This is a genomic window from Cupriavidus sp. FW305-26, from assembly GCF_058787975.1.
Window position 1 is genome coordinate 1 of record NZ_JBYTAH010000019.1, and the last position, 55564, is coordinate 55564.

The window sequence follows — 55564 nt, forward strand, 5'->3', positions numbered from 1 at the left end:
GGGATGGGGGAGTTGAAACCGGTTCAGACCGACAGCAGTTGCCGGATGTGGTCCACATCCGTGCTGTTGCGCTGCGTCTCGTGTACGAAGCGGCCGCCTTCGATGACCAGCAGCCGGTCTGCCACGTCCAGCGCAAAGCTCAGCACCTGCTCGGAAAACACGATCGTGATGTCGCGCGTGCGGCGGATCTCGTCCAGCGCGCGGGCGATGTCCTTGATGATCGACGGCTGGATGCCTTCGGTGGGCTCGTCGAGCAGCAGCACCTTGGGATCGGCCACCAGCGCCCGCGCGATCGCCAGCTGCTGCTGCTGGCCGCCGGACAGGTTGCCGCCCTTGCGCCGGCGCATGTCGAACAGCACCGGGAACATCGCGAAGATCTCCTCGGGGATGCGCCGGCGCTTTCCCTGCGCCATGCCGGTGAGGATGTTTTCCTCGACGCTCAGGTGCGAGAAGATCATGCGCCCCTGCGGCACATAGCCCAGGCCCGCGCGCACGCGGCGATAGCTCTCGTCGCGGGCGACATCCCTGCCATCGATGTAGACCTGGCCCGAGCGCACCGGCAGCATGCCGATCATCGCCTTGAACAGCGTGGTCTTGCCCATGCCGTTGCGGCCCATGATGGCCACCGTTTCGCCCTGCGCGGCGGCAAACGAAACGCCGTGCAGTGCCTCGCTCTGGCCATAGTTCACGACCACGTTGTCGACTGTGAGCATGTGAGATTCTCCGTCGGTAGCAGGTGGCCGCGTCAATGGCCCAGGTAGACGTCGATCACGCGCGGGTCGTTCTGCACCTGGGTCATCGAACCCTCGGCCAGGATCTTTCCCTGGTGCATCACGGTGACCTTGTCGGCGATCTGCTTGACGAAGTCCATGTCGTGCTCGATGACGATCACGGCGCGGCCCTTGCTGACGCGTGTGAGCAGTTCGGCGGTCTGTTCGCGCTCGCGCACGCTCATGCCGGCAATCGGCTCGTCAAGCATCAGCAACCTGGGCTCTTGCATCAGCAGCATGCCGATCTCCAGCCACTGCTTCTGGCCATGCGACAGTTGCGCGGCCTCGTGCTCCAGCGCATCGGCCAGGCCAATCTCCGCGGCCACCTCGGCCACGCGCTGGCGGACCTCGACGGTGGCGCGAAAAGCCAGGGCGCCCAGCACGCCGCGTCCGCGCGGGAACGATACCGCCAGGTTCTGGAACACACTCAGGTTCTCGTAGATCGATGGCGTCTGGAACTTGCGGCCTACACCGGCGCGTACGATCTGGTACTCGGGCAGGCCCGTCAGCTCGCGGTTGGCAAACTTGATGCTGCCGCCGCTGGCGCGGGTCTTGCCGCACACCAGGTCCAGCAGCGTGGTCTTGCCGGCACCGTTCGGGCCGATGATCACGCGCAGCTCGTTGCGGTCGACATAGAGCGTGAGGTTGTCGATGGCCTTGAAGCCATCGAACGAGACCGTCAGATCTTCCACTGCCAGCATGAAGTCGGTATTGCTCATGGTGTCTGCCTCGCGGGTCAGGCCGTCGTGGCCGGGATGCGCTCGGCCGGCGCGGGCGGATCGTCGGCACGCCGGCGCGCCAGGTACTTGCGGTAGAGGCCGGCCAGCCCGTCAGGGAAGGCCACCACCACGCCGATGAACAGCGCCGCCATCAGGAACAGCCAGAGATCCGGGAAACTCTCGGAGAAATAGGTCTTGCCGGCATTGACCAGCAAGGTGCCCCAGACCGCGCCCACCAGGCTCATGCGCCCGCCCACGGCCGCGAAGATCACCATTTCGATCGACGGCACGATGCCGACGAACGATGGCGACATGAAGCCGACCTGCAGCGTGAACATGGCGCCGCCGATGGCGGAAAGCGCGGCGGCCAGGCAGAACACGAACACCTTGAACATCGCCACGTCGTAGCCGGAGAAGCGCACGCGATCCTCTTTGTCGCGCATGGCCAGCAGCAGCACGCCAAGCTTGCTGCGCTGGATCCAGCGGCACAGGGCGACGGCGCCGAACAGCAGAGCCACGTTGACGAAGTAGAGATTGAGCCTGGCGCTGTCCGTGCGGATGTCCCAGCCGAGCATCGTCTTGAGGTCGGTAATGCCATTGACGCCGCCGGTATAGCCTTGCTGGCCGATGATCAGCACCGACAGGATCAGCGCCACCGCCTGGGTGATGATCGCGAAGTAGACCCCGCTGACGCGACGCCGGAACATGGCGAAGCTGACTACGAAGGCCAGCAGCACCGGGATCGCGACCACGCCGGCCATCGCGAACGGCAGGTGCCGGAACGGCTCCCACCACCACGGCAGCGCGCTCAGCTGGTTCCAGTCCATGAAGTCGGGAATGCCCGGCGTGGACTGGATCGCCGTGCTCCTGGGGTCGGATGCTTCGAGCTTCAGGAACATGGCCATGGCGTAGCCGCCGAGGCCGAAGAACACGCCTTGCCCGAGGCTCAGCACGCCGCCGTAGCCCCACAGCATGACCAGGCCCACGGCCACGAAGGCGTAGCTGAGATACTTGCCGACCAGGTTCAGGCGGAACACGTCCAGCGCCAGCGGCATGGCCACCAGCAGCACCAGCGCAAGCAGTGCGTAGCCGGCCCATTCGCCGCCGGCGCGCAGCCGCTGCAGCAGGGGCAGGATGGATTTCGAAGGGCACATGGTCGGGCTCCTTGGCAATGGTTCAGCGACGCACCGCCGGGGCGAACAGGCCTTGCGGGCGGATCATCAGGATCGTTACGATCAGCAGCAGCGTCAGCACGCGTGCCATTGACCCCGTCATGAAGAATTCCGTGATCGACTGCGTCTGCGCGATGCCGAAGGCCGACGCCACCGTGCCGGCGAGGCTGGCTGCGCCGCCGAACGTGACCACGAGGAAGGCGTCGACGAGGTAGAGCGAGCCGCTGGTCGGTCCCGTGGAGCCGATCGTCGTGAAGGCCGCGCCAGCCACGCCGGCGATGCCGCAGCCGATGGCAAACGTCAGCCGGTCGGTGCGGCGCGTGTTGATGCCGGCGGCGTTGGCCATGGCCCGGTTGGCGGTGGTGGCGCGCACGCGCAGCCCCCAGCGCGAGCGGTACAGCGCCAGCCAGACCAGCCCGGCCACGCACAGCGTCAGCGCCATCACGAACAGGCCGTTGATCGGGATATCGAGGCCGGGGGCAGGCGCCCACGAACCCATCAGCCAGTCGGGCAGCGTCGGGCTGACTTCCTTGGGGCCGAAGGTCGAACGGAATGCCTGCTGCATGCCGAGCGACAGCCCCCAGGTGGCCAGCAGCGTATCCAGCGGCCGCTTGTAGAGGTGCCGGATCAGCGCCCATTCGGCCAGCCAGCCGGCACTGAAGGCAATGGCAAACGCGGCGCAAATGGCCACGGGGAAGTAATGGGGCATCCACGCCGGCGCCAGGCGCTCGACCGTGGTGGATGCCAGGAAGATCGTGTAGGCGCCGATGGCCATGAACTCGCCATGGGCCATGTTGATGACACCCATCTGGCCGAAGATGATGGCCAGGCCCAGCGCCATCAGCAGCAGCACCGAGAACAGGCTCAGCCCGGCAAAGCCCTGCATCAGGGCAATGTTCAGCATGTCGGACAGATTCATGGAAGACGGCTCCGGCGGTCATCGGATCAGGAAGGCGCCTGCCGGCGCCGGTACGGCAAAGCGCTTACTGGTAGCCCTTCGGGAACGGGTTGGGCGGAATCAGCTGCGGAGATTCGGCCACCACCTTGAACTGGCCGTCAAGCTGCGCCAGGCCCACCCGCGTCCTGCTCCACAGGTGATGGTTGGTGTCGACCTTGACGTAGCCTTCCGGCGCGGTTTTCAGCTCGATGCCGGGCGACGCCGCCACGACCTTGTCGATATCGAAGCTGCCGGCCTTCTCGACGGCGGCCTTCCACAGCCACGGGCCCAGGTACGCGGCCTGGGTGACGTCGCCGATCACGGCCTTGCCGCCGTATCTGGCCTTGAAGGCATCGACGAACTGCTTGTTGTTGGCGTTGTTCAGCGACTGGAAGTACTTCATGGCGGCATAGAAGCCGGCGATGTTCTCGCCGCCGATGCCGAGCACTTCGTCCTCCGTGACCGAGATGGTCAGCAGGAACTGCTTGTCGGCGGTGATGCCGGCAGCCTTCAACTGCTTGTAGAAGGCCACGTTGGAGCCGCCCACCACGATCGCGTAGATGCAGTCCGGCCTGGCCACCTTGATCTTGTTGATCAGCGAGTTGAAGTTGGTATGCCCCAGCGGGTAGTATTCCTCGCCCACCACCTTCAGCTTCAGGAAGTTCTCGATATGCTTGCGCGCGATCTTGTTCGACGTGCGCGGCCAGATGTAATCGGAGCCGATCAGGAAGAAGCTTTTGGCGTTCTTCTGCTTCGCGGCCCAGTCCAGCCCCCAGATGATCTGCTGCGTGGCCTCCTGGCCCGTGTAGATCACGTTCTTGGATTGCTCAAGCCCCTCGTAGAACGTGGGGTAGTAGAGCAGGCCGTTCTCTTTCTCGAAGACCGGCAGCACCGCCTTGCGCGAGGCTGAAGTCCAGCAGCCGAACACGGCCGCGACGCGGTCATTGACGAGGAGCTTGCGCGATTTCTCGGCAAAGGTCGGCCAGTCGGAGGCGCCGTCCTCCTTGATCACCCGGACCTTGCGGCCCAGGATGCCGCCCGCCGCGTTGATCTGGTCGATGGCAAGTTGTTCGGCCTGGATCGAGCCGGTTTCCGAAATTGCCATGGTGCCCGTGGCCGAGTGCAGCTGGCCGACGGTGACTTCGGTATCGGTCACGGCCAGCCTGGTGGTATTGACCGTGGCGGTGGGCAGGCTGGCGCCATGGGCCTGCGCCGCCATGCCGGCCAGCGGCAGCGCGGGCAGGGCGGCCAGTCCCTGCATCAGGCGACGGCGCGGCAGCGAGACCGCGCCGCCGTCGGGTGTGGAAGGGGAACCGCTACTGTCTTTGTCACGCATGATCGACGCTCCTTGGAGGCGAGGTGAGATTGGCTGATCCGTCTTGGTCAAAGCACTCCTGCGGGCCGATCATGCTGCGTCGCCACACTGGCGGCCATACGTCATTCAACGTACGCGGGGGAGAGTGTGGCGGCGGCCTTCGCAACCGGCAATGGCATGTCGCCTCACGGCATGGCTCTTGCATCAGCGCGGCATCACTCCCTGCCAGGTGCCCCCGGCCCTTCCAACCATGTCGAGCGCCAGCCAGCCAGTCCAGCGCATCAGCAAGATCCGGCGCGACTACAACCGCTGGGTGGCCGACGAGACCCTTGAGGACTACGCCCTGCGCTTTGCACCAAAGTCGTTCCGAAAATGGAGCGCCTTCCGCGTGGCCAATACCGCTTTTGGTGCAGTTGCTTTCCTCGCGCTAGAGGCCATCGGCGCCGCCATCACGCTGAGCTACGGCTTTACCAACGCGATGTGGGCCATCGGCGCGGCAAGCCTGGTGATTTTCCTGACCGGCCTGCCGATTTCCTACTACGCGGCCCGCCACGGACTCGACATAGACTTGCTGGCGCGCGGTGCCGGCTTCGGCTACCTGGGTTCGACGATCACTTCGCTGATCTATGCGAGCTTTACCTTCATCTTCTTCGCGCTCGAGGCCGCCATCATGGCGCAGGCCTTCGAGCTGCTGTTCGGCCTGCCACGGCCTGTCGGCTACCTGTTGTCGGCCATTGTCGTCATCCCGCTGGTCACCCATGGCGTGACGCTGCTGTCGCGCATCCAGCTGTGGACGCAGCCGGTGTGGCTGGCACTGCTGGTGCTGCCCTACGCACTGATCCTCTGGCGCGAGCCGCACCGCTATGCGGAATTCCTGTCCCTGAACGGCCGGCTGGCCGATGGCGATGGCTTCTCGTGGCAGGCATTCGGGGCCGCGGCCACCGTGGCGGCTGCGCTGATCGCCCAGATCGGCGAGCAGGTGGACTTCCTGCGCTTCATGCCGCCGCTGACGCAGCGCAACCGCGTGCGCTGGTGGAGCGCGCTGATCGCGGCCGGCCCGGGCTGGATCGTGCCGGGAGCAGCGAAGATGGCAGGGGGTGCGTTCCTCGCCTTTGTGGTGCTGCAGTCGGAACTGCCGATTGCCCATGCGCTGGAGCCCACTCAGATGTACCTGGCTGGCTTTGCACACGGACTCGGCGGGAGCTGGCCGGGATGGGTCGCGGTGGTGCTGACGGGACTGTTTGTCCTCATCTCGCAGACCAAGATCAATATCACCAATGCCTATGCGGGCTCGCTGGCGTGGTCGAACGTGTTCGCGCGGCTCACGCACAGTCACCCGGGCCGTGTGGTGTGGCTGGCGTTCAATGTGCTGATCGCCGTAATGCTGATGGTGATGGGCGTGTTCGAGGCCATGGAGCAGGTACTGGCGCTTTATGCCCACCTGGCCGTTGCGTGGGTCGGCGCGATCTGTGGCGACCTCGTCATCAGCAAGCCGCTCGGGCTTTCTCCCAAGGACATCGAGTTCCGGCGCGCCTACCTGTTCGATATCAATCCGGCCGGCTTCGGCGCGATGATGCTGGCCTCGGCCTTGTCGATGCTGGTCCACCTGGGGGTGTTTGGCGACAGGCTGCGACCGGCGTCGGTTGGTGTGGGACTTCTGCTGGCGATCGTGTTGCCACCGTTGATCGCCATCGCCACGCACAGCCGCTATTTCGTTGCGCGCACGCCGGTCGATTTTGGCCGGCGCCACGCCGTGATCCGTTGCGCGATCTGCCGCAATCCGTTCGAGAAGGAGGACGTGGCAGCCTGCCCGGCCTATCGCGGCCCGATCTGCTCGCTCTGCTGCACGCTCGACGCGCGCTGCGGCGACCGGTGTAAACCGGGCGCCAGCGCACAGGAACAGATCGCCACTGCGCTCACGCGCGTGCTGCCGGCCGGCACGCCACCAGTCATGGCCCGCCGGATCGGCAAGTTCGGCCTGATGCTGGCGGGGATGGTGTTTGCCTTCGGCACCTTGCTGTGGCTGCTCTATACGCAGGAGCAACTGTCCGGCCCGGTGGTGCTGGCTGCCGCGCCCCGTGCCAGCCTGTTCCTGAAGATCGGAGCCGGCCTGGTGCTGTTAGCTGCCGTGGCCGCGTGGTGGCTGGTGCTGGCCAATGAGAGCCGGGCGGTGGCGCAGGAAGAGTCGGAGCGCCAGAACCAGTTGCTGCAGAAGGAAATCGACGCCCACCGCCGTACCGATGCGCTGCTGCAAAGCGCCAAGGAAGTCGCCGAGCAGGCCAACCTGGCCAAGAGCCGCTTCATCACCGGCATGAGCCATGAGATGCGCGCGGGCCTCAATTCGATCCTTGGCTACTCGCAGTTGCTGCTGCGCACGCCGGCGCTGCCCGCCGCATGCCGCGAGGACGTGCGGACCATCGGCCGCGCCGGCGAGCACCTGTCGAGCCTTGTCGACGGCCTGCTGGAGCTGTCGCGCATCGAGGCGGGCAAGCTGCGGCTGGAACAGGATGCGGTGGCGCTGGAAGACCTGCTGGACGAACTCGTCCGCATGTTCCGGCCACTGGCAGCGGCGCGCGGGCTGGCGTTCCACTATCGCGTGACCGGCAAGCTGCCGGCGCACGTGCATGGCGACGCCAAGCGCTTGCGCCAGATCATCATCAACCTTGTCACCAATGCCATCAAATTTACGGACCACGGCGACGTGTCGCTGACCGTGCGCCACCAGCGCGAACTGGCAATGATCACGGTCAGCGATACGGGTCCTGGCATTGCCGCGGAAGACCAGGCGCGCATCTTCGATCCGTTTGAACGCGCCACGCCGCATGACGATCGCGAAGGCATCGGCCTGGGCCTGGCCATTGTGCGCCTGCTGGCAGACCTGATGGGTGGAGACATCCGCGTGCGCAGCGCACCGGGCCAAGGCAGCGAGTTCTCCGTGCGGCTCTATCTCCCGACCGTGGCCGCGGCGGTGACGTGCCCGCAGCGGGCGCCCGCGCCGCCAATGCCGGCGGGAGCGCGCGTGCTGATCGTCGACGACCGCAGGGCCCATCGGGCGGTGCTGCGCGGCTTCCTGGCGCCGCACGGGCTGGCCGTGCATGAGGCGGGGGATGGCGCCGGCGTGCTCCCGGCGCTGTGCCAGTGGCGTCCGCACCTGGTGCTGCTCGACCTGAACCTGCCCGATGCATCGGGTTGGGACCTGTGCCGCCAGATCCGCGCCGAAGCCAATGCGCCGCAAGTGGTGATCGTCTCCGCCAACGCGCACGAAAACACGGAAGAAGCGCGCGCGCTGCACGGCTATCTGGGATTCGTCAGCAAGCCGGTGCGTGAGCGCGAACTGGTCGAGATGGTCCGACGCGCGCTGACGCAGCCGCAGCCTGCGCTCACCCCGGCGCCGGACCTGTTGCGTGAGCTGCTGCAACTGGGCGCCACCGGCCGGCTGCGCGCGCTGGAGGCCCAGCTTTCAGAACTGGCGGAAGGCGGCGGCGCCGTGGCCACGTGGGCACTGCAGATGCTGGCGCTCGCGCGGACCGATGGCACTGCCCTGACCGCATCACTTGGCGAGGCGCTCCATGCATCCCGAACCTGACACCTTTCGCCCGTTGCCGACGATCGAGACCCGCGTACTGGTGGTCGACGACGATGCCGACGCGTGCGGCTTCCTGACGCGCGCGCTGGGTGGCGAAGCCATGCTGGTCCACACCGCCGCGAACGGCAACGCGGCACTGGATGCGCTGACGTCCTTCGCGCCGGATGCGGTGCTGCTGGACGTGGACATGCCGGGCATGGACGGCTTTGCCGCCTGCACGGCGCTGCTGGACCGCCACGCGGACCTGCCGGTGATCTTCATGACCGGACTTGGCGATACCGGTCATATCGTGCGCGGTTTCGAAGTCGGCGCATGCGACTACGTGACCAAACCGGTGGCGATTGCCGAGGTGGTGGCGCGCGTGCGGTCTCATGCGGGCAAGGCACGGCTGGCGCGCAGCGCACGGGAGGCCGTATTCGGCAGCACGGTGCCGATGCTCGCGGCCGGCATCGACGGCCGGCTCCTGTGGATAAACGGCAGCGCGTCAGCCTTGCTGCAGGCCCAGGGATGGCCGGTAGCGATTGCCGGCGCGGTACTGCCTCCCGCGCTGCGCGACGCGGTGTTCCGCCTCTGCAGCGAAGCGGAAACTGGCGCTGATAGTCTTCACCTGCGCCGGTTGACAGGCGAGGCGGGCGACGTGGTCGTGGTGGAACTGTCGTGCAGCGGTCTGGCCCCGGCCGGCCCGGCCCTGACACTGCGCGAGGCCGAGGTGATGGCCTGGGTGGCGCGCGGCAAGACCAATCGCGATATCGCCGACATCCTCGGCATGAGCCCGCGCACGGTGAACAAGCACCTGGAACACATCTACGAGAAGCTCGGCGTGGAAACGCGAACGGCGGCAGTCGCCGCCACCCGGCGCAACTTGAGGACGGCGTGACGTGCCGTGCGCCAATGCAAGAAGGGCCGGCGTTGCCGGCCCTTCTTGCCAGTCGGATCCCGATCAGAAGCGGTAACCCACCCCCATGCTGAACAGCCACGGATCCAGGTTCACCTTGGATACCTTGACATCCCCCGCCTTCACATCGCTCGACAGCCAGATCTTCTTGATGTCGGCGTTGAGAAACCAGTTTTTGGTCAGCTTGTAGTCCATGCCGATCTGCAGCGCGGGACCGACGCTCCAGCTATCGAGCTGCAGCGAGTTGTTGGCGATGTCCGCGCCCCAGATGCGGGTGAAGTTCAGGCCCGCGCCGATATACGGGCGGAAGGTGCCGTTGGGGATGAAGTGGTACTGCACCAGCAGCGTCGGCGGCAGATGCTTGAAGGTGCCGACCTTGTTGCCGTCCAGGTAGACGTCCTGCTTCTGCGGCACTGTCAGCACCAGTTCGGCGGCGATGTTCGGCGTGAAGAAGTAGGTGACGTCGAACTCGGGAATCCACTTGTTGTTGACCGTGATGCGGTCCGACGGGCCGACGCCGCCGACGGGGTCGGAGCTGTTGGCCATGTCGAGATAGGTGCCGCGCAGGCGCACCATCCAGTTGCCCTGGGCATCGTCCGCGGCGGCGGCAGGGGTGGCGAAGGCGCCGAGCATGGCGCAGGCGGCGATGGCGGAACAGGTGACCCGGGTGCGGAGAGAGAGTGTTTTCATGAGGTTCTGCTTGGTCTGGTATCAAATCCGGACCCAGTTTGGCCGAGCAGGCCGGGTTGGGCTTTGACCCAAGACAAGTAGAAGGGAACGTGGGCTGGCTGCGTCGCGCAGGCGCTACAGCGAGGAAGGCGCCGTGGTGTGCCAGCTGCGCCGACGCTTCTAAACACATGCGGAATTATTCGTGGCGCGGTGCGATGCTGCCCCTTACGCTGTGCGAAAGATCCGAGCACGCATGCAGCGTGTGCGGATCGGCACCGAGCATGTCGTGGGCGTCCGCAAGGGCGTCTTTCCGGGTGTGCCCCGTGGGGGCGGGGCACACCGGTTTTCTTGCGGCGGCTTGCGGTGTCAGGCGTCGGCGGCCTCGGCGGACTGCGGGGCCTGCGCCGCGCCAAAGCCGGCCTGCAGGTGCCGGTTCACGCCCGAGATCACCGCGCGCAGCGATGCCGTGACCAGGTTGGCGTCGATGCCGGCGCCGAACCCCGTCGGCGAATCGCCCACGCGCACTTCCACGTAGCAGGCCGCGCGTGCATCCGCGCCGGCGCTCATCGCATGCTCGTGGTAATCCATCACGCGTACCGGCAAGTCCAGCGCATTGACGAAGGCATCGATGGGCCCGTTGCCGGTGCCGCGCACGCTGCACGGCTTGCCGTCGCGCACCATCTGCACTTCGATCTCCGTGGCGCCGCCGCTGTCAGACACCAGCTGGTGCGATACATAGTGCAGCGGTGTCTGCTGCGCGAGGTACTCGCGCTGGAACAAACCATGAAGATCATCGGCACTCGCCTCGAGCCCGGTGTCGTCGGTCATGGCCTGCACCGCGCGGCTGAATTCGATCTGCAGGCGGCGCGGCATGTAGATGCCATGCACCTGCTCCAGCAGGTAGGCCATGCCGCCCTTGCCGGACTGGCTGTTGACGCGGATCACCGCGTCATAGCTGCGGCCCAGGTCGGCCGGGTCGATCGGCAGGTAGGGCACTTCCCAGATGCCGTCCGGCTGCTGCTGTGCAAAGCCCTTGCGGATCGCATCCTGGTGCGAGCCCGAGAACGCGGTGAATACCAGGTCGCCCACATACGGGTGGCGCGGATGCACCGGCAGCTGGTTGCAGTGCTCAACGCACTGGCGCACCGCGTCGATATCGGAGAAGTCCAGCCCGGGTGCCACGCCCTGCGTATAGAGGTTGAGCGCCAGCGTCACCAGGTCGACATTGCCGGTGCGCTCGCCGTTGCCGAACAGGCAGCCTTCGACGCGGTCCGCGCCCGCCATCAGCGCCAGCTCCGCGGCGGCCACCGCGGTGCCGCGGTCGTTGTGCGGGTGCACTGACAGCGCGATGTGTTCGCGCCGTGCCAGGCGGCGGTGCATCCATTCGACCTGGTCGGCGAACACGTTGGGCGTGCTGCATTCGACCGTGGTCGGCAGGTTCAGGATCATGGGCCGGTCCGGGCCGGCCTGCCAGGCGGCAGAGACGGCGTCGCTGACTTCCAGCGAGAAGTCGAGCTCGGCCAGGCTGAAAGTCTCGGGCGAATATTCATAGGCCCATGCCGTGCCAGGCATGGCATCGGTCAGCGACCTGATCAGGCGCGTGCCCGAGACCGCGACCTCCTTGATCTCTTCCCGCGAGGCATTGAAGACGATGCGCCGCCAGGCTGGCGCGATCGGGTTGTACAGGTGCACCGTGGCCCGCGCTGCGCCGCGCACGGACTCGACGGTGCGGCGGATCAGGTCTTCGCGCGATTGCGTCAGCACCACGATGTTGACGTCTTCGGGGATGCGCTGCTCCTCGATCAGCATGCGCACGAAGTCGAAATCGGTCTGCGAGGCGGCGGGGAACGCCACTTCGATTTCCTTCAGGCCGATTTTCACCAGCTGCTCGAAGAAGCGCAGCTTGCGCGCCGGGTTCATCGGCTCGATCAGGGCCTGGTTGCCGTCGCGCAGGTCGGTGCTCATCCAGCGCGGTGCGCGCGTGATGGTGCGGGCGGGCCAGGTGCGGTCAGGGATGTCGACGGTGGCGGCGGGGTGGTACTTGGTGGCGGGATTGCTGAGCATACGGGGTCTCCTTCCTCGCTAAGGGAAGTAAAGGAAAAACGGAAGAAACGGTGGCGAAAGGCTGCCGAACTGCCACGGGGCACTAGGCCCGGCAACCGGTCGATAGGCTTAGCAGTAGCGAGGAAGCGCGCAGGGCGCGGCCCGATGCCAGGGCAGCCAGCACGCGCGCGCGGGCAGCGATGCGGGACGCATCGGCAGCCTGGCTGAGTGTGCTGGTGTAACGGTTCATCGTGCCTGGAGGAGGAGGGCCGGGGCCGCTCGTGGTTGGTGCGCATCCGGCAGGAGCCGGATGACTGGCAAAGGTTAGTCGACAAGGCCGGCCCCGGTCAAGCGTGGGGGAGCGCCGGGTGCGAACGTGGCCCGATCGGGGGACTGCCATGCGCGGGTTGCGCCAAACGGCTGGGGCCAGGTTGCGGCCGGGACCCTGCCGGTCATGTTTGCCTCGCCCGAATGGCGGTGCCGCTGCGCTGAAAGGATGAATCACGCGCATGCTCTGTGCGCTGCGCCTCAGTCCTCTGGCCGGTATTGCGCTGGCACCTTTGTGCCTAGGCTGGTAGCGCGGGAAAAAACACATGACTGGGGGGAACATCATGAGACTGAGAACGTGGGCATCCTGGCTGGCGGGCGCTGCCATGACCATGCTGCTGGCAGCGTGCGGTGGCGGCGGTGGTTCGAGCACGCCCGCCACGCCAAACGCAGGCGGTTCCACGCCGCTGACCTATACGGTGAAGATGAGCGTGACCTCGGGCGAGGTCGGCGTCGGCCGCACGATCACCATCAGCGCGCTGGCAGTGGACAGCAACGGCATCGACGTCTCCGGCAACACCACCTTCAACTGGACCAGTACCGACAGCGGCATTGCCACCGTGGAGCCGAGTGCCACCACGCCGGGCAGCGCCGTGGTCAAGGGCATTGCAACCGGGACGACCACCGTCCAGGTGGTGGCGAGCGTCAAGGGCGCCGACAACACCACGGTGCAGCTGCCCGCGCAATCCGCCACCATCACCGTGGTGCCGGCCTCGGCGCTGAGCTACAGCCTGTCGATCCCGAACAGCAGCCTGTCGATGAGCGACGGGCAGACGCTGCCGGTCAAGGTATCGCTGGTCGACAGCAACGGCGCCGATGTATCCGCCAGCGTCAACAGCTGGGCATGGTCCAGCAGCGGCTCCGCGGTCCAGGTCACTGCCAGCCAGAACAGCGCCACGCTGAAGGCGAGCAACAGCTCACCCACTGCCGTGGCCACGGCCAGTGTCTCGGTATCGGTGACCTCACCGGACGGGCATGCCATTGCCGGGCTGATCGCGGTGACAGTGCAGAAGAACGGCGCCGCCGCCTATCGCGTGGTGACAACCAAGGGCGGCCGCGAGGTGAATGCGCTGCAGGTCTTCAGCAACCGTCCGGAAACCTTCACCTCGCGTGTGCTGCGCCACGATGGCCAGGACGTGACCGCGGAGTTCGACGGCGCCTGGACCTACACGGCGACCTCGGCCACGCTGTCCGCATCGGACGCGGCGGGTACGCATGACGCCACGGTCAGCACCAGCCTGGCCAACGACAAGGGTCCGGTCCAGAGCAGCCTGACGGTGACGGCTGTCAGCACCAGGCTCGGCGAACGCCGCAGCGCCACGCTGACGGTGACCGAGAACCCGGTCTGGGCGCTGGTTGGCGACAACCAGGATCCGATGACGCTGCTGCTGATGCCGCCGATGAGTATCCCGGTGACCGCGCGCATGAAGCACCTTGGCGACGATGCGCAGTACACCGCGTGCATCAACTGGGCGTGGACCAGCACCGGCCCGGTGGAGTTGTCGCCTGGCGTTGCGGATCATCAGAAGAACGTCACTGGCACAGCGCAGGGCGACTTCACTCTTACCGTGACCTGTAATGCCGTCGCCGACAATACGCCGCTGAAGCTGGTCTTCTACGGTACGGTCAAGTAAGCAGCAGGTTCCCGCGCCTGGCGAAACGCCCTCCATCCGGAGGGCGTTTCGCTTTGTGGGCAAACAAGCGGCCGTAGGGAGGGATGCCGGCAAAGCGTACCCGTTTCTGCGTGACCGGCGCCAAGCGTTTCAGGTGCTGCCGGGGCAGGCCAGCATAGGCGTCGGGACAAGGCTGAGCCTGCCTTTGCGGGACGTCCCCTATATGCGCACCAGGCAAGCCAGTGCGCAAAGCGTACCCGTTTCTGCGTGCGAAAGTGCCAGCCCTTCCAGGCACGTTTTATCGCCGCTGGACAGCTTGCAGGCGAGCGCAAAGCGCTGCCTCCGCGCCGGGCGGAAGCAGCGGGCGTACCCGTTTCTGCGTAGATCTGTGGAGGAGGAAATCGCGCCGTTCAGCGCTTGGGCACGAAGCGAATCACCTGTTCGGCAGGCTTGTCCTGCGTGCCGGAGGTGGTGCCGGCGGTGTTGGATCCGCAGGTATTGCAGCCGCCGTCGTCGCAGCCGCTGGCGCAGCCCGCTGCGGCTTTCGGGGCCAGCCAGCGCACCAGCCGGGCACGCCAGCCGGTGGCGGCGCCGCCGCCCAGGCGCGCGGCCAGCGCCGCCTTGACGCGCTCGCGCGTGCGCGGCGCGTAGCGCGCGATCACCGACACCGCGCATGCCAGCACGATCAGCGGGACCAGCAGCGTTTCGATGGCGTGGTAGAGGGTCATGGCGGCGCGGTGCCTCAGCTGAACATCAGCGCGACGCGGTAGGTCACGAAGGCCGCCAGGTAGGCCAGCCCGGTCAGGTAGGCCGCCGACAGCGCCATCACCTTCCACGAGTCGGTCTCGCGCCGGATCACTGCCAGCGTGGAGATGCACTGCGGTGCGAACACGTACCAGGCCAGCAGCGACAGCGCGGTGGCCAGCGACCATTGCGCGGCGATCATCGGCGCCAGCTGCGTGGCCACGGTCTCTTCGCTGCCCGACAGCGCATAGACGGTAGCCAGCGCGCCCACGGCCACTTCGCGCGCGGCCAGGCCCGGCACCAGCGCAATGCAGATCTGCCAGTTGAAGCCCACCGGTGCGAACACCTTCTGCAGCGCATGGCCGATCATGCCGGCAAAGCTGTAGTCGATGGCCGGCGCGGTCGCGCCCACGGGCGCGGACGGGAAGGTCGACAGGAACCACAGCAGCACCGTCAGCGCCAGGATCACCTTGCCCACCCGCGACAGGAAGATGCGGGCACGCTCCCACAGGCCGATGGCCACATCGCGCGGATTGGGGATGCGGTACGACGGCAGCTCCATCAGCAGCGGATGGTCGGTGCGGTCGCGGCGGAAGAACTTGAGCGCGTAGGCCACCACCAGCGCGCTGACGATGCCGGCCACGTACAGCGCGAACAGCACCAGCCCCTGCAGGTTGAACAGGCCCATCACGGTGCGCTCGGGGATGAAGGCGCCGATCAGCAGCGCATACACCGGCAGCCGTGCCGAGCAGGTCATCAGCGGCGCCACCAGGATGGTGGTGAGCCGGTCGCGCGGGTCCTGGATGGTGCGCGTGGCCATGATGCCGGGGATGGCGCAGGCAAAGCTGGACAGCAACGGGATAAACGAGCGCCCCGACAGCCCCGCGCCCATCATCAGGCGGTCCAGCAGGAAGGCCGCGCGCGGCAGGTAGCCGGATTCCTCCAGCGTCAGGATGAACAGAAACAGGATCAGGATCTGCGGCAGGAACACCACCACGCTGCCCAGGCCTGCGACCAGGCCGTCGACCAGCAGGCTCTTGAGCATGCCGTCGGGCAGGTAGGCGCCCAGCATCTCGCCGGCCCAGTGCACACCGCCCTCGATGCCGTCCATCAACGGCTCGGCCCACGAGAACACCGCCTGGAACATCAGGAACAGCAGCAGCGCCAGCAGCAGCAGGCCGATCACCGGATGCAGCACGATGCGGTCGAGGCGGTCATCCAGCGCGGCGGTGCGCGCCGGCATGCTGACCGCGGCCGCCAGCAGGCGGTTGACCTCGGCATGCACGTCAATGTCGTTGGCGGGTTCCGGCGTGACCGGCGGGGCCGGCGGCAGGGTGTCGTCAAGCAGGCTGACCAGTGTCGCGGCGCCGTCGCGCTTCACCGCCACGGTGCTGACCACCGGCACGCCCAGCGCGGCCGACAGCTTGTCGCGATCGATCTGGATGCCGCGCCGCGCGGCGGCGTCGCTCATATTGAGCACGACCACCATGGGCAGGCCCAGGCGGCGCAGTTCCAGCACGAAGCGCAGGTGCAGGCGCAGGTTGGTCGCATCGACCACCGACACCAGCAGGTCCGGGCGCTGCTCGCCGGCACGCCTGCCCAGGCAGACATCGCGCGTGATGGCTTCATCGAGGCTGGCCGCGTGCAGGCTGTAGGCGCCCGGCAGGTCCAGGATGCGCACCTGGCGCCCGGCCGGCGACACGAAGTAGCCTTCCTTGCGCTCGACGGTCACGCCCGCATAGTTGGCCACCTTCTGGCGGCTGCCGGTCAGGCGGTTGAACAGTGCGGTCTTGCCGCAATTGGGATTGCCGACCAGCGCAATGCGCAGGGCGGAAGTGGAAGGAGCTGCAGACATAATCCGGGGGAAGGCTCAGGCAGTCCGTTTTGCGGACGGTTTGGCGGTCTGGTCGCCGCCCTGCGTGGCGGGGGCGATGCTGGTGACCGAGGCGCTGGCGACCGCTACGCCGATGCGTGCCGCTTCCGAGCGGCGCAGCGCAAAGCGGGTGAAGCCTACCTGTGCCACCAGCGGGTCCATGCCGAAGGGGCCGTAGGCGATGATCTGTACGGCTTCACCGGGGACGAAGCCCAGTTCGCGCAGGCGGCGCGCGACCGGGTCTCCCGGGGTGGCGTCGTCCACCGATTGCACAACGGCGGGCGTGCGCCGTGGAAGTTCAGACAACCGCATCATGCTTCCAGTCCGTGGCGCGGTCTGCCGCCAAGCGGTCAGCGCGACCACGCCGGGGTGTGTAAATGAAAATCGTTTTCATTGTATCGTAATTGAGGCATGGCGTTGCCCCTCAAAGGGCGGGCACGCCGGCCTGCTGCCGCCGTCATTGCGCCGCAGGAGGCAAATGATAACCGTTCGAGTTGTGGGTGGCTGGGGGGAGCGGGCGGCCTTGGCAACGTTTCCCGGGCCTGGCGTCACGCGCAACCGGTGCCGCAGGGCGCTGGTAGAAGTGTAGAAGGCTGCGCATGAATTCAGCCTGATGCAGCACAGTTCGGCTTTGCGAAGCCGAATGCAACCAGCCTCATGCAGCGCCAATCAATTACTGCATTTGCGTTATTGGATGCCGTAAGCGGGCAGGGTTAAGCTTCAAGCACGCTGAACACCCCGTTCCACGCGTACTTCACAAGCCATCGGTCTATGGACCGGTGGCTTTTTCTTTGGGGCTGCCGTGGGCGGCGGCTGTCATCTCCCGCACCATGCCGACGAAATGGTCGCGCGCCGGATGGTCCGGCGCCGTCTTCCACGCGCAGTAGACCTCCGAGCGTACCGACGAGTCGGCCAGTGGCCGGAACGCGGCCCCGGCCATGCCGGAGCGCGCCAGCGCCGCCGGCACCACCGCCACGCCCATTCCCTGCGACACCAGCGACACCACCGACAGCCAGTGCCGGACTTCATGCCGGATCTGCGGGTAGAAGCCCTGCGCCGCGCACATGTCGAAGATGCGGCTGTAGTAGTCCGGCGAGGCCTTGCGCGAGAACAGCACGAACGGCTTGCCGCGCAATGCCGCCAGCGGCAACTCCGGCAGCGCGGCCAGCGCATGGTCGGCCGGCAGGCAGCAGACAAAGGGCTCGCTGTGCACCAGCGTAGCCTGCAGCGTGTCTGGCACGCGGCCGGTGTGGATAAAGGCGACGTCGAGCTCGTCGTGCAGCAGCGCGTCGATCTGCTCCTGCGAGTTGAGCTCGGTCAGCGCCACCTGGATGCCGGGATAGGCCGCCTGGAACGCGCGCAGCGTTTGTGGCAAGCCGCGATACAGCATCGAGCCGACAAAGCCCACCCGCAGCCGCCCGATCGCGCCCGCCTCGATCTCGCGTGCCAGCACCCGCGCCGCCTCGGCCTGCGCCAGCAGCGCCGTGGCCGATTCGCGGAAGGCCCGCCCGGCCGCGGTCAGCCGCACGCCGCGGCTGTCGCGGTCGAACAGCCGCGCCCCGACCGAGGCCTCCAGCTGCTGGATATTGAGCGACAGCGGCGGCTGGGAAATGGCAAGCCGGCGCGCGGCACGCCCGAAGTGCAGTTCCTCGGCCAGCACGAGGAAGTAACGCAGGTGGCGGAATTCCATGGCGATACAGAATTCATATTGATCAAGCCAATTTTAGAATTAGACGCGAATCCTTGGGGTTTCAATAATGGAGGTCAAAGGGGCCGCAAGCCGGCACCGTCCAATCCCAGGAGACCCGCCATGCCATCCAGCGCCGTGCGCGACACCACACTTCAAGCCCCTTGCGCCGCACCGGCCGCTGCCCACCCGGTACCGGACCGCCAGGGCGGCAGCCTGTTTGCCGCCGACCCCGACCTGCGCGCGCTGCTGCCGCTCTACCTGCCGCCCGACCTGTTCAACCACCTGCTGCCGCACCTGGAGCGCATGGGTGCGCTGGCCGGCGGCGTGCTCGACGAACTGGCCGGCGTGGCCGACCGCCATCCCCCCGAACTCACCTACCGTACCCGCGCGGGCGTGGATGCGCAGCGCATCGACAAGCATCCGGCCTATGTGGAGATGGAGCGCGTGGCCTTTGCCGAATTCGGCCTGGCGGCGGCGTCGCACCGCGGCGGGGTGCTGGGCTGGGACAAGCCCATGCCGCCAGCGGCTAAGTATGCACTCACATATCTGTTTGTGCAGGCCGAGTTCGGCCTGTGCTGCCCGCTCTCGATGACCGATTCGCTGACGCGCACGCTGCGCAAGTTCGGCGACCCGGCGCTGGTCGGGCGCTACCTGCCCAACCTGACCACCCAGGTGTTCGATGATCTGCACCAGGGCGCGATGTTCATGACCGAGCAGGGCGCCGGCTCCGACGTCGCCGCCACTGCCACCCGCGCGGTGCGCGACGCTTCGGCCGAGGGCGGCTGGCGCCTGCTGGGCGACAAGTGGTTCTGCTCCAACCCCGATGCCGCGCTGGCGATGGTGCTGGCGCGCGTGGAGGATGAGGCCGGCAACGCCGTGCCGGGCCACAAGGGCGTGTCGCTGTTCCTGCTGCCGCGCAAGCTGGCCGATGGCAGCGACAACCACTACCGTATCATCCGCCTGAAGGACAAGCTGGGCACGCGCTCGATGGCCAGCGGCGAGATCCGGCTGGAAGGCGCGCATGCCTGGCTGGTCGGCGAACCCGGCCGCGGCTTCGTGCAGATGGCCGACATGATCAACAACTCGCGCCTGTCCAACGGCGTGCGCGCCGCCGGCCTGATGCGCCGCGCGCTGACCGAGGGCCTGTTCATCGCACGCGAGCGCCAGGCGTTCGGCAAGCGCCTGCAGGACATGCCGCTGATGCGCCGCCAGTTGCTCAAGCTGACCCTGCCCACCGAGCAGGCGCGCACCATGGTGTTCCAGACCGCCGAAGCGCTGCGCCGCGCAGATGCCGGCGAGGCCGACGCCTACCCGCTGATGCGCATCCTGACGCCGCTGATCAAGTTCCGCGCCTGCCGCGATGCGCGCAAGGTCACCGGCGACGCCATGGAGATCCGCGGCGGCTGCGGCTATATCGAGGAATGGAGTGATCCGCGCCTGGTGCGCGACGCCCACCTTGGCTCGATCTGGGAGGGCACCAGCAATATCGTTGCGCTCGACGTGCTGCGGGCGGTCCGCCGCGAAGGCGCGCTGCCGGTGCTGCAGGCACACCTGGCTGGCCTGCTGGCCGATACGCCGATGCATGCGGCGGCGCGTGCCGTGTTCGAACGCGCCATCGCCGCCGCTGCGAATCTGGCCGCGCAAGCCGCCGATGCCGGCGCCGACGGCGAACTGCTGGCGCGCCAGGCGGCCTCGGCGCTGTACCACGTCACCAGCGCGGTGGCGATGGCCTGGGAGGCCGGGCGCATCGGCTCGGTGCGCCGCATGCGGCTGGCGCAGCTGGTGCTGCGCCATCGCGTGCTGCCGCAGGACCCGCTGGCCGCGCAGGCCGAGCCCGAATGGCTGGCCGAGACCGTCGCGCCGGTTGACGGCACCGTGCGTGCCGCCGGCGCGGTCGACCAGGTCAACGTGTTCTGACCGGATCCACGTCCGGCACCAATCCCCCGCAAAACCATCCTGCCCCGAGGCGGGAGACGTCCTATACCCAGGAGACAACGCCATGAAACTCTGGCACCGCGTAGCGGCCATCGCCGCCTGCTCGCTCTTTATCGCCCCCGCCTTCGCGCAGAAGGACTTTCCGTCCAAGCCGATCATGATGGTCGTCACCTACCCGCCGGGCGGCCCCACCGATGCCATGGCGCGCACGCTTGCCGCTGCGCTCAAGACCAGCCTTGGCCAGCCGGTGGTGGTGGAAAACCGCGCCGGCGCCGGCGGCAACATCGGTGCCGAGGTGGTGGCGCGCGCCGAGCCCGACGGCTACACGCTGATGTTCGGCACCTCGGCGCCGCTGGCGATCAACGTCAGCCTGTACCGCAAGATCAACTACGACCCGGTCAAGAGCTTCGCGCCGGTGATCCAGATCGGCCAGCTGCCCAATGTACTGGTGGTCAATCCGTCCGTGCCGGCGAAGAACGTCGCGGAGTTGATCGCCTATGGCAAGGCGCACCCGGGCAAGCTGACCTATGCCTCGTCCGGCAACGGCGCCTCGTCGCACCTGGCGGGGGTGCTGTTCAACAACGTCACCGGCACCGATTTCCAGCACATCCCGTACAAGGGCACCGGTCCCGCGCTGAACGACCTGCTGGGCGGGCAGGTCAGCATGACCTTCACCGATGTGCTGACCGCGATGCCCTTCATCAAGAGCGGCAAGGTGCGCGCACTGGGCGTCACCACCAAGGCGCGCTCGCAGGCGCTGCCGGATGTGCCGACCGTGGCCGAGCAGGGCGTGCCAGGTTTCGATGTATCGGTGTTCTTCGGCGTGGTCGCGCCCGCCGGCACGCCGCCCGAAGTGATCGGCAAGCTCAACCGTGCCTTTGCCGATGCGCTCAAGCAGCCCGAGGTGCGCAAGACCCTGCAGGCGCAGGGCCTGGAGTTCGCGCCGTCGACCACGCCCGAGCAGCTTGGCGGCTTCGTCAAGGCCGAGGTCGGCAAGTGGCGCGCCGTGGTGCAGAAGTCCGGCGCCCAGCTTGACTGAACCGCACAGGAAAACCAGCCATGACCCAAACCAGCCCCGGCGCGCTCGCCGGCATCCGCGTGGTCGACCTGTCGCGCATCCTGGGCGGCCCGTACTGCGGCCAGATCCTGGGCGACCACGGCGCCGACGTGCTCAAGATCGAACCGCCGCAGGGCGACGACACCCGCACCTGGGGGCCGCCGTTCAAGGACGGCGTGGCCTCTTACTACTTCGGCCTGAACCGCAACAAGCGCGTGATGCGGCTGGACCTGACCGCCGAGGCGGATCGTGAAGTCCTGCTTGCGCTGCTGGCCGAGGCCGACGTGCTGGTCGAGAACTTCAAGACCGGCACCATGGAGAAGTGGGGGCTGGGCTACGACACGCTGTCCGCGCGCTTCCCGCGGCTGGTCCATTGCCGCGTGTCCGGCTTCGGCGCGGATGGCCCGCTGGGCGGCCTGCCCGGCTACGACGCCGCCATCCAGGCCATGTCCGGCATCATGAGCATCAACGGCGAGGCCGATGGCGATCCGCTGCGCGTGGGTTTGCCGGTGGTGGACATGGTGACCGGCCTGAACGCCGTGATCGGCGTGCTGCTGGCACTGCAGGAGCGCGCGCGCAGCGGGCGCGGCCAGTTCGTCGAGGCCGCGCTCTATGACTCCGGCCTGTCGCTGCTGCATCCGCATGCGGCCAACTGGTTCATGAGCGGCAAGACGCCGCAGCGCACCGGCAATGCGCATCCCAACATCTACCCGTACGACACGGTGGCGACCGCCACCGACCCGATCTTCCTGGCGGTGGGCAACGACCGGCAGTTCCGCATCCTGTGCGAGCACCTGCGGCTGCCTGCACTGGCCGATGACGAGCGCTATGCCACGGCGGGCGCGCGCTCGGTGAACCGCGTGGCGCTGAAGGCGGAACTGGAAGCCAGGCTGTGCGAGTTCAATGGCAAGGTGCTGGCCGACGAGCTGGTGGCCGCGGGCGTGCCCTGCGCGCCGGTGCTGTCCGTGGCCGACGCCTTGCAGCATCCGCATACGCAGCACCGCGAGATGGTGGTGGAGATGGAGGGTGGCTACAAAGGGCTGGGTGCGCCGGTCAAGCTGAGCCGGACGCCGGCGACGTACCGGTATGCGCCGCTCACCGAAGGGGACGAGTTCCTGGATTAGACGCGACGTTGCCGCGCGGCAAACGAAAAGGCGGCCATATGGCCGCCTTTCTTCATTGATTCCGGCTAGCTCATCACCCCGGGATCATCCCCGGCAACAGGTAAGCCTGCACCACCGTCATGATGCCGATGATCACGGCAAACAGCAGGCTGTGCTTGACCGTGAAGCGGAACAGCTCCGACTCCTTGCCCACCAGCCCGGTCGCCGCGCAGGCCACGGCGATCGATTGCGGCGAGATCATCTTGGCCGTGACGCCGCCGGTGGTGTTGGCGGCGACCAGCAGCGTGTCCGACACGCCGATCTGATGCGCCGTGGTGTTCTGCAGCGCGCAGAACAGCGCATTGGACGAAGTGTCCGAACCGGTCAGGAACACCCCCAGCCAGCCCAGGAACGGCGAGAAGAACGGGAAGGCCGCGCCGGTGCCGGCCAGCAGCAGCGCCAGTGTCGACGACATGCCGGAGTAGTTGGCGACAAAGGCGAATGCCAGCACCAGGCCGATCGACAGCACCGGGCGCGCCAGTTCCACCAGGGTCTCGGCAAAGGTGGCCAGCAGCGTGCGCGGCTTCATGCGCAGCAGCACCGCCGAGATCAGAGCGGTCAGCAGGATGGCGGTGCCGACGGCGGAGAGCAGGTCGAGCTTCAGCACCGCGTCATAGGCCTTGGGCGTGGCCACGATCGGCGCGGCCTTGATCACCATCTGGTCCAGCCCGGGGATCTTGAACTTCAGCACCGTTCCCGCCAGCGCGCCATTGGCCGCGAACAGCGCCTTGAACGGCTGCAGGCTCCACACCGTGACGATGGCGGTCAGGATGCCGAACGGCGCCCACGCGCGCAGCGTCTGCGCCAGGGTGTAGGGCGAAGCCTTGCGGCTGGACATCGCACCGCCGAAGCCGCCGCCGAAGCCAGCCAGCGCGACGGTGCCGCCGCTGACATTGCCGCCGGCACGCTGCGACGCGCTGCGCGGCTGCCATACCTTCAGGAACGCGGCCAGCGACACCAGGCTGACCAGTGCCGAAGTGATGTCCGGCAGTTCGGGCCCGATATGGTTGGAGGTGAAGTACTGCGTCACGGCAAAGCTGCCGCCGCACACCAGCGCCGCCGGCCACGTCTCGCGCACGCCCTTGGCGCCGTCCATCATGAACACCAGCCAGAACGGCACCAGCAGTGACAGCAGCGGCAGCTGGCGGCCGGCCATGGCGCCGATATGGAAGGGATCGATGCCCGTGACCTGACCGGCCACGATGATGGGGATGCCCATCGCGCCGAACGCCACCGGCGCGGTATTGGCGATCAGGCACAGGCCCGCCGCATACAGCGGGTTGAAGCCCAGGCCCACCAGCAGCGCCGCGGTGATCGCCACCGGCGCGCCGAAGCCCGCCGCGCCTTCCAGAAAGGCGCCGAAGGCAAAGCCGATCAGCAGCATCTGCAGGCGCTGGTCGTCGGTAATCGACAGCACCGAGGCGCGGATCACGTCGAACTGGCCGGTCTTGACCACGATCTTGTAGAGGAACACCGCGGTCACGATGATCCATGCAATCGGCCACAGCCCATAGGCAAAGCCGAAGCCGGCCGAGGCCAGCGCCTGCTGCGCAGGCATGCCGTAGGCGAAGATCGCCACGGCCAGCGCCAATAGCAGCGTCACGGCCGCGGCGACATGGCCCTTCATGCGCCAGACGGCCAGCGCAATGAAGAAGAACAGTATGGGAATGGCTGCCGCCAGCGACGACAGCCACAGGCTGCCCAGCGGTGTATAGAGTTGGGTCCAGGGTTGCACGGTTTAGTCTCCTGCTTCGGTGGTGTTTCGGGAAATCTTTGTTTTGTTGGTGAACACAGCCGCGAGCGGTTCCGCTCGCGCCCGTGATGACGGATTACTCCGGCTGCCCCTTCTCCTTCAGCAAGTCCGCCAGGCTCTTCGCCGCCGGCTTCAGCGGCGTGCGGTGCTGCGTCCATCCCATCTGCTTCGACGGCGTCAGCGCGCGCAGCCGCGTGGCGGCCCAGCGGAACAGCCGGTACGTCGCCGGGTGCGAATACGCGCCGCTCCAGAAACGCCACACCAGGTGCTCGCCGCGGCTGTACTTGGCGCCTTGGCCGCGCAGCGGGTTGACGACCTGCTCTGCGGGATCACGGTTGGCCTCGGTGCGCAGGCGCACCAGCAATTGCGGAATCGGAATGCGCACCGGGCAAACTTCGCCGCAGGCGCCGCACAGGCTCGAGGCGGTGGCCAGGTCGGCGGTGGCGTCCAGCCCCAGCAGGTGCGGCGAGATGATCTTGCCGATGGGGCCGGGATAGGTCGTGCCGTAGGCGTGGCCGCCGATGCGCGTGTAGACCGGGCAGTGGTTCATGCATGCGCCGCAGCGGATGCATTGCAGCGTGGCGCGCAGCTGCGTGTCGGCATAGGCCTGGGTGCGGCCGTTGTCGAGCAGCACCAGGTGGACCTCGCGCGGGCCGTCGCGCTCGCCGGCGCGGCGCGGCCCGGAGATCAGGTTGAAGTAGGTGGTGATGGCCTGCCCGGTGGCCGAGCGCGTCAGCAGCGTGGACAGCGGCACGATATGCTCCAGCCGGGCCACGACCTTCTCCATGCCCATGATGGCGATATGCACGTCGGGCACGGTGGTGGAAAGCCGGCCGTTGCCTTCGTTCTCCACCAGCCACAGCGTGCCGGTGTCCGCGGCTGCGAAGTTCACGCCGGACAAGCCGATATCCGCTTCGACAAAGGCCTGGCGCAGCGCACGGCGGCCGGTCTGGATCAGCGCGTCGACATCCTCGGTATAGGGCGTGTCGGGGATATGCGCCTGGAACAGCTGCGCGATATCGCCCTTGGTCTTGTGGATCGCCGGCATCACGATATGCGAGGGCTTTTCGCCGGCCAGCTGGACGATGTACTCGCCCATGTCCGACTCGATGCAGTCCACGCCGCGCTCGGCCAGGTAATGGTTCAGCTCGATCTCCTCGCTGGCCATCGACTTGCCCTTGATCACGCGCTGCGCCTGCTTCGATGCCGCGATGCGGTGGATGATCGCGTTGGCTTCGTCGGCGTTCTCGGCCCAGTGCACCTGCACGCCGGCGGCGGTGAGCTTTGCCTCCAGCTGCACCAGCAGGTCCGGCAGGTTGGCCAGCGCGTGCTGGCGCACCGCCTCGCCCAGGTCGCGCAAGCGTTCCAGCTCATCCGCGTCGGGGAACTGCGCCAGGCGCTTGCCCTGCAGGAAGTCCATCGCGCCGCGGAAACTCTGGCGCAGCTTGGGATCGTCCAGCGCTTCGCGGGCGCGTGCCTTGAAGTCCTGCGGCGGAACAAAATTCAGTGCGTGCTGGCTCATTGCCCGGCCTCCGCAGTGTCGGTCTCGATCACGACCCACAGCCGGCGCGGACCATGCGCGCCGTAGGCCAGCGTCTGCTGGATGTCGGAGGTCTTGGAGGGGCCGGAGATCAGCACCAGGTTGGCCGGCATGCCGTCGGACCAGCGCTCGGTGCGCACGGCCATATGCAGGTCGGCGTGCAGCGTCGAGGCGCGCACCAGCGCGACATGCAGCGGCGGCACCAGCGACACCGTGCGTGGCGAGCCCGCATCGGGCGCGACCACCAGCGTGCCGGTGGCGGCAATGCCGGAGCGCGCCACGGTGAAGCCGGCATCGATGGTGTCGAACAGCTCCGCCTTCCACGCTTCGATCGGGCGGTCGTAGCCGATGGCTTCGATGTGGGCCGGCAAGGCGGCCGCCAGTGCGGCACCGGCCTGGCTGGCGGGATCAAGCAGCAGGCGCTTCACGCCGGCATTGGCCAGCTCAGTGGCCAGCAATGCCGGCCAGGCCGCTTCGCTGGCGCACCAGACCTCGGCATGCAGCCCTTGCAGTGCCGCCTGCATCGCGCCGGCCAGTTCGCCAACGGCTGGCGTGCCATGGCGGCGTGCCTCGAAATGGCCGTCGATGCGGCGGTCGAGTTCCGCGGTGCCTGGGGACGGTGCAGGCGCGGCGGCGCGCAGCCGGCCGAGCATGCGTTCGCGGGCGCCGGGCGTGCTCATGCGGCACCTCCGCTACGGCGCCACAGGAAGGTGGCCAGGTGCTCCACCTGCAGCGGGGCGCGGTCATGCGCCGCGGTATGGCCGATATTGAGCAGGCAGCCGCAGTCGGCCGAGACCAGCCGGTCGCAGCCGGTGGCGCAGGCCGAGGCCACCTTGTCGCGCACCATGGCGCCGGAGATATCGGGATGCTTGAGCGAGAAGGTGCCGCCGAAGCCGCAGCATTCTGATTCGCGTTCATGCTCCACGCGGGTCACGCCCGGCAGCGCGTCGACCAGGGCCACGCCGTGCTGGCGCGTACCCATTTCTCGACGGGCGCCGCACGAGGTATGCAGCACGATGCGCTCCTGCGCCTGGCCCGCCGCTGCGGCATCGCCAAAGTCCACCTTCAGCACATGCAGCAGGAATTCGACCAGTTCATAGATGCGTCCGGCCAGTTCCAGTGCCTTGGGGCCGGCCACCGGATCGTCGGCAAAGAGCTGCGGCCAGTGGTGGCGCATCATGCCCGCGCATGAGCCCGATGGCACGATCACCGGCCAGGGCTGGCTGAACAGGTCGAGTTGGGCGCGCGCCACCGCACGGGCCGCGTCGGGGTTGCCGCTGCTGTAGGCGGGCTGGCCGCAGCAACTCTGGCCGCGCGGGAAGTGCACGGTGAGCCCTTCGCGTTCAAGCAACCGCACGGCGTCGAGGCCGGCCTGCGGCACGAACATGTCGACCAGGCAGGTGGCAAACAGGTAGGCCTGCGTGGGGGCAGGGCCGGTGGGGTACTGACGATCCTTCATGTCTCGCTCCGGACGTGCTGGGGTCGCACGTTTCGGCGCATAATTCCCGCTTCCGCGCGGCGGTACAAATTGGTTGGACCAATCTGCCCGACGACGCGCGCAAGCTCAGGAGCGAGGACACACGGCATGACGGCAGCGGCAGCAAGGCACGGGCGCACCCGCGGACGCGTGGAGTCGGTCATGCGCCGGATCGAGACCGCGCTGCTCGACGGCACCTGGCCGCCCGGCACGCGGCTGCCGGCCGAGCGGGTGCTGGCCGGGCAATACGAGGTGGCGCGCAACACCGTGCGCGAGGCGATCCAGCGCCTGGCCGCGCGCGGCCTGCTGCAGAGCCGGCGCGGTGCCGGGGTCTACGCCACCGACCAGCTGCGCGCCGGCATTGCCTCGCCCTGGGGCCAGCTGGTGGCCGACCACCCCGCGCTGCGCGACGACATCCTGGAGTTCCGCCGCGTGCTGGAGGGCGCGACCGCGTATTTTGCGGCGCTGCGCGCGGATGCCGCTGACGTGAAGCGGATCCGCGCCCTGATGGCCGAGCTGGAACGCGCGCGCGCCGCCGACGACAAGCAGGCAGAGGCCGATGCCGATGCGCAGCTGCACGACGCCATTGCCCAGGCCTCGCACAACACCATGTTCCTGCACCTGCATACCAGCGTGATCGGCATGCTGCGCGAGCACATCACCATCAATGGCACCGGCCTGCGCGAACAGGACGACGGCGCGTCAGACCTGTTGCTGCTGCAGCATCGCACGCTGTGCGATGCGATTTGCGCGCGCCGCCCGGAAGAGGCGCGCACCGCCATGCAGACCCATATCGACTTCGTGCGCAGCCGGGTGGAGCAGGACGGCGCCTGAGCAGGCATTGGTCCTACCACCGCCGCGGCGAGCCGGCTGCGGCACTCAGATCAGTCCGGCGCCGGCCAGCTCCCGCTTCAGGTAGGCATAGAAGATAGGTCCGGCGATCACGCCCGGGATGCCGAACAGCGTTTCCATCAACAGCATCACCATCAGCAGTTCCCACGCCGCGGCCTGGATGCGCGCACCGATGATGCGCGCGTTCAGGAAGTACTCCAGCTTGTGGATCACCACCAGGAACACCAGCGACGCCACCGCGATCGGCAGCGACACCGACAGCGAGGCCACCACGATGGCCGTATTGGAAATCAGGTTGCCCAGCACCGGCAGCAGCCCGGCAACGAAGGTGATCACCACCAGCGTCTTGGTCAGCGGCAGGTGCACACCAAAGAGCGGCAGCATCAGCAGCAGGTAGATCGCCGTCAGCACGGTGTTGATGGTGGAGATCTGGATCTGCGCGAAGATGAACTGCGAGAACGCCTGCTGCAGCGTGCGTGCGCGCGCCACCAGCGCCGCGGCCAGCGGCCGGCGATTGGGCCGAACCACCGCGCGGTACAGCGCCACCATCGCGCCGATCACCAGCCCGATCAGGATATGCACCAGCGTGCGCAGCACCTCGGCGCCCAGCTTCTGCGCCATCGCGGCATGCTCGCGCAGCGTCTCGATCAGCGTGTTGGCCAGCTCGTCCACGCCCTTGGGCAGCGCATCGCTAAGCCACGGCGGCATCTGCCCGCGCGAGCGGTCGATGATGTCGGCCACATGGTTGAGCAGCCCGTCCAGGGTATTGCCTTCGCCACTGACAAAGCGCACCAGCAGCCAGCCCGCCAGCGTCAGCCCCAGCAGGATCAGCGCCGACAGGATGGCCACGGCCAGGGCGTCGTGGCGCTGGTGCAGGCGCTGCAGGCGCGGCGCCAGCACGTCCACCAGCGAGTACAGCAGCAGGCCGGACAGCAATGCCGCCACCAGGTTGGCGTGGAGCACGGTCCACAGCGCCAGGGCGGTCAGCAGGTAGGCGACGGTGCCGACGCTGTACCACGCGGCCGGCAGCAGGCGCGGGGTGGCGGTCGGGTCTGGGTCTTTCATCGGGGTCTCCGGCATGCAATTTGCTCAAAATTTATTCTGGATTCTCGCCGATCCAGATGTTGTTCCTGAGTCAGGCCGTGTGCGCTGAGGCGATGTTGGCATCACGGCACACGCAAAGGCTGTCTATATTAGGGGGAATCGCGCCCGGCAAGGCGCCCGGCGCACCGCTGTCATCGTTTTCTCCAGAGTCCAGGAACGGAACGCATGGCCTACACCCACACCATCGGTACCCACCGCCACGTCTTTGCCGACCTGCGCACGCTACTGGCCCGGGCCAGCCCGGCGCGTTCCGGCGACGCGCTGGCGGGCGTTGCCGCGGCCAGCGAGCAGGAGCGGATGGCCGCGCGGCTGGCGCTGGCCGAGGTGCCGCTCAAGCAGTTCCTGACCGAGGCGCTGGTGCCGTACGAGGACGACGAGGTCACGCGCCTGATCCTGGACCGGCACGATGGCGCGGCCTTTGCCGCCATCGGCGCCACTACCGTGGGCGACCTGCGCAACTGGCTGCTGCTGCATGAAACCGACAGCGCCATGCTGGCGCGGGTGGCGCCGGGCATCACCCCGGAGATGGCCGCCGCGGTCAGCAAGCTGATGCGCAACCAGGACCTGGTGGCGGTGGCGCGCAAGTGCCAGGTGGTGACGCGCTTTCGCAGCACGGTGGGGCTGCCGGGCCGGCTCTCGGTGCGGCTGCAGCCCAACCACCCGACCGACGATCCCAAGGGCATTGCCGCGTCGATCATCGACGGGCTGCTCTATGGCTGCGGCGATGCCACCATCGGCGTCAACCCGGCTTCGGACAACCTGGGCGCCATTGTCTCGCTGCTGCGCATGATCGACGAGCTGCGCAGCCGCTTCGACATCCCCACGCAATCCTGCGTGCTGACCCACGTCACCAATACCCTGCGCGCGATCGGGCAGGGCGCGCCGGTGGATCTGGTGTTCCAGTCGGTGGCCGGCAGCGAGCGCGCCAATGCGGCCTTCGGCATCAGCCTGGCGCTGCTGGCCGAGGCGCACGACGCCGCGCAGGCGCTGGCGCGCGGCACCGTTGGCGACAACCTGATGTACTTCGAGACCGGGCAGGGCAGCGCGCTGTCGGCCAATGCGCACCACGGCGTCGACCAGCAGACCATGGAGGCGCGCGCCTACGCGGTGGCGCGCGCGTTCGCGCCGCTGCTGGTCAATACGGTGGTGGGCTTTATCGGTCCCGAATACCTGTACGACGGCAAGCAGATCATCCGCGCCGGTCTGGAAGACCACTTCTGCGGCAAGCTGATGGGGGTGCCGATGGGCTGCGACGTCTGCTACACCAACCATGCCGAGGCCGACCAGGACGACATGGACACGCTGCTGACGCTGTTCGGCGTGGCCGGAATCAATTTCATCATGGGCGTGCCCGGCGCCGACGACATCATGCTCAACTACCAGAGCACTTCGTTCCACGATGCGCTGTACCTGCGCGAGGTGCTGGGGCTGCGCCCCGCGCCGGAGTTCGAGGCCTGGCTGCAGCGCATGGGCATTGCCGATGCCAGCGGCAGGCTGCTCGAGCCCGCCGCGCGCCAGCCGCTGCTGCAGATGGCCCACAGCCTGTAAGGTACAGCCGATGACGGCCAGACGCCCGCCTCCCGCCGATCCTGCCAACACCGATGCCGATCCCTGGCAACGCCTGCGCCAGTTCACGCGCGCGCGTGTAGCGCTGGGCCGTACCGGCCACAGCCAGACCACCGATGCGGTGCTGGCCTTCGGGCTGGCCCATGCGCAGGCGCGCGATGCGGTGCACCTGCCGCTGGACGTGGGCGCGGTCACCGCGGCGCTGGATGCGGCGGGGGTGCCGAACCTTGCCGTGCACAGCGCCGCGCCGGACCGCGCGCACTACCTGCGGCGCCCAGACCTGGGCCGGCGCCTGGACGATGCCAGCCGCGCGCGGCTGGCCGCGGCACGCCCTGGCGAGGCGCCCGATGTGGTGTTCGTGGTTGCCGACGGTCTGTCCGCGCTGGCCACGCAGACGCACGCGCTGCCGTTGCTCGATGCCACCCGCCCGCGCCTGCCGCTGACATGGCGCATCGGCCCGGTGGTGGTGGCCGAGCAGTCGCGCGTGGCGTTGGGCGACGAGATCGGCGAGCTGCTGGGCGCGCGCCAGGTGGTGATGCTGATCGGCGAACGGCCGGGCCTGAGTTCGCCCGACAGCCTTGGCATCTACCTGACCCATGCGCCGCGCACGGGCCGCACCGATGCCGAGCGCAACTGCATCTCCAACGTGCGCCCCGAAGGCCTGCCGTATGCGCAGGCCGCCGACCGGCTGGCCTTCCTGCTGCGCGGCGCGGCGGCTTTGGGCCGCTCGGGCGTGGACCTGAAGGACGACAGCGTGCCGGCGTTGCCTGAAGGCTGAAGCGTCTCCCTCGCTCACCCGCCCGCCAGCAGCAAAACGGCCACCACGCGGGTTAGCAACCCGCGTGGCGGCCGTCCAGTGGCCAATAAAAGGCGCCGCTTACATCATGCGGCGCGAAAACTGCCCGTGCCCAGCGTCCGACATCAACTTCGAGAACTGCTCGCCGCTCATGTGCACCAGTTCCTGGTGGTCGCCGCCTTCGAAATACACGTCGGGCTGCGCCATCAGGCTGTCGTCCACATAGGTCTGCATGCCGTAGGCCATCGCCACCGGCGGGATCGCGCCGAGGTCGCAATCCTTGAAGATCTCGCGGATCTCGTCCTCATGCGCCAGCACCAGGTTGCGCCCGGTCTGTTCGCAGATGGCGGCCATGTGCAGATGGTGGCTTGAAGGAATCACGGCAGCCACATAGCCGCGGTCATCCTCCAGCAACAGCGTCTTGGCCAGCCGGTCCCCGGGAACATGCGCTGCCTCGGCAGTGGCCATGCTGCTGAGGGTATAAGGGTGGCGGATGATGTCGTACTGGGTGTTCTTGCTGCTCAGGCAGCTTGCAAGCGTGCTAGCCAGGGCCATGGTAGCTCCTCAGGTGCGGATGCGCCGACGGTTATCCTTGTGCTCCTACTATAGTCCGTGGCGACCGCTGCCGGAGGCACCGCTAGCGGTGCAGCCGCGGCCACACTGCCTGCAGTTCGGTCTTCAGGAAGTTCAGCAGGTAGCGCGTCGCCAGCGTCTGGTAGCGGTTGGGCATGGTCAGCATGTAGAGCTTGCTGCCGAACACGCTGATGCGGTAGTCGCACAGCAGCGGCACCAGGGCGCCGCTGTCCAGTTCCGCGCCGATCGCATAGATCGGGAAGATGCCGATGCCCAGGCCCGCCAGCACCGCCTCTTTCAGGAAGGCAAAGTTCTCGGAGGTGAGCGTTGGCTCCAGCACCACCTGCTCACGGATCTCACCGCCGTCGCCGCCGCCACTGTGCCGGATGCCCGTTGCCTTGAGCTTCTGCCCCTCGGGCGACGCGCACACGAACGCATGCCCCTGCAGCTCGGACAGCGCTTGCGGCGCCAGGTGGCCGGCCAGGTAGGCTGGCGACGCGCACACGATCCAGTCGACTTCGCCGATCTCGGTGGCGACCACTGAATCCGGCGGGGTGGAGATGATGCGCAGGGCCACTTCGACGTCCTCGGACACCAGGTTGTGCACACGGTTGTCGAAGACCACGTCGAGCGTGATGTCGGGATAGCGCTGCTTGAACAGCACCAGCAGCGGCGACAGCAGTGAATGGCCCAGGCCAGTAGGCACCGAGAGCCGCACATGGCCCTTCAGGCTCTTGCCCATATTGCTGATCAGCGCATTGGCGGCGGCTACCTCGCCCAGGATGTTGCGGCCGTGCTCGTACAAGCCGGCACCGACCGGAGTCGGCTCGACATGGCGCGTGGTCCGGCGCAGCAGCTGCACGCCCAGCTCTTCTTCGAGCGCCTTGAGCCGGTAGCTGACATTGGCGCGCGTCATCTTGAGCTTGCGCGCGGCCGCGCTCAGGTTGCCCGCATCGACGATGTCGACGAACAGGCGCAGGGCGTTCAGGTCCATGGGGTGATCAACGAAAGAGGGGGGCGATTACGGCCCCCGTATATTGCCATGCTCTTGGCGGCGTCCCGCGGCATAGCACCGCGGGGTGCGCATCAATGCTCGTGATGCAGGTATCTGGTCTGGCGCGGCATTGCTGCAGGATCACCACCACCAGCACCGCCAGCAACTGGCCGCCGATCAGCGTGGGGGAAGGCCGGGCGGAAGCCCGCCGGTCTGGGGCGTGAACTGGCGCGCACGGCGGCGCATTTGCCATCGAAGCGTAGCCGATCCGCCGGACCTGCCCACCCCTTGATCGTGCTGCGATGCAGCATGGACCGGCCGGGTCGACGCAGCCATCGGGGTTTGCGCGCGATTGTCCATGTGGCTGGACACTGAATCTGGCTGCGGCCCGTCTGGCGCCCAAACGCAACAGGGTATTGCGTGCGCTGCGGCTTGCACTGTGCGCGGGGATGGGCAATGATGCGAGCCGGACCTTCAACTGGCCTACTGCGCCCCCCGTTTGCCATGCACCGCTCGTTGCGTCGATGGCTGTGCCTGCCTTTGCTCTTTGCCGGCGCCAGCGCCCCTGCCCAGGACCTGGTCGAATGCAAGCGGATCGAGCACGACCAGCTGATCACCGCCTCGCAGGAAACGCTGCTGTTCCTGCGCTGCCGTGCGCGCCAGGTCGCGTATGAAGCGCCGCGCCTGAAGGGTGTTTCGCAGCGCGTAAAGGACGACCTGGTGTTCGCCTGCCTGGACCAGGCCGACGCCGTAGAGCACCAGCTGCGCGTGCGCCACGGCTACTCGCGCGACACGCTGGCGCGCCAGCGCTGCGAACTATCCTTGCCGGCGCCCGGGGGCTGACTTCTGCCCCGGCGGGCAACGGCTCAGGCAAAGCCCCCGTTCACCCGCACCACCTGCGCATTGATCCACGCCCCATCCGGCCCGGCCAGGAACGACACTGCCGCGGCAATGTCCTCGGGCGTGCCCAGCCGCTCCAGCGGCGCCACTTTGGACAGCTGCGCCACCTGCTCTTCCGATTTGCCATCGAGGAACAGCTCGGTCGCGACCGGCCCCGGCGCCACCGCGTTGGCGGTGATGCCGCGCCCGCGCAGCTCGTTGGCCAGGACCCGCACCAGCCCTTCCACGCCTGCCTTGGCCGCGATATAGGGACCGTAACCGGGGAAGGAACGCGCGATCACGCTGGTCGACAGCGCGATGATGCGTCCGCCCTGGCCCAGCCGTGCGGCGGCCTCGCCCAGCACCAGGAAAGCGCCGCGCAGGTTGGTGGCGATGGTCTGGTCGAAGGCGTCCAGGCTGGCGGGCGCGACCGACGCCATCTGCATGATGCCGGCGCTGTTGACGACCACGTCGAGCCGGCCGAAGGCCTGCTGCGCGGTGTCGAACAGGCGTGCCACGTCTGGCGCCTGCGCCACCTCGCCCTGGATGGCGATGGCATTGCTGCCGGCCTCGCGCGCCGCCGCCACCGTCTCTTCGGCCCGGGCGGCGCTGCCGGCGTAGCCAATGGCCACGTCGAAGCCGTCGGCGGCCAGCCGCAGCGCGATGGCGCGGCCGATGCCGCGGGAGGCGCCGGTGACGAGCGCGGCGCGGCGGGAGATAGCTGGGGTGGAGGTCATGGCAGTTTCCTTGGGAGCAAAGGGAAGATGACCTCATGTTGGATGTTGGCTGTCTTTGGATAAATGTGTGGAAATCAAATTGATTAGACGGAATTTATCAACAATATCGGGCGTGCCGCATAGGCCGCACCGCATGCACATCCCGGAAATCCCGCGCTGGCGTTGCAGGCTCCGCCTGCGCCGCCCCCAAGCATGCGTTAAGATTCTTCCTTTCCAGCCGTCTTTGGCGCTGCATCCTGCCGCTGTATCCCGCGTTTCGCCATGAGCAACCTGAACCAGCAATCCATCCTCTCCGTCCATCACTGGACCGACACCCTTTTCAGCTTTACCTGCACGCGCGACCCTGGTTTTCGCTTTGAAAATGGCCAGTTCGCCATGGTCGGGCTGGAGGTGAACGGTCGCCCGCTGCTGCGCGCCTATAGCATTGCCAGTGCCAACTATGAGGAAACGCTGGAATTCTTCAGCATCAAGGTGCCCGACGGCCCGCTGACCTCGCGCCTGCAGCACCTGCGCGAGGGCGACCAGATCTTCGTCGGCAAGAAGCCGACCGGCACGCTGCTGGTGGACAACCTGCTGCCCGGCAAGACGCTGTGGCTGCTGGCCACCGGCACCGGCCTGGCGCCGTTCCTGTCGATCATCCGCGATCCGGAGGTCTACGAGCGCTACGACAAGGTCGTGCTGACCCACACCTGCCGCTTCGTTGAAGAACTGGCCTACCGCGAGCTGATCCAGGAACACCTGCCGCAGCACGAGCACCTGGGTGATCTGGTGCGCGAAAAGCTGGTGTACTTCCCGACCGTGACGCGCGAAGAGTTCGACAACCGCGGCCGCATCACCGACCTGATTGCCTCGGGCGAGCTGTTCGAGCGCCTGGGCGTGGAGCCGTTCTCGCTGGAGAACGACCGCATCATGCTGTGCGGCAGCCCTGACATGCTCAAGGACGTCCGCGCCATCCTGGAAGAGCGCGGCTTTGCCGAAGGCAATATGAGCCATCCCGGCCATTTCGTGCTGGAAAAGGCCTTCGTCGGCTAAGGCCGGCCTGCCCCGGCGCGGATCGGTTCCGTGCCGGGGCGCACCCCTGCTGTACCCCCGCTATACCTCCCGCTACACCTCCCGCGTCATCCCCTTCAGGTCGATCCACTCGGCAAACTGCGCCTCAGTGACATGCCCGGACGCGATCGCCGCCTCGCGCAGCGACAGGTTGCGCTTGACCGCCAGCTTGGCGATCTCCGCGGCCTTGTCGTAGCCGATATGCGGATTGAGCGCGGTCACCGGCATCAGCGAACGCTCCAGCAGTTCGGCGATGCGTTCGCGGTCGGCCTCGACGCCTTCGACCATATGCTCGGCAAAGCTCGACGCGGCCCCTGCCAGCAGGCTCACCGACTGCAGCAGGCTGTAGATGATCACTGGCTTGTAGGCGTTCAGCTCAAGCGTGCCCAGCCCGTTGGCCAGCGTCACCGTGGTGTGGTTGCCGATCACGCGGCAGCACACCATCGCCAGTGCCTCGGCCTGGGTCGGGTTGACCTTGCCCGGCATGATCGATGAGCCTGGCTCGTTGGCCGGCAGCACCAGCTCGGCAAAGCCGGCGCGCGGGCCTGAGCCCAGCAGCATGAAGTCGCGCGCGATCTTCAGGAACGACGAGGCCGTGGTGCTGAGCGCGCCGGACAGGTCGGCCAGCGCATCGTGCGAGGCCTGCAGCGCATAGCGGTTGGGCGCGGGCTCGAACGGCAGGCCCGTGTAGTCGGCCAGCGCGCGCGCGAAGGCCGCGGCGAAGCCGTGCGGGGCGTTCAGGCCGGTGCCCACCGCGGTGCCGCCCTGTGCCACCGGCATCGCGCGCAGCATGGCCTGCTGCAGGCGCGACTGCGCATCGGCCACCTGCGTCATGTAGCCCGAGAACTCCTGCCCCAGCGTCAGCGGCACCGCATCCTGCAGGTGGGTGCGGCCGACCTTGACGATATCGGCAAAGGCTTCCACCTTGCGCGCGAAGGTCTGCTGCAGCTGCTCCAGCGCCGGCAGCAGTTGCTGCTGAATCGCGCGCGTGGCGGCGATATGCATCGCGGTGGGGAAGCTGTCGTTGGAGGACTGGCTGGCGTTGACGTGGTCGTTGGGATGCACCGGCGTCTTGCTGCCGACCTTGCCGCCCAGCAACTGAATCGCGCGGTTCGCGATGACCTCGTTCAGGTTCATGTTGGTCTGCGTGCCGGATCCGGTCTGCCAGACCGACAGCGGGAACTCGTCGGGCCAGCGGCCTTCGATGACTTCGGTCGCGGCCTGTTCGATCGCGTGTGCCAGTTCGGGCTTGAGCACGCCAAGCTCGCCATTGGCGCGCGCCGCGCACAGCTTCAGGACGGCAAAGGCCTCGATCAGCGCCGGCGGCATTTTCTCGTTGCCGATGCGGAAGTTCTGGCGCGAGCGCTCGGTCTGCGCGCCCCACAGGTGGTCGGCGGGCACGGGCACGTCGCCCAGGCTGTCTTTCTCGATGCGGGTGGCGGCGGTGGACGGGTCAGACATGGGCAGACTCCTATGCAAGGCAGCGGACGGTTGGACCGGGTGGCTTGGTGCAGTCCATTAGAATACCGCTTCACCGCGGCCGGCGCCCAGGCGCCCGCCGCCTTGCCTTGCCCTTAGCGACATCCCTCGGCCGCATGCTCATCGCCCAGCTCAAGTCCTTCTTCATGGTGGCCCGCATCGGCAGCGTCACGCAGGCCGCCAAGCGCCTGGGCCTGTCGCAGCCCACCATCACCGCGCAGATCCGCGCGCTGGAAGAAGCCTACGGGGTCGAGCTGTTCCACCGCGGCGGGCGCCGCCTGGCGCTGTCAGACGCGGGGCTGGCATTGCTGCCGCGCGTCGAGGCGCTGGTGCAGCAGGAAACCGAGATCGACTTCTTCCTGCGCCATTCGGGCGACCTGCGCACCGGCAGCCTGCGCGTGGGCGCGACCGCGCCCTACTATGTGCTGGAGCTGATCCGCGGCTTCAGCGAGCGCTTTCCCGCCATCGATGTCAGCGTGGTGACGGGCAATTCGCAGGAGGTGCTGGAAGCGCTGCAGGAATACCGCGTCGATATCGCCACCTCGTCGCAGCGGGTGGACGATGCGCGCCTGTCGCGCGTGCTGCTGGGCGTGGACCCGCTGATGCTGGTGGTGCATCGCACCCATGCGCTGGCCGGGCACACCGAAGTGGCCGTCAGTGCGCTGGCGGGCTGCCGCCTGCTGATGCGCGAGCTCGGGTCGACCACGCGCATCGCAACCGAAGACATGCTGGCGCAGGCGCGCGTGAGCCCCGCCGCGCAGATGGAGATCGGCAGCCGGGAGTCGATCCGCGAGGCGGTGATCCGCAACCTGGGCGTATCGGTGATCGCCCGGCACGAGGTGCCGAGCCATCCGGACCTGCGCGTGCTGGGCTTCACCGATGCCTCGCCCTGCCTGCACGAGTATCTCTACTGCCTGCGCGAGCGGCGCGGCGCCAGGCTGATCGATGCCTTCGTCGCACTGGCCGAGCCGCCGCAGGGGCGGCAGGAATCGGGCGCGGACCGCTAAGCCGTCATCTTCAGGCACTGCTCCATGCAGGCTGCGCAGGCGCGGGCGCATTCCTGGCAGTGCTCGTTGTCATGGTGCTCGCATTCCTCCTTGCACCACTTGCAGACTTCGGCGCAGTCTTCGCACACCAGCGTCGCGAACTCGCTGTTGCGCAGCATGTAGGACGCGGCCAGCTGGGCGATGCCGGCGCAATCCATGTCCAGCGCGATGCAGCGCGCCATCTTGCGCACGTCCTGTTCTTCCAGGCAGGCCGCGGCGCACTTGAGTGCGGCAGCGGATGCGGCATTGCAGGCGGCAATGCAGTCGGCGTAGCGGGCGGCGTTTTCCTGCACGGTGGGTCGGATCATGGAACGTCCTCCTTCGGGGGTAGGTGGATGGGGACCAGCATGCCCACGGTGGCGGAAGCGGCGCATCCGCACGCGCACGGGGCATCGTTATCCACAATAGCAGGCGCTGCCGGTTCCTGTCGGCCCGGTATTTGCTGCGCGCCGCTGGTTACAATGCCAACTGAGCGCAGCAGATCGGCGACGGCGCGCACGCAGCGCCGCCGTCACCTGCGACCATGGCCGGGCACCACCGGCCCGCATTGCGCATCTAACAGGCACGGGTCCGGCCGCACTGGCGGGGCCGATGCAAACACACACCGGCAGCACGGGGAAGGAAGGCACATCATGGGCGAGGCAAAACGGCGGGGAACCCCCGAGGAGCGTGCGGCACAGGCACGCGCAAAGATCGAGGCCTTGCGCCCCGCCCAGTTGGTCTGCGGGCACTGCAAGACCGCGTTCGCGCAATTCGACGCGCTCGACGTGCCGGGCCTGCCCGGCATCGATGCCGTGTTCGGCGGCGAATGCCCCGGCTGCGGCAACGACGTGGTGGTGTTCAAGGGCGCGCCCGATGCGGTGGCCCAGGCCATGATCGCGTGGGAGAAGATGCTGGGCGCCGATGCGCAGCTGGGCTACCAGTCCAGCGATGGCCGCCACGTGCCGTTCGAGCCCGAGGGGGCCGGCGGCGCGGCGTCGGACAAGCCCGGCGGCACTATCCACTGAGCCCCCGGCCGGGGCCGCCTACTGCGGGCTGAGCTCGCCCGCCAGTTCCGGCGGGCCGATCTCATAGCGCCCGCGGCCCGCGCCCTTGGCGCGGTATAGCAGCACGTCCGCCAGCCGCATCAGTTCGCGGTCCTGCGCCGGGCCGCCGTGGTAGAGCGCCACGCCGATGCTGACGTCAACGTCGGCGGATACGCCCTCGAAGTAGAAGGGCTCGTCCATCGCCTGCAGGATGGCCTGCGCCACGCGGCGTGCCGCGGCGGGCTGGGTCATGTCTTCGAGCACCACCGCGAACTCGTCGCCACCCAGCCTGGCGACGGTGTCGCGCTCGCGCACGCAGCGGCGCACGCGCTGGGCAAAGGTCTGCAGCAGCTGGTCGCCGGCGGCGTGGCCGTGGATATCGTTGACGGCCTTGAAGCGGTCCATGTCCAGGTACAGCAGGGCCATCAGCGTGCCATGCTCGCGGCTGCGCACCATCGCCGCATGCAGCTGGCCCTCGAAGGCGCTGCGGTTCATCAGCTGTGTCAGGTGGTCGGTGCGCGACATGCGCGCCAGGCGCTGCGTCTCCAGCTTGCGCTGCGTGATGTCTTGCACGTGGATATGCACGCCCACCACCTCGCTGCCGTCGGCGCTCCATTCCGGGCGCAGGCTGCTCTCCATGCAGTGGTATTCGGGGTCGCTGTCTTCGGTTTCGAAGGTCACCGCAGTGCCCGCCAGCGCGCGCTGCATGAAGGGCTGCACGCGCGCGTAGCGGGCCTCGCCCAGGATTTCGCGCACGTGCCTGCCGCGCAGTTCCTCCGGCTTCAGGCCGAAGACACGTTCGTAGGCCTGGTTGTTGAACACATAGCGCTCATCGGTGTCGATAAAGGCCAGCAGCGACGGCAGCGTGTCGGTCACCGCGCGCAGGCGCCGTTCGCTGCGGTCCAGCGCCTGGCGGCGCTCGCGCACGTCGCGCATCAGCTTGATGAAGGCGCGCGTCAGGTCGCCGATCTCGTCGCGCTGCTGCCGTGTCGGCAGCCGCTCGAACGCGGACAGATCGTTGGCGCTGGCCTGTACCACCTTGTGCAGGCGCGCCAGCGGCGCCAGCTGGCGCCGCACCGCCAGCCAGATCAGCAGGGCTACCGCCGCCATGGCCACCCCGGCCATGCCCAGGAAGCGCTGCTGCATCTGGTGCAGCGGTGCGTAGGCCTCGCGCGCGGGCAGCAGCGCCACCAGTTCCCAGCCGGTGCTCGACATCAGGTAGCGCGCGATCACCGGCCGCGCCGGCGTGAGGAATTCCAGCGGCGCGGGGCTGTCATCCTCGCCGCAGGTATCGGCCACGGCCAGCGCCGGCTGGCGCGCCTGCGCGGGATCGGGATGGCGGATATAGACCGGCTTGGGGCCGGCCGATACCAGGCAGTAGTAGCCGGTGGTGCCAAGGCGGTTGTGCAGGATCTCGACCAGGAAGTTGGCGCTGGACAGGTCCAGCCAGCCGCCCACCAGGCCGACGAAGGTCCGGTTCGGCGTCAGCACCGGCACCGCCACCATCACCCCCATCTGGCCGTTGGTGCGCGAGCGGATGGGCGGCGACACTACGGGCGCGAGCGAGCGGGCGGCCTCGCGGAAATAGCTGCGGTCGCCAATGTCCGCCCCGGCGCCGCGGTGGGTGACGATGTTGCCCTGCATGTCGGCGACCAGCAGCGCGTTGAACGCGGCCGGCACCGGGATCGCTGCGGACAGCGTATCCAGTGCCCGCTCGCGCGCCGCGGCGGCTTGCGCGCCCTGTGCCTGCACCAGCAGGCCGCTGAGTTGCGCAGCCTGGTGCGACAGCAGCACAATGCGGTCGTTCATGGCGGTGTCGAGCTGGTTGGCGGTCAGCTTGACGACGGAATCCTGCTGGACCTGCAGCGCATCGTGCAGGTCGCGGTGGGCATCGTACAGGGCGGTCAGTACGATGCCGGTGCCGAACACCGCGGCCAGCACGGTGGTGATGATCGCAATGCGCGCTTTCAGCGTGGGTGTGTAGACGGGCATGTAGGGCGCAGTTGGAGCACCAGTGGCGCAGACCGCGTACTTGGGGGCATCTCCGGTGCAACCCTACCATACCCCGCCATGGGGGGCATGCGGTCTTTCCCCCGAACGGGTCCATCCCCGGCGGGGGTGTGCGCGCTGCCCGTGCCACGGTATAGTCCCCCGTTAATGCGAAGGCACGTCCACGCAGACGGCATGCCCCTGCTGCATGCCGGAACTGATCGACCATGAGACTGACTTCGCTTTCCCCTGCCTTGTTGTCATTGCTGGTCGCGGCCGGCGGCGCGCTGTTGACGGCAGGGGCATGGCTGCAGGCGGAGCGGCTCGAGCGCCGCGAGGCGCAGCAGCATTTCGACGCGCTGCTGGGACAGGCCGGCAGCGCGCTGCGCGAGCGCATGCTGGAGAACGAACGCCTGCTGCGCGGCGTGGCCGCCGTGCTGACCGCCAACCCCGACACCTCGCGCACGCAGTGGCGCGACTATCTCTATACTGCCCAGCTCGACGACCTGCCCGCCGGCACCCAGTCGATCGGCTACGCGCCGCTCACGCCGTTGCAGCGGGTGCCGCGGCTGGTGCAGGCCGCCCGTGCCGACGGCCTTGCCGACTACGACATTCATCCCGGCGGCAAGCGCGACCTGTACGCACCGATCCTCTATATCGAACCGCTGGACGGGCGCAACACGCGCGCCGCCGGCTTTGACATGCTGTCCGAGCCGGCGCGCCGGGCGGCGCTGGAAGCCGCCCGCGACAGCGGCGAACCGCGGCTCACGCCCGGCCTGGCACTGGTCCGCGAAACCGAGGCGGCGCAGCACCAGCACGGCGCGCTGGTATTCCTGCCGGTCTACGCCGGCGAGGCGCCTGTCAGCACGGTGGCGCTGCGGCGCCAGGCGGTGCTTGGCTATGTCTACGTGTCGCTGCGCCTGGGCGACCTGATGCGCGCGGTCGGTGCCCCGGCGGCGGCGGAACTGGAGCTCTCGCTGCACGAGGGCTCCCCGGCCGCGCCCGGGCCGATGCTGTCCGGCGGGCCGACCGAGGGCGAGCGCCGCGAGGACGGCAGTGCGGCGCTGCTGCACGGCGAGCGCCAGTTCCAGTATGGCGGTGTCACCTGGACGCTGCGCGCCGCCACGCGCCCCGCCTTCGAAGCCGCGCATGGCCCGCGGCAGGCGTACCTGGCGCTGGCCGCGGGCACGCTGGCCACGCTGCTGCTGGCGTGGCTCACCCATGCGCTGGCACGCCAGGGCCGTGCCGCATGCCAGCGCGAAGCGCAGGCCGTGCATGCCTGGGAAGATGACAGCGCGATGCTGCAGGCGTGCCTGGCGCAGTCGGCCGACGGCTTTATCCTGATCGATGCGCAGGGCGTGGTGGTGCGCGCGAGCGAGCGGGCGGGACAACTGTTCGGCGCTGATCCGCAGCGGCTGGCCGGACGCAGCCTGGACACCCTGGTCCCCGGCGCCACCGGCGTTGTCCCCGGCGATGCCGCGCCGGGGTCCGAAGTCCACCGTGAACTGGCGGGCGTGCGCGCAGACGGCAGCCGCTTCACGCTGCGCGCCAGCGCCGCGCGCCTGCCTGCGGCCGACGGCGGCGCGGCGCACTGGCTGTGGGCGGTCACGGACCTGGAACCGGAACGGCGCGCCCAGCAGGCCGCCGCGGTGCAGGCCGCGCGCTATGCCGGGCTGCTCGACCATGCCGCCTTCTGCGTGATCACGTTCGATGAGGACGGGCTGATCACCGGCATCAACGCGGCTGGCCAGCGCATGCTCTGGTACAACGCCGCGGAACTGGTCGGCCACATGCACATGACCGGCCTGCATGTTGCCGACGAACTGGCCGACCATGCCCGCATGCTCAGTGGCGAACTGGGCGAGCCGGTGCCGCCGGGGCTGCCCGCCCTGGTGGCCAAGGCACGGCTTGCCCTGACCGACGAGCGCGAATGGACCTGGGTGCGCAAGGGCGGCTCGCGCATGCCGGTGCAGCTGGCGGTGTTCGCCCTGCCGGCGCCCATCGAGGCTCCAGCCGCTGACGCAGCGCCAGCTGGTCCCGCCGATGGTGCCGATCGTGCCGATGTGCCCCGGTCCGCGCCGTCGCCTGGCTACCAGGCCATCGGCTACGACCTGACCGAGCGCCTCCGCGTCGACGAGTACATCCGACACCTCGCGCTGCATGACCCGCTGACCGGCCTGCCCAACCGCGCCGAGCTGAGCGAGCGCGCGCAGGCGCTGCTGCTGTACGCGCGCAGCCACGGCGAGCGCGTGGCGCTGCTGCTGCTTGACCTGGACCATTTCAAGCACATCAACGACTCGCTCGGCCACCCCGTCGGCGACGACGTGCTGCGCACCATGGCCGACCGCCTCAAGGGCGCGGTACGACAGGGCGACCTGGTGGCGCGCATGGGCGGCGATGAATTCGGCGTGGTGCTGGGCGGCCTGCGCCACGACAGCGAAGCCGAGCTGATTGCCGCCAAGATCCAGGCGCGCGTCAATGAAGAACTGCAGGCCGGCGGCCAGCGCCTGCGCGTGACGCCATCGATCGGCATGGCGATCTACCCGGACGATGGCGATAGCCTGACCGAGCTGCTCAAGGCTGCCGATTCGGCCGTCTACGCGGCCAAGCACGACGGGCGCGCACAGTTGTGCCGCTTTGCCAGCGCCATGGCCGAGGCCTCGCTGGCGCGCTTCACCATCGAAGGGCTGCTGCGGCGCGCGCTCGCCGGCGATGAGTTCCGGCTGCGCTACCAGCCGATCGTCGATGCCGCGACCCTGGCTATAACCGGCGTCGAGGCGCTGATTACCTGGAACACCCCGGAACGCGGCGCCATGCAGCCGGCCGAGTTCATCCCCATCGCCGAGCAGAGCGGCCTGGTGGCGCCGCTGGGCGAATGGACCCTGGCCACCGCCTGCCGCGAAATCCAGGCCCTGCGCCAGGCGCTGGGCAGCGAGATCGAGGTCGCGGTCAATATCTCGCCGCTGCAGCTGCGCCAGGCCAACTTCCCCGATACCGTGGCGCACTGCCTGCAGCAGGCCGGCCTGCCGCCGCAGGGGCTGGTGATCGAAGTCACCGAAGGCATCCTGGTCGACGGCGGCGAGACCACCATCGAGACCTTCCGCCGGCTGCGCGAGCTGGGCGTGGGGCTGTCGATCGACGATTTCGGCACCGGCTACTCCGGGCTCAATTACCTGACCCGGCTGCCGATCAGCCGGCTCAAGATCGACAAGTCCTTTGTCGACGACGTGGCCACGCCCGGCCACGACCAGGCGGTGGCAGCGGCGATCATCGCGCTGGGCCACCAGCTGCACCTCAAGGTGATTGCCGAAGGGGTGGAGACGGCGGCGCAGTTCGAGTTCCTGCGGGCGCAGGGGTGCGACGGGCTGCAGGGGTTCCTGTTCAGCCAGGCGGTGCCGCAGCAGGTGCTGCGGGAGATCCTGGAACAGGGGATTCGGGTGCCGACCCCCACGTCTGCGGGCGCCACTGCGCTGCGCGAGTCATAATCGTCCAGGGGCACCATTCATAACTTGCCGGCGTGCCCGCGCCGCTGCCCCATCCCAAATCCCCCGATACCTCCATCGAAATACTTTGCCGATCTGCCACACGGCTGGCATCTGCGCTGCCTATGCTGGCGACCGATTCAATTGAGATTGCGGAGATTCGGTGATGCAGGCAGGCAAGTCCGGGGAGGGCCGGGCGTTCCTGGCGGTGGAGCAGGTCAGCAAGCGCTTTGGCAGCTTCGTGGCGCTGGACGGCGTGTCGATGTCGGTCGGGCAGGGCGAGCTGCTGTGCCTGCTGGGCCCGTCCGGGTGCGGCAAGACCACGCTGCTGCGCATCATCGCGGGACTTGAGCGCGAGGACGCAGGACGCATCCATGCCGGCGCGCGTGAACTGAGCGGGTTGCCGCCGCAGGCACGCGACTACGGCATCCTGTTCCAGTCCTATGCGCTGTTTCCCAACCTGACCGTGGCGCAGAACGTGGCCTATGGACTGCACGGGCGCGGCATGGGACGCACGCACCGCGACGCGCGCGTGGCCGAGATGCTCGACCTGGTCGGCCTGGCCGGCAGCGAGCGCAAGTTCCCGGGCCAGCTCTCCGGTGGCCAGCAGCAGCGCGTGGCGATGGCCCGCGCGCTGGCGCCGGCGCCTTCGCTGCTGCTGCTTGATGAGCCGATGTCGGCACTCGACGCCCGCGTGCGCGAACACCTGCGGCTGGAGCTGCGCCAGCTGCAGCGCAGGCTGAATATCACCACCGTGATGGTCACCCACGACCAGGAAGAGGCCATGACCATGGCCGACCGCATTGCCGTGATGGACGGCGGGCGCATCGTGCAGGCCGGCACTCCCGCCGAAATCTATGAGCAGCCGGCGTCGGCCTTTGTCGCCGGTTTTGTCGGGCAGGCCAACTGGCTGCCGGGGCGCAGCGTGCAGGCCGGGCGCTTCACCGTCGGCGAGGGCAGCCAGGCCGTCGATTTCCTGGTCGACTCGCCGCAGCCGGCGGCATCCGCCGGCCGGCTGTGCTGCCGCCCGGAAGCGGTGCGGCTGGACCCGGATCCTGCCGAGCCCAACCGGCTGCTGGCGCGCGTGGTCGACCAGACCTACCTCGGCAACCGCTACCGGCTGGCGCTGGATGCGGATCGCCTGCCGGGGCTGACCCTGTTTGCCGACGTGGCGCGCGAGGCGCGGCACCGGCTGCCCGACGCGGGCGGCCACAAGTTCTGGATTGCGCTGCCCGCGCAGGCGTTGCGGGTGTTTGCATGATGCGCGCGGTCACTGCCGTCCTGCCCGAGGCTACGCAGGCAGCATCGCCGCGCGGCACCGGCCTGGCCTCCCGGCTGGCGCACGGTGCCCCGGCCGCGATGAAGTGGCTCTGGCTGGCCGGGCTGGCCGTCGGCCTGCTGCTGCCGTTGCTGGCGCTGTTCCGCCAGGCGTGGTTCGATGCGGCGGGGCAATGGGCGCTGGGCGCGCGCATGGCGGCGCTGGTGACCAGCTCCAACTTCCTGCCGATGCTCGGCCGCAGCGTGGCGGTGTCGCTGGCGGTGGTGGCGCTGGTGGTGCCGCTGGCATTTGGCTTTGCCTATGCGCTGCAGCGTTCCTGCATCGCACTGCGGCCGCTGTGGCGCGGCATTGCGCTGCTGCCGCTGTTTGCGCCGTCGCTGCTGCCGGCGATCGCGCTGGTCTACCTGTTCGGCAACCAGGGCATCTTTCGCGGCGCCTTCGGGCCGGGCGGCATCTATGGCTTCTGGGGCATCGTGCTGGGCGAGGCCTTCTACACCTTCCCGCATGCGCTGATGGTGCTGGTGGCGACGTTGTCGCTGGCCGATGCGCGCCTCTATGAGGCGGCGCGCGCGATGGGCGCCAGCCCGTGGCGTACCTTCTGCACGGTCACGCTGCCGGGCGCGCGCCAGGGCCTGTTCGCCGCCGCCTGCCTGGTGCTGACGCTGGTGATCACGGACTTTGGCGTACCCAAGGTGGTGGGCGGCGGTTATCCGGTGCTGGCGCTGGAAGCGTACAAGGCGGTGGTCGGGCAGCAGCAGTTCGACCGCGGCGCGCTGATCGGCATGCTGCTGCTGGCGCCCGCGCTGCTGACCTTTGCCGTGGACATGGCAATGCAGCAGCGCCAGCGCACACAGATGGGCAGCCGCGCGCAGGTGTATGTGCCGGCGCCCGAGCGCGGCCGCGACGGCGCGTGCCTGCTGCTGGTGGCGCTGGTCAGTGCCGCGCTGCTGGCAGTGATCGCCACCGCGCTGGGCGCGTCGCTGGTCAAGCTGTGGCCGTACAACCTGGGCCTGACGCTGGCGCATTACGACTTCGACAATATGGACGGCGGCGGCTGGCTGGCCTACCGCAACAGCCTGAAGCTGTCGGCACTGACCGCGCTGGCGGGCACGGCGGCGATCTTCCTGGGCGCCTGGCTGACGCTGCGCACGCGCGGCCCGGCCTGGCTGCACGGCGTGCTGCGCGCGGGCTTCCTGTTGCCGATGGCGGTGCCGGGGCTGGTGCTGGGCCTGGGCTATGTGTTCTTCTTCAACGCGCCCGGCAATCCGCTGCACGCGCTGTACGGCACCATGGCGCTGCTGGTGCTGTGCAACGTGGCGCACTGCTACACCACCGGCCACCTGACCGCGGCCGCGGCGCTGCGCCAGCTCGACAACGAGTTCGAGGCCGCGGCGCTGTCGCTCGGGGTGGCGCCGCTGGTGACGTGCTGGCGCGTGACCGTGCCGGTGTGCCTGCCGGCACTGCTCGATATCTTCCGCTACCTCTTCGTGTCGTCGATGACCACGGTCTCGGCGGTGATTTTCCTGTACAGCCCCGACACCGTGCTGGCGGCGATCTCGGTGCTGAACATGGACGATGCCGGCGACACCGCGCCCGCTGCCGCGATGTCGACGCTGATCCTGCTGACCTCGGTGCTGGCGGCCCTGCTGCTGCACGCGGTCTCGGCCGGCTGGCTGCGCCGCGCACAACGCTGGCGCGCCGGCTGACCTTTGCCCGATTCGCCGTACCCCTGCATTCCGGAACACTCACCGAACCCAAGGAGAAACCATGTCCCGCATCACCAACCTTGTCGCGGCGCTTGCCGCCGCGGCCGCCCTGCCGATGCTGGCCGGCAACGCCAGCGCCGCCACCGTGCTGACGGTCTATACCGCGCTCGAAGCCGACCAGATCGCCGCCTACAAGTCCGCGTTCGAGAAGGTGCATCCCGATATCGAAATCAAGTGGGTGCGCGATTCCACCGGCATCGTCACCGCCAAGCTGCTGGCGGAAAGGGCCGCGCCGCGCGCCGATGCGGTGTGGGGCCTGGCCGGCTCCAGCCTGGCGATCCTGGACAAGGAAGGCATGCTCGACCCGTATGCGCCGAAGAACCTGGCCGCGATCGATGCCAAGTACCGCAGCCCGGCCAATCCGCCGGCATGGGTCGGCATGGACGTGTGGGGCGCGGCGATCTGCTTCAACACCGTAGAGGCGCAGAAGCAGGGCCTGCCCAAGCCGGCCTCGTGGGCCGACCTGACCAAGCCGATCTACGCGGGCAAGGTGGTGATGCCGCACCCGGCCTCGTCGGGCACGGGCTTCCTCGATGTCAGCGCCTGGCTGCAGATGATGGGCGAGCAGAAGGGCTGGCAGTACATGGATGCCCTGCACAAGAACATCGGCCTGTACACGCACTCGGGCTCCAAGCCGTGCAAGATGGCCGCGCAGGGCGAGTTCCCGATCGGCATTGCGTTCGAGTACCGTGCCATGAAGTCGAAGAAGGAAGGCGCGCCGATCGATATCGTGCTGCCGAGCGAAGGCCTGGGCTGGGACATCGAGGCCACCGCCATCGTCAAGGGCACCAGGAACCTGGACGCCGCGCGCAAGCTGGCTGACTTCTCGGCCTCGCGTGAAGCGATGGCGCTGTATGAGAAGAACTTTGCCGTGCTGGCCGTGCCCGGCATTGCCAGGCCCGACGCGCTGCTGCCCGCCGACTACGAGAAGCGCCTGATCAAGAACGACTTCCGCTGGGCGAGCGACAACCGCGACCGCATCCTGGCTGAATGGAGCAAGCGCTACGAAGGGAAGGCGGAGAAGAAGTAAGGCACACGGCGCGCCCGGCGGCGAGGAGATGGCCCGCAGAAACGGGTACGCTCCCCGCGCCGCGGCGGCCGCCCTGGCCGGATCAGGCCTGTTGCGGCACTTCGTCGGTGGCCGGCTGGCCGGCGTGCAGGCGGCGGTAGAGATCGTCGATGCGCTGGCGGCTGGCCTGGAGCTCTTCGCGGCCGCGCTCGGTCAGCAGGTAGACCCGGCCGATGCCGTCGCGCAGCACGCTTTCCAGATAGCCTTCCATTTGCAGGGCACGCAGCAACGGGCGCACTGAGCCGATATCGACCTGGAAGCCGTATTCCAGCAACATGTCGGCAAGCATGGCCACCGTAGCCGGGACTTCAAGCGCGAATTGCAGGACGTAGACGCGGGCCAGCAGGCCCAGGAACTGTCGTTTCATGTGGACTGGCAACGCGGCAGACGCCGCGCCGGTTGACGCAGGCGCCGTCCGGAACTCGGGGTTTGCAGGCCTTGTGATGCCTGTGGCGCGGCACCTGTCATCCTGCTGGACTGGCAGTGCTCATGCGCCGGGCAAGGCGCATTTTACCCGTTCGGACAAAAAAGAAGCCGCCAGGAGCCCTGGCGGCTTGTCGGGAATGCGTCGGAGGGGTCAATTAACTCTGGCGCAGACCAGAGTTTAATTTAATCGAAGGCGGCTTGTCACGCGCCGGTAACAGCCCCCCTCCAGCGTGGGGTGATGATGAAAGCTTTTGATTGGAAAAGTGACGAATTGGCGTGAGATTGTGCAGGGAGCGGCGCTCGAAAATGTCGTAAATCAGTCAACATCACCTAAATTCCTGGCGGAAAGCGGATCGCCATCGTGGCGACGGCGGGGCACAGGTCCGAATCCGGCTTGCGGCATGCGCTGCACAGGCGTCAAATCGCGGCAACCTCCAACCCGCGCCTCCCGGTTCCCCTGATGAAACCCGCCGATCTCGCCCGCTTGCTTGCCCTGGCCGCCATCTGGGGCGCCAGTTTCCTGTTTATCCGCGTCGGCGTGCCGGCGCTGGGACCGATGCCGACCGCGTTCGCCCGGGTGCTGATCGGCGCGCTCACGCTGGCGGCATGCCTGCCGCTGCTGAAGCTGCGCTGGGATATGCAGGGCAAATGGCCGGCGGTGCTGGCGCTGGGTGTGGTCAATTCCGGTATCCCGTTTGTCATGTACGCCATCGCCGCGCTGTGGCTGCCGGCCGGTTATTCGGCCGTGTTCAATGCCATGACCCCGCTGATGGGCGTGCTGATCGGCGCGCTGGCGTTTTCCGAACGGCTCACGCGCGCCAAGGCCCTGGGCGTGCTGCTGGGCGTGGCGGGCGTCGCGGTGCTGACCCGCACCGGACCGGTGGCGTTCTCAACCGACGTGCTGCTGGGCGCGCTGGCCTGCCTGGCGGCCACCGCCTGCTACGGCCTCTCCGGCTTTCTCGCGCGGCGCTGGATCACGCGGCGCGGCGGGCTAGACAGCCGGCTGGTCGCCGCCGGCAGCATGGTCGGTGCCACCGTGTTCCTGCTGCCCTTCTGCCTCGCCGCGCTGTGGCGCCACAACACGCTGCCCGCTGCCGGCGCCGGCGTGTGGGCGGCCATGCTGGGGCTGGGCGTGCTGTGCACGGCGCTGGCCTACATCCTGTATTACCGACTGATTGCCGAGCTGGGCCCGGTGCGCTCGCTGAGCGTCACCTTCCTGATCCCGCCGTTCGGCATCGTCTGGGGCGCGCTGTTCCTGGGCGAGGCACTGTCGTGGGCGCACGCGGCGGGTGGCGTGCTGATCGGGGTGGCGGTATGGCTGGTGTTGCGGCCGGTGACGGGGGTGGAGCACGGCGCCAGTCCGGCAGGTGGTGTAGCGGTCAAACGTTGAGCGCCTCTGGATAAGAATAAACTTATATTCATTGCCATAACGCCTTTATTGCTTATAAATTTCTTATATTCGAGTGATGAACTCGATATATTGGGCAACGAAGGCCACGAGGCAAGTCCGAAAGCTCGACAAGCCAATGCGCGCCACGATCCTTGATGCGATTGAGGACTTGGGGCATATGCCGAACTGCCAACATGTCAAAGCGCTAGCCAACCATGCCTATGGCTATCGGCTCGGAGTCGGCAACTACCGGGTGCTGTCCGACGGGGACGGAGCGATATGAATCGTGGAAATACAGGAAGTGAGAAAGCGGGATGAACGCACCTACTAACATCCAGACGATCATCGGGCCGGATGGCAAGCCGGCGTTTGTCGTGATTCCCTATGGGGACTACCTCTCGCAATATGCGCGCGCCAGTGATCTGGTTCCGCATGCGGTCGTGCGTCGCGTGCTAGCCGATGACGTGCCGCCTCTGCGCGCCTGGCGCGAGCATCTTGGCCTGACCCAGGCAGACGTCGCAGTGCGCCTCGGCATTTCACAGCCAGCCTATGCGCAGCAGGAGAACAGCACCCGCCTGCGCAAGACCTCGCGTGAGCGCATTGCCGCCGCACTCGGCATCACTGCAGCGCAACTCGATATCTGAGCCAGGACGCGAGGTCCCTGACTCAGGCCTGTGCCGCCGTGCCCGCCGCCACGTTGTACTGCTCGCGCACCATCATCACCACGCGGCGTGCCTGGCGCAGGTGGCGCACGGCGTCGGCTTCGCTGCGTTCGGGGAAATCGACTTCGGCGCTCCAGTTGCAGCCGGTGTGGTCGGGCCGGTGCACGCAGACCGCGCGCAGCTGGCAGTCGTGGCAGCCGGGCTCCTGCCGCAGGCACAGGTTGATCAGGCGTTTCAGTTCGGACAGGGGCTTGTTCAGGCGCTCCATGGATGGCTCCGTCAGGTGCGCGGCGAGCTTACGCCCGGGCGGGCAGCTCCGGCGTGGGTTCGGCCTCGGTGGCGCCGGCCCGGCATTGCGGGCAGACGCCGTACAGCACCAGCATGTGCTCGCGCAAGACAAAGGCGTTGTCGGCGGCTACCTGGCGCTGGCGCTGCTCGATGCTTTCATCGCGGAATTCCTCCACGCGGCCGCAGGCGACGCAGATCAGGTGGTCATGGTGGCCGCCTTCGTTGAGTTCGAACACGGCGTGGTCGGACTCGAAGCTGTGTCGCAGCAGGATGTCGGCCTGCACCAGCTGGTTGAGCACGCGATACACCGTGGACAGTCCCGCGTCCTCGTCCTGCGTCAGCAGGATGCGGTAGACGTCTTCGGCGCTCAGGTGGCGCCGGGCGCTGGTGCGGAACACTTCAAGGATCCGCATGCGCGGCGAGGTGGCCTTCAGGCCGGCGCGCTTGAGATGGATCGGGTTTGTGCTCTCGAATGACATGGCGGAAGGCATTGGCATGCGGCTGGCGCCCCGCGCGCAGGGCGGCGCCCGGCCTGGCGCCGCGCACGGGCGGCGTCGATGGCTTGGCGGGATTTCAGGCTGAAGCGCCAGGGCCGGACCAGTGCTGGCGCCCCCGTCCCTGGCGGCGCGCCGTGCCTGCACGACGCGCGGAATAAAAAGATGGCCTGGCTTGTCACCGGAAGACGCGATCGGGAAAGCGGGGTCTGGTTGCTTTCCCGATCTTCCGAAGACTGGCTACTGCCAAACGCTCCGCGTGACGGAGCGGTCCCCACAAAAGTCGGTGTCGAATGCCGCAGCGGCGGCATCCGGAAATCCTGTCGTTCCTGCCAGCTTCGGTTGCTGCCGCGTGCCGCGGCGCGCCGGACCTGGCCGGTCTGCCTGTCGGGAGGTGCGTCGTGCGTCAGGCAGTGATCGGATGGTAAATGGGAATCGATCTCATTACAAGGAAAATTTTACGGGTGGCCTCATTTCTTGAGGGTGGCCCGGTGGCGCAATGTACGACCTTGAGGGTAATAATGCGAATTGTTATCATTCGTAACGATTTCTTGCCCCGGTCCTGCGCCATGTATCGACTTTCCTCCCGCCATCGCCGCCCCGTCTCTGGCATGCCGCTGCAGTCAGCCCCAGCCGTGACGGCCGGCCTGGCCTGCGGCGCAGTACTGCGCGTGCCGGCATGAGCCAGGCCCACGCTTCCGGCTGGCGCTATCGCGCCGGGGTGGCCTCGCGCGCGGTCGCGGCCATTGCTGGCGGCTACGCGCTGGCGGCGCTGGCCACCGCGGCCCTGTCCGTGTGGCTGCCGATGGCGCGGCCCGATGCCGTGACGACGGCCACGCTGCTGTCCTTCGCGGTCTATGCCGCGGCGGTGGTCTGGGTCTTCGCGGTGCGCAGCGCGTGGCGAGCCTGGGCCGGGCTGGCGCTGCCGGCCGCGCTGCTGTTGGCGTTGCTGGCCGTGGGACGGGGCGGCTGATGCGGGCAGGTTTCAGGCAGTCGATGGCATGGCTCCATACCTGGAGCGGCCTGCTGGTGTGCTGGGTGTTGCTGCTGATGTTCTGCGGCGGCAGCGCCAGCTATTTCAAGGAAGAGATCTCGCTGTGGATGCGGCCCGAGCTGCATCGCACCGCGCCCGCCGCCGAGGTGCCGGCCACGCGGGTGGCGCAGAACGCGGTGCGCTACCTCAGCCGGCAGGCACCCGATGCCGCGCGCTGGTTCATCACGCTGCCCGACGATCGGCGCCAGGCCGCCACCGTGCGGTGGGTCTACAAGCCGGGCCAGGCGCCGCGCGATGCCGACGGCAAGCCGCGCCGGTTCGACAGCCGCTTGCTCGACCCGGCCACCGGCGCGCCGCTGCAGGCCGCGCGCGAGACCCGCGGCGGCGAGTTCCTGTACCGGCTGCATTTCGACCTGCACTACATGCCGGCCAGGTGGGCGCGCTGGATCGCCGGCTTCTGCGCCATGTTCATGCTGGTGGCCATCGTCAGCGGCGTCATCACGCACCGGCGCATCTTTGCCGACTTCTTCACGTTCCGGCGCGGCAAGGGCCAGCGATCCTGGCTCGATGCGCACAATGCGCTGGCGGTGCTGGCGCTGCCATTCCACCTGATGATCACCTACACGGGGCTGGTCACGCTGCTGTTCATGTATATGCCCTGGGGCATCGAGGCCGCCTACCGCGGCGGCGAGCGCGCTTTCCAGGCCGAGGCGATGCTGCGTCCGCGGCCAGCCAGCGCAGCGGGCACGCCCGCCGCGCTGGCAAGCGTGGCAGACATGGTGGCGCAGGCGGAGCGCCGCTGGCAGGGGGCCGCGCCGCGGCGCATCACCGTGAACCTGCCGGGCGATGCCAATGCCACCGTGGCGCTGACCCGTGCCGAGCCGACCACGCTGGCACACGATGCGTCCACGCTTGAATTCTCCGGCACCAGCGGCGCCATGCTGCGCGCGTACGCGGAAGACAAGTCAGCGGCAGAGCTGACGCGCAGCGTCATGACCGGCCTGCATATCGCCGGCTTTGCTTCACCAGGCCTGCGCGCGCTGTTCTTCCTGTGCGGCCTTGCCGGAACCGCCATGGTGGCTACCGGGGCGATCCTGTGGGCGGTACGCACGCGCCAGCAGCAGGCCAAGGCGCTGGCTGCAGGTGCTCGGCCCGGCGTTGGCCTGCGCCTGGTCGAGGCGCTGAACATCGGCGCCATCGCCGGCCTGCCGATTGCCTTTGCCAGCTACTTCTGGGCCAACCGCCTGTTGCCGGTGGAACTGGCGCAGCGGCCTGAAGCGGAGGTCCGCTGGTTCTTCATCGCCTGGGCCGCCTGCGCGCTGCTGGCGCTGCTGCGTCCCGCGCGTGGCATGTGGCGCGCGCAGTTGTGGGTGGGTGCGGCGCTGTTCGGGGGCGTCCCGGTGCTCAACGCCCTGACCACCGGATCGCACCTGGGCGTGACCTTGATGCAGGGGCGCGGGCCGGCGGCGGTGGCTGGCTTCGACCTGGTGACGCTGACGCTCGGTATCGCGCTGGCAGCCGCGGCCTGGATGGTCGGACGCGGGCAGCCGGCACCGCGGCGCACGTCACGCCAGCCGCAGAAGGTGGCCGAAGTGGCTGCCGTCACGCAGGAGCCCGCATGAGCATGAATATGCTGGCTGCCTTCGCACTGTCGCTGTCAGGATTCGCCGCACTGGCGCTGTCGCTTGACCGCCACCATGCCGATATCCATGGCCGCGGCAGCATGCCGTCGCGGCGCTCGGTGGCTGGGCTGCGCGCGGCGGGTGCCGGCGCGCTCGCGCTAACCTGGTCGCTCCACGTTGCTGCCGACGGCGGGCCGCTGGGAACGGTGTCGTGGCTTGGCACGCTGACCGCCAGCGCGTTTGCCGTGGCGCTGGGCCTGTCCTATGCGCCACGCGCGGTGCAGCGCCTGCTGCCGGGCGTGGCGGGTATCGGCCTGGCCGCGCTGGCCGCGCGCTGGCTGCTTGCAACCTGGATGTAGCCCCTGCGCAGCCTTACAGCGGCGGGGGCACCCAGTACGGATCGCGGCCGTAGTACTCGTGCAGCGACTTGCCCCACTGGGGATCGGCCATGCTCGGCCAGCTGTCCTTGTTGAAGCCCGGTGCGGATTTGAGCCGGTCTGCCGTCACCGCAATCCGGAAGCATTTCTCGTCGGTGTCCATGACCAGTGCATTCCATGGGATGGCGTGCAGCGTGTCGCCAATGCCGAGGAAGCCGCCGGTGGTCAGCACCGCGTAGGCGATGCGGCCGTGCGGCACATCCAGCATGATCTCGGAAATCTTGCCGACGTGTTCGCCATCGGATGAATAGGCCTTGGTGCCGTCAAGGCTCGATGCCGCCATCACT

At 68.1% G+C, this 55564-nt stretch carries 48 protein-coding genes (1 of these 48 cut by a window edge); 22 read left to right on the forward strand and 26 right to left on the reverse strand.

All coding sequences use genetic code 11. The features are described 5' to 3' along the window. Positions 1 to 23: 23 nt before the first annotated feature. From urtE to urtA, 5 genes are all read right to left on the reverse strand, one after another. Positions 24 to 713, reverse strand: a complete 690-nt coding sequence (gene urtE, locus AC3WQZ_RS13035) for an urea ABC transporter ATP-binding subunit UrtE (RefSeq protein WP_010814080.1) — start codon at positions 711 to 713, stop codon at positions 24 to 26. Between the two features lie 32 nt (positions 714 to 745). After that, a complete protein-coding gene (gene urtD / locus AC3WQZ_RS13040) occupies positions 746 to 1489 on the reverse strand; it encodes an urea ABC transporter ATP-binding protein UrtD (RefSeq protein WP_492300684.1) in 744 nt (247 codons plus the stop codon). A 17-nt stretch (positions 1490 to 1506) separates the two neighbouring features. Then, on the reverse strand, positions 1507 to 2643 hold the full coding sequence (gene urtC, locus AC3WQZ_RS13045; RefSeq protein ID WP_010814078.1) for an urea ABC transporter permease subunit UrtC: 1137 nt from the start codon (positions 2641 to 2643) through the stop codon (positions 1507 to 1509). A gap of 22 nt (positions 2644 to 2665) precedes the next feature. Beyond that, the gene (gene urtB / locus AC3WQZ_RS13050) at positions 2666 to 3580 is read right to left on the reverse strand and encodes an urea ABC transporter permease subunit UrtB (RefSeq protein ID WP_010814077.1); all 915 of its coding nucleotides are present in this window, start codon (positions 3578 to 3580) and stop codon (positions 2666 to 2668) included. Between the two features lie 64 nt (positions 3581 to 3644). Next, entirely contained in the window at positions 3645 to 4934 is a 1290-nt protein-coding gene (urtA, locus tag AC3WQZ_RS13055) for an urea ABC transporter substrate-binding protein (RefSeq protein WP_011616338.1), read from the reverse strand. Positions 4935 to 5163: 229 nt separating this feature from the next. Between urtA and AC3WQZ_RS13060 the strand changes: the two genes are divergently transcribed. Together AC3WQZ_RS13060 and AC3WQZ_RS13065 are read left to right on the forward strand one after the other, a co-directional pair. Then, positions 5164 to 8499: a hybrid sensor histidine kinase/response regulator gene (locus AC3WQZ_RS13060; RefSeq protein ID WP_492300686.1), complete on the forward strand. Its 3336-nt coding sequence runs from the start codon at positions 5164 to 5166 to the stop codon at positions 8497 to 8499. Next, positions 8483 to 9376 (forward strand): response regulator transcription factor, encoded by an 894-nt coding sequence (locus AC3WQZ_RS13065; RefSeq protein ID WP_010814074.1) that lies wholly within the window; start codon positions 8483 to 8485, stop codon positions 9374 to 9376. Before AC3WQZ_RS13060 ends, AC3WQZ_RS13065 begins: the two co-directional genes overlap by 17 nt. A gap of 63 nt (positions 9377 to 9439) precedes the next feature. On the opposite strand, the gene AC3WQZ_RS13070 is transcribed toward AC3WQZ_RS13065, so the two are convergent. Further along, positions 9440 to 10084 (reverse strand): OmpW/AlkL family protein, encoded by a 645-nt coding sequence (locus AC3WQZ_RS13070; protein WP_011616341.1) that lies wholly within the window; start codon positions 10082 to 10084, stop codon positions 9440 to 9442. 345 nt (positions 10085 to 10429) lie between these two features. After that, complete coding sequence (leuA, locus tag AC3WQZ_RS13075; RefSeq protein WP_492300687.1) at positions 10430 to 12127, reverse strand: 2-isopropylmalate synthase; 1698 nt, start codon at positions 12125 to 12127, stop codon at positions 10430 to 10432. A 590-nt stretch (positions 12128 to 12717) separates the two neighbouring features. On the opposite strand from leuA, the gene AC3WQZ_RS13080 reads away from it, so the two are divergent. Beyond that, positions 12718 to 14067: a hypothetical protein gene (locus AC3WQZ_RS13080; RefSeq protein WP_492300689.1), complete on the forward strand. Its 1350-nt coding sequence runs from the start codon at positions 12718 to 12720 to the stop codon at positions 14065 to 14067. Between the two features lie 389 nt (positions 14068 to 14456). Here AC3WQZ_RS13080 and AC3WQZ_RS13085 read toward each other — a convergent pair whose 3' ends face one another. The 4 genes from AC3WQZ_RS13085 to AC3WQZ_RS13100 all read right to left on the reverse strand — a co-directional run bounded on the left by AC3WQZ_RS13085 (position 14457) and on the right by AC3WQZ_RS13100 (position 18353). Next, entirely contained in the window at positions 14457 to 14774 is a 318-nt protein-coding gene (locus AC3WQZ_RS13085; RefSeq protein ID WP_010814070.1) for a DUF6587 family protein, read from the reverse strand. 14 nt (positions 14775 to 14788) lie between these two features. Beyond that, complete coding sequence (feoB, locus tag AC3WQZ_RS13090; RefSeq protein WP_492300691.1) at positions 14789 to 16645, reverse strand: ferrous iron transport protein B; 1857 nt, start codon at positions 16643 to 16645, stop codon at positions 14789 to 14791. Between the two features lie 15 nt (positions 16646 to 16660). After that, on the reverse strand, positions 16661 to 16975 hold the full coding sequence (locus AC3WQZ_RS13095; RefSeq protein ID WP_041687895.1) for a FeoA family protein: 315 nt from the start codon (positions 16973 to 16975) through the stop codon (positions 16661 to 16663). 457 nt (positions 16976 to 17432) lie between these two features. Continuing rightward, positions 17433 to 18353: a LysR family transcriptional regulator gene (locus AC3WQZ_RS13100; protein ID WP_439669568.1), complete on the reverse strand. Its 921-nt coding sequence runs from the start codon at positions 18351 to 18353 to the stop codon at positions 17433 to 17435. Positions 18354 to 18473: 120 nt separating this feature from the next. Here AC3WQZ_RS13100 and AC3WQZ_RS13105 point away from each other — a divergent pair, with 120 nt between their 5' ends. The 3 genes from AC3WQZ_RS13105 (at position 18474) to AC3WQZ_RS13115 (ending at position 22469) form a co-directional block, all read left to right on the forward strand. Continuing rightward, entirely contained in the window at positions 18474 to 20270 is a 1797-nt protein-coding gene (locus tag AC3WQZ_RS13105) for an acyl-CoA dehydrogenase family protein (RefSeq protein ID WP_492300693.1), read from the forward strand. Between the two features lie 82 nt (positions 20271 to 20352). After that, positions 20353 to 21327 (forward strand): Bug family tripartite tricarboxylate transporter substrate binding protein, encoded by a 975-nt coding sequence (locus tag AC3WQZ_RS13110; protein WP_010814065.1) that lies wholly within the window; start codon positions 20353 to 20355, stop codon positions 21325 to 21327. Between the two features lie 20 nt (positions 21328 to 21347). Next, positions 21348 to 22469 carry a CaiB/BaiF CoA transferase family protein gene (locus AC3WQZ_RS13115; protein ID WP_492300695.1) on the forward strand — a complete coding sequence of 374 codons (1122 nt, stop codon included), beginning with the start codon at positions 21348 to 21350 and terminating at the stop codon, positions 22467 to 22469. Between the two features lie 73 nt (positions 22470 to 22542). On the opposite strand, the gene AC3WQZ_RS13120 is transcribed toward AC3WQZ_RS13115, so the two are convergent. From AC3WQZ_RS13120 to AC3WQZ_RS13135, 4 genes are all read right to left on the reverse strand, one after another. Then, positions 22543 to 24243 carry a lactate permease LctP family transporter gene (locus AC3WQZ_RS13120; RefSeq protein WP_010814063.1) on the reverse strand — a complete coding sequence of 567 codons (1701 nt, stop codon included), beginning with the start codon at positions 24241 to 24243 and terminating at the stop codon, positions 22543 to 22545. Positions 24244 to 24337: 94 nt separating this feature from the next. Beyond that, a complete protein-coding gene (locus AC3WQZ_RS13125) occupies positions 24338 to 25783 on the reverse strand; it encodes a LutB/LldF family L-lactate oxidation iron-sulfur protein (protein WP_010814062.1) in 1446 nt (481 codons plus the stop codon). Then, the gene (locus AC3WQZ_RS13130; protein WP_010814061.1) at positions 25780 to 26481 is read right to left on the reverse strand and encodes a LutC/YkgG family protein; all 702 of its coding nucleotides are present in this window, start codon (positions 26479 to 26481) and stop codon (positions 25780 to 25782) included. The genes AC3WQZ_RS13125 and AC3WQZ_RS13130 overlap by 4 nt, the downstream gene beginning before the upstream one ends. Further along, positions 26478 to 27260, reverse strand: coding sequence for a (Fe-S)-binding protein (locus AC3WQZ_RS13135; protein ID WP_492300697.1), 783 nt, complete (start codon positions 27258 to 27260; stop codon positions 26478 to 26480). The genes AC3WQZ_RS13130 and AC3WQZ_RS13135 overlap by 4 nt, the downstream gene beginning before the upstream one ends. Before the next feature lie 126 nt (positions 27261 to 27386). On the opposite strand from AC3WQZ_RS13135, the gene AC3WQZ_RS13140 reads away from it, so the two are divergent. Continuing rightward, the gene (locus tag AC3WQZ_RS13140) at positions 27387 to 28112 is read left to right on the forward strand and encodes a FadR/GntR family transcriptional regulator (RefSeq protein ID WP_013951801.1); all 726 of its coding nucleotides are present in this window, start codon (positions 27387 to 27389) and stop codon (positions 28110 to 28112) included. 45 nt (positions 28113 to 28157) lie between these two features. Here AC3WQZ_RS13140 and AC3WQZ_RS13145 read toward each other — a convergent pair whose 3' ends face one another. Beyond that, a complete protein-coding gene (locus AC3WQZ_RS13145; protein ID WP_010814058.1) occupies positions 28158 to 29195 on the reverse strand; it encodes an AI-2E family transporter in 1038 nt (345 codons plus the stop codon). Positions 29196 to 29399: 204 nt separating this feature from the next. On the opposite strand from AC3WQZ_RS13145, the gene AC3WQZ_RS13150 reads away from it, so the two are divergent. Continuing rightward, positions 29400 to 30782 (forward strand): ethanolamine ammonia-lyase subunit EutB, encoded by a 1383-nt coding sequence (locus tag AC3WQZ_RS13150; RefSeq protein WP_010814057.1) that lies wholly within the window; start codon positions 29400 to 29402, stop codon positions 30780 to 30782. A 10-nt stretch (positions 30783 to 30792) separates the two neighbouring features. Then, on the forward strand, positions 30793 to 31578 hold the full coding sequence (gene eutC / locus AC3WQZ_RS13155; RefSeq protein WP_010814056.1) for an ethanolamine ammonia-lyase subunit EutC: 786 nt from the start codon (positions 30793 to 30795) through the stop codon (positions 31576 to 31578). 99 nt (positions 31579 to 31677) lie between these two features. On the opposite strand, the gene AC3WQZ_RS13160 is transcribed toward eutC, so the two are convergent. Together AC3WQZ_RS13160 and AC3WQZ_RS13165 are read right to left on the reverse strand one after the other, a co-directional pair. Continuing rightward, entirely contained in the window at positions 31678 to 32151 is a 474-nt protein-coding gene (locus AC3WQZ_RS13160) for an aminoacyl-tRNA deacylase (RefSeq protein ID WP_010814055.1), read from the reverse strand. 82 nt (positions 32152 to 32233) lie between these two features. Then, positions 32234 to 33163: a LysR family transcriptional regulator gene (locus AC3WQZ_RS13165; RefSeq protein ID WP_010814054.1), complete on the reverse strand. Its 930-nt coding sequence runs from the start codon at positions 33161 to 33163 to the stop codon at positions 32234 to 32236. Between the two features lie 504 nt (positions 33164 to 33667). Between AC3WQZ_RS13165 and AC3WQZ_RS13170 the strand changes: the two genes are divergently transcribed. Further along, positions 33668 to 34006, forward strand: coding sequence for a hypothetical protein (locus AC3WQZ_RS13170; protein ID WP_051398545.1), 339 nt, complete (start codon positions 33668 to 33670; stop codon positions 34004 to 34006). Positions 34007 to 34029: 23 nt separating this feature from the next. Here the strand turns inward: AC3WQZ_RS13170 and AC3WQZ_RS13175 are convergent, their stop codons facing one another. Then, positions 34030 to 34779 carry an SDR family oxidoreductase gene (locus AC3WQZ_RS13175; RefSeq protein WP_492300701.1) on the reverse strand — a complete coding sequence of 250 codons (750 nt, stop codon included), beginning with the start codon at positions 34777 to 34779 and terminating at the stop codon, positions 34030 to 34032. A gap of 261 nt (positions 34780 to 35040) precedes the next feature. On the opposite strand from AC3WQZ_RS13175, the gene AC3WQZ_RS13180 reads away from it, so the two are divergent. Continuing rightward, positions 35041 to 35811 carry a ferredoxin--NADP reductase gene (locus AC3WQZ_RS13180; protein WP_010814051.1) on the forward strand — a complete coding sequence of 257 codons (771 nt, stop codon included), beginning with the start codon at positions 35041 to 35043 and terminating at the stop codon, positions 35809 to 35811. 72 nt (positions 35812 to 35883) lie between these two features. On the opposite strand, the gene fumC is transcribed toward AC3WQZ_RS13180, so the two are convergent. Then, positions 35884 to 37290, reverse strand: a complete 1407-nt coding sequence (gene fumC, locus AC3WQZ_RS13185; RefSeq protein WP_010814050.1) for a class II fumarate hydratase — start codon at positions 37288 to 37290, stop codon at positions 35884 to 35886. A gap of 134 nt (positions 37291 to 37424) precedes the next feature. Here fumC and AC3WQZ_RS13190 point away from each other — a divergent pair, with 134 nt between their 5' ends. Continuing rightward, complete coding sequence (locus tag AC3WQZ_RS13190; RefSeq protein ID WP_010814049.1) at positions 37425 to 38315, forward strand: LysR family transcriptional regulator; 891 nt, start codon at positions 37425 to 37427, stop codon at positions 38313 to 38315. Here the strand turns inward: AC3WQZ_RS13190 and AC3WQZ_RS13195 are convergent. Continuing rightward, a complete protein-coding gene (locus tag AC3WQZ_RS13195; protein WP_010814048.1) occupies positions 38312 to 38662 on the reverse strand; it encodes a four-helix bundle copper-binding protein in 351 nt (116 codons plus the stop codon). The genes AC3WQZ_RS13190 and AC3WQZ_RS13195 overlap by 4 nt on opposite strands. 324 nt (positions 38663 to 38986) lie before the next feature. Here AC3WQZ_RS13195 and AC3WQZ_RS13200 point away from each other — a divergent pair, with 324 nt between their 5' ends. Further along, a complete protein-coding gene (locus AC3WQZ_RS13200) occupies positions 38987 to 39361 on the forward strand; it encodes a hypothetical protein (RefSeq protein ID WP_010814047.1) in 375 nt (124 codons plus the stop codon). A gap of 18 nt (positions 39362 to 39379) precedes the next feature. Here AC3WQZ_RS13200 and AC3WQZ_RS13205 read toward each other — a convergent pair whose 3' ends face one another. Further along, positions 39380 to 41371, reverse strand: coding sequence for a sensor domain-containing diguanylate cyclase (locus AC3WQZ_RS13205; protein ID WP_010814046.1), 1992 nt, complete (start codon positions 41369 to 41371; stop codon positions 39380 to 39382). Positions 41372 to 41595: 224 nt separating this feature from the next. Here AC3WQZ_RS13205 and AC3WQZ_RS13210 point away from each other — a divergent pair, with 224 nt between their 5' ends. The 4 genes from AC3WQZ_RS13210 (at position 41596) to AC3WQZ_RS13225 (ending at position 48925) form a co-directional block, all read left to right on the forward strand. After that, positions 41596 to 44853 (forward strand): bifunctional diguanylate cyclase/phosphodiesterase, encoded by a 3258-nt coding sequence (locus AC3WQZ_RS13210; protein ID WP_058697754.1) that lies wholly within the window; start codon positions 41596 to 41598, stop codon positions 44851 to 44853. Positions 44854 to 45016: 163 nt separating this feature from the next. Continuing rightward, positions 45017 to 46111 carry a putative 2-aminoethylphosphonate ABC transporter ATP-binding protein gene (locus AC3WQZ_RS13215; RefSeq protein ID WP_058697755.1) on the forward strand — a complete coding sequence of 365 codons (1095 nt, stop codon included), beginning with the start codon at positions 45017 to 45019 and terminating at the stop codon, positions 46109 to 46111. Next, positions 46108 to 47835, forward strand: coding sequence for a putative 2-aminoethylphosphonate ABC transporter permease subunit (locus AC3WQZ_RS13220; protein WP_037025812.1), 1728 nt, complete (start codon positions 46108 to 46110; stop codon positions 47833 to 47835). Before AC3WQZ_RS13215 ends, AC3WQZ_RS13220 begins: the two co-directional genes overlap by 4 nt. Before the next feature lie 61 nt (positions 47836 to 47896). Then, a complete protein-coding gene (locus AC3WQZ_RS13225; protein ID WP_011616355.1) occupies positions 47897 to 48925 on the forward strand; it encodes a putative 2-aminoethylphosphonate ABC transporter substrate-binding protein in 1029 nt (342 codons plus the stop codon). An 82-nt stretch (positions 48926 to 49007) separates the two neighbouring features. Here the strand turns inward: AC3WQZ_RS13225 and AC3WQZ_RS13230 are convergent, their stop codons facing one another. Then, entirely contained in the window at positions 49008 to 49331 is a 324-nt protein-coding gene (locus tag AC3WQZ_RS13230) for a PadR family transcriptional regulator (protein WP_011616356.1), read from the reverse strand. 519 nt (positions 49332 to 49850) lie between these two features. On the opposite strand from AC3WQZ_RS13230, the gene AC3WQZ_RS13235 reads away from it, so the two are divergent. Together AC3WQZ_RS13235 and AC3WQZ_RS13240 are read left to right on the forward strand one after the other, a co-directional pair. Continuing rightward, positions 49851 to 50780 carry a DMT family transporter gene (locus AC3WQZ_RS13235; protein WP_492293393.1) on the forward strand — a complete coding sequence of 310 codons (930 nt, stop codon included), beginning with the start codon at positions 49851 to 49853 and terminating at the stop codon, positions 50778 to 50780. A gap of 314 nt (positions 50781 to 51094) precedes the next feature. Then, positions 51095 to 51424, forward strand: a complete 330-nt coding sequence (locus AC3WQZ_RS13240; protein ID WP_010814038.1) for a helix-turn-helix domain-containing protein — start codon at positions 51095 to 51097, stop codon at positions 51422 to 51424. A 22-nt stretch (positions 51425 to 51446) separates the two neighbouring features. On the opposite strand, the gene AC3WQZ_RS13245 is transcribed toward AC3WQZ_RS13240, so the two are convergent. Then, complete coding sequence (locus AC3WQZ_RS13245; RefSeq protein ID WP_010814037.1) at positions 51447 to 51710, reverse strand: hypothetical protein; 264 nt, start codon at positions 51708 to 51710, stop codon at positions 51447 to 51449. A 28-nt stretch (positions 51711 to 51738) separates the two neighbouring features. Further along, positions 51739 to 52227 (reverse strand): ferric iron uptake transcriptional regulator, encoded by a 489-nt coding sequence (gene fur, locus AC3WQZ_RS13250; protein ID WP_011616358.1) that lies wholly within the window; start codon positions 52225 to 52227, stop codon positions 51739 to 51741. A gap of 676 nt (positions 52228 to 52903) precedes the next feature. On the opposite strand from fur, the gene AC3WQZ_RS13255 reads away from it, so the two are divergent. Genes AC3WQZ_RS13255 through AC3WQZ_RS13265 form a run of 3 tightly spaced genes read left to right on the forward strand, consistent with a single transcriptional unit; the run spans position 52904 to position 55199 of the window. After that, a complete protein-coding gene (locus tag AC3WQZ_RS13255) occupies positions 52904 to 53197 on the forward strand; it encodes a DUF3649 domain-containing protein (RefSeq protein ID WP_010814035.1) in 294 nt (97 codons plus the stop codon). Next, positions 53197 to 54840, forward strand: coding sequence for a PepSY-associated TM helix domain-containing protein (locus AC3WQZ_RS13260; protein ID WP_492293392.1), 1644 nt, complete (start codon positions 53197 to 53199; stop codon positions 54838 to 54840). Before AC3WQZ_RS13255 ends, AC3WQZ_RS13260 begins: the two co-directional genes overlap by 1 nt. Then, on the forward strand, positions 54837 to 55199 hold the full coding sequence (locus AC3WQZ_RS13265) for a DUF3325 domain-containing protein (RefSeq protein ID WP_439669579.1): 363 nt from the start codon (positions 54837 to 54839) through the stop codon (positions 55197 to 55199). The genes AC3WQZ_RS13260 and AC3WQZ_RS13265 overlap by 4 nt, the downstream gene beginning before the upstream one ends. 13 nt (positions 55200 to 55212) lie before the next feature. Here the strand turns inward: AC3WQZ_RS13265 and AC3WQZ_RS13270 are convergent, their stop codons facing one another. Then, positions 55213 to 55564: the 3' portion of a PRC-barrel domain-containing protein gene (locus tag AC3WQZ_RS13270; protein ID WP_010814032.1), read on the reverse strand. Its footprint extends 74 nt past the window's final position; 352 of the gene's 426 nt are visible here — the last part of the coding sequence; its start codon lies beyond the right edge, outside the window — the gene reads right to left on this strand; it ends in the stop codon at positions 55213 to 55215.

Excerpts from the sequence above, each read along its gene's own strand:
- urtE (WP_010814080.1), bottom strand. The coding sequence starts at position 713 with ATGCTCACAGTCGACAACGTGGTCGTGAACTATGGCCAGAGCGAGGCA.
- urtD (WP_492300684.1), bottom strand. The coding sequence starts at position 1,489 with ATGAGCAATACCGACTTCATGCTGGCAGTGGAAGATCTGACGGTCTCG.
- urtC (WP_010814078.1), bottom strand. The coding sequence starts at position 2,643 with ATGTGCCCTTCGAAATCCATCCTGCCCCTGCTGCAGCGGCTGCGCGCC.
- urtB (WP_010814077.1), bottom strand. The coding sequence starts at position 3,580 with ATGAATCTGTCCGACATGCTGAACATTGCCCTGATGCAGGGCTTTGCC.
- urtA (WP_011616338.1), bottom strand. The coding sequence starts at position 4,934 with ATGCGTGACAAAGACAGTAGCGGTTCCCCTTCCACACCCGACGGCGGC.
- AC3WQZ_RS13060 (WP_492300686.1), top strand. The coding sequence starts at position 5,164 with ATGTCGAGCGCCAGCCAGCCAGTCCAGCGCATCAGCAAGATCCGGCGC.
- AC3WQZ_RS13065 (WP_010814074.1), top strand. The coding sequence starts at position 8,483 with ATGCATCCCGAACCTGACACCTTTCGCCCGTTGCCGACGATCGAGACC.
- AC3WQZ_RS13070 (WP_011616341.1), bottom strand. The coding sequence starts at position 10,084 with ATGAAAACACTCTCTCTCCGCACCCGGGTCACCTGTTCCGCCATCGCC.
- leuA (WP_492300687.1), bottom strand. The coding sequence starts at position 12,127 with ATGCTCAGCAATCCCGCCACCAAGTACCACCCCGCCGCCACCGTCGAC.
- AC3WQZ_RS13080 (WP_492300689.1), top strand. The coding sequence starts at position 12,718 with ATGAGACTGAGAACGTGGGCATCCTGGCTGGCGGGCGCTGCCATGACC.
- AC3WQZ_RS13085 (WP_010814070.1), bottom strand. The coding sequence starts at position 14,774 with ATGACCCTCTACCACGCCATCGAAACGCTGCTGGTCCCGCTGATCGTG.
- feoB (WP_492300691.1), bottom strand. The coding sequence starts at position 16,645 with ATGTCTGCAGCTCCTTCCACTTCCGCCCTGCGCATTGCGCTGGTCGGC.
- AC3WQZ_RS13095 (WP_041687895.1), bottom strand. The coding sequence starts at position 16,975 with ATGCGGTTGTCTGAACTTCCACGGCGCACGCCCGCCGTTGTGCAATCG.
- AC3WQZ_RS13100 (WP_439669568.1), bottom strand. The coding sequence starts at position 18,353 with ATGGAATTCCGCCACCTGCGTTACTTCCTCGTGCTGGCCGAGGAACTG.
- AC3WQZ_RS13105 (WP_492300693.1), top strand. The coding sequence starts at position 18,474 with ATGCCATCCAGCGCCGTGCGCGACACCACACTTCAAGCCCCTTGCGCC.
- AC3WQZ_RS13110 (WP_010814065.1), top strand. The coding sequence starts at position 20,353 with ATGAAACTCTGGCACCGCGTAGCGGCCATCGCCGCCTGCTCGCTCTTT.
- AC3WQZ_RS13115 (WP_492300695.1), top strand. The coding sequence starts at position 21,348 with ATGACCCAAACCAGCCCCGGCGCGCTCGCCGGCATCCGCGTGGTCGAC.
- AC3WQZ_RS13125 (WP_010814062.1), bottom strand. The coding sequence starts at position 25,783 with ATGAGCCAGCACGCACTGAATTTTGTTCCGCCGCAGGACTTCAAGGCA.
- AC3WQZ_RS13130 (WP_010814061.1), bottom strand. The coding sequence starts at position 26,481 with ATGAGCACGCCCGGCGCCCGCGAACGCATGCTCGGCCGGCTGCGCGCC.
- AC3WQZ_RS13135 (WP_492300697.1), bottom strand. The coding sequence starts at position 27,260 with ATGAAGGATCGTCAGTACCCCACCGGCCCTGCCCCCACGCAGGCCTAC.
- AC3WQZ_RS13140 (WP_013951801.1), top strand. The coding sequence starts at position 27,387 with ATGACGGCAGCGGCAGCAAGGCACGGGCGCACCCGCGGACGCGTGGAG.
- AC3WQZ_RS13145 (WP_010814058.1), bottom strand. The coding sequence starts at position 29,195 with ATGAAAGACCCAGACCCGACCGCCACCCCGCGCCTGCTGCCGGCCGCG.
- AC3WQZ_RS13150 (WP_010814057.1), top strand. The coding sequence starts at position 29,400 with ATGGCCTACACCCACACCATCGGTACCCACCGCCACGTCTTTGCCGAC.
- eutC (WP_010814056.1), top strand. The coding sequence starts at position 30,793 with ATGACGGCCAGACGCCCGCCTCCCGCCGATCCTGCCAACACCGATGCC.
- AC3WQZ_RS13160 (WP_010814055.1), bottom strand. The coding sequence starts at position 32,151 with ATGGCCCTGGCTAGCACGCTTGCAAGCTGCCTGAGCAGCAAGAACACC.
- AC3WQZ_RS13165 (WP_010814054.1), bottom strand. The coding sequence starts at position 33,163 with ATGGACCTGAACGCCCTGCGCCTGTTCGTCGACATCGTCGATGCGGGC.
- AC3WQZ_RS13170 (WP_051398545.1), top strand. The coding sequence starts at position 33,668 with ATGCACCGCTCGTTGCGTCGATGGCTGTGCCTGCCTTTGCTCTTTGCC.
- AC3WQZ_RS13175 (WP_492300701.1), bottom strand. The coding sequence starts at position 34,779 with ATGACCTCCACCCCAGCTATCTCCCGCCGCGCCGCGCTCGTCACCGGC.
- AC3WQZ_RS13180 (WP_010814051.1), top strand. The coding sequence starts at position 35,041 with ATGAGCAACCTGAACCAGCAATCCATCCTCTCCGTCCATCACTGGACC.
- fumC (WP_010814050.1), bottom strand. The coding sequence starts at position 37,290 with ATGTCTGACCCGTCCACCGCCGCCACCCGCATCGAGAAAGACAGCCTG.
- AC3WQZ_RS13190 (WP_010814049.1), top strand. The coding sequence starts at position 37,425 with ATGCTCATCGCCCAGCTCAAGTCCTTCTTCATGGTGGCCCGCATCGGC.
- AC3WQZ_RS13195 (WP_010814048.1), bottom strand. The coding sequence starts at position 38,662 with ATGATCCGACCCACCGTGCAGGAAAACGCCGCCCGCTACGCCGACTGC.
- AC3WQZ_RS13200 (WP_010814047.1), top strand. The coding sequence starts at position 38,987 with ATGGGCGAGGCAAAACGGCGGGGAACCCCCGAGGAGCGTGCGGCACAG.
- AC3WQZ_RS13205 (WP_010814046.1), bottom strand. The coding sequence starts at position 41,371 with ATGCCCGTCTACACACCCACGCTGAAAGCGCGCATTGCGATCATCACC.
- AC3WQZ_RS13210 (WP_058697754.1), top strand. The coding sequence starts at position 41,596 with ATGAGACTGACTTCGCTTTCCCCTGCCTTGTTGTCATTGCTGGTCGCG.
- AC3WQZ_RS13215 (WP_058697755.1), top strand. The coding sequence starts at position 45,017 with ATGCAGGCAGGCAAGTCCGGGGAGGGCCGGGCGTTCCTGGCGGTGGAG.
- AC3WQZ_RS13220 (WP_037025812.1), top strand. The coding sequence starts at position 46,108 with ATGATGCGCGCGGTCACTGCCGTCCTGCCCGAGGCTACGCAGGCAGCA.
- AC3WQZ_RS13225 (WP_011616355.1), top strand. The coding sequence starts at position 47,897 with ATGTCCCGCATCACCAACCTTGTCGCGGCGCTTGCCGCCGCGGCCGCC.
- AC3WQZ_RS13230 (WP_011616356.1), bottom strand. The coding sequence starts at position 49,331 with ATGAAACGACAGTTCCTGGGCCTGCTGGCCCGCGTCTACGTCCTGCAA.
- AC3WQZ_RS13235 (WP_492293393.1), top strand. The coding sequence starts at position 49,851 with ATGAAACCCGCCGATCTCGCCCGCTTGCTTGCCCTGGCCGCCATCTGG.
- AC3WQZ_RS13240 (WP_010814038.1), top strand. The coding sequence starts at position 51,095 with ATGAACGCACCTACTAACATCCAGACGATCATCGGGCCGGATGGCAAG.
- AC3WQZ_RS13245 (WP_010814037.1), bottom strand. The coding sequence starts at position 51,710 with ATGGAGCGCCTGAACAAGCCCCTGTCCGAACTGAAACGCCTGATCAAC.
- fur (WP_011616358.1), bottom strand. The coding sequence starts at position 52,227 with ATGCCAATGCCTTCCGCCATGTCATTCGAGAGCACAAACCCGATCCAT.
- AC3WQZ_RS13255 (WP_010814035.1), top strand. The coding sequence starts at position 52,904 with ATGAGCCAGGCCCACGCTTCCGGCTGGCGCTATCGCGCCGGGGTGGCC.
- AC3WQZ_RS13260 (WP_492293392.1), top strand. The coding sequence starts at position 53,197 with ATGCGGGCAGGTTTCAGGCAGTCGATGGCATGGCTCCATACCTGGAGC.
- AC3WQZ_RS13265 (WP_439669579.1), top strand. The coding sequence starts at position 54,837 with ATGAGCATGAATATGCTGGCTGCCTTCGCACTGTCGCTGTCAGGATTC.